The organism is Erwinia psidii, from assembly GCF_003846135.1.
In the GTDB taxonomy this organism is placed as follows: domain Bacteria; phylum Pseudomonadota; class Gammaproteobacteria; order Enterobacterales; family Enterobacteriaceae; genus Erwinia; species Erwinia psidii.
On the sequence record NZ_RHHM01000005.1, the window covers coordinates 115,344 to 173,014 of the forward strand.

General features: G+C 50.6%; 51 protein-coding genes and 6 pseudogenes (2 of these 57 cut by a window edge). 31 read left to right on the forward strand and 26 right to left on the reverse strand.

Translation table 11 applies throughout. The annotated features are described in order from the left end of the window. The 4 genes and pseudogenes from EB241_RS08015 to EB241_RS08030 form a co-directional block, all read left to right on the forward strand. Positions 1 to 865 carry the 3' end of a YdbH family protein gene (locus tag EB241_RS08015; protein ID WP_124232676.1) on the forward strand. Its footprint begins 1,763 nt before the window's first position, so 865 of the gene's 2,628 nt are visible here — the last part of the coding sequence; its start codon lies beyond the left edge, outside the window; its stop codon occupies positions 863 to 865. Then, positions 852 to 1,040: a YnbE family lipoprotein gene (locus tag EB241_RS08020; RefSeq protein ID WP_124232677.1), complete on the forward strand. Its 189-nt coding sequence runs from the start codon at positions 852 to 854 to the stop codon at positions 1,038 to 1,040. Before EB241_RS08015 ends, EB241_RS08020 begins: the two co-directional genes overlap by 14 nt. A gap of 10 nt (positions 1,041 to 1,050) precedes the next feature. Beyond that, a complete protein-coding gene (locus tag EB241_RS08025; RefSeq protein ID WP_124232678.1) occupies positions 1,051 to 1,377 on the forward strand; it encodes a YdbL family protein in 327 nt (108 codons plus the stop codon). Positions 1,378 to 1,552: 175 nt separating this feature from the next. Further along, positions 1,553 to 1,850 (forward strand): annotated as a pseudogene (locus EB241_RS08030) (IS6 family transposase); the annotation flags it as partial. 31 nt (positions 1,851 to 1,881) lie between these two features. On the opposite strand, the gene EB241_RS08035 reads toward EB241_RS08030, so the two are convergent. Both EB241_RS08035 and EB241_RS21390 read right to left on the reverse strand, forming a co-directional pair. After that, positions 1,882 to 2,325, reverse strand: coding sequence for a hypothetical protein (locus EB241_RS08035; protein WP_124232680.1), 444 nt, complete (start codon positions 2,323 to 2,325; stop codon positions 1,882 to 1,884). A 1-nt stretch (position 2,326) separates the two neighbouring features. Next, positions 2,327 to 2,494 (reverse strand): hypothetical protein, encoded by a 168-nt coding sequence (locus EB241_RS21390; protein WP_233592565.1) that lies wholly within the window; start codon positions 2,492 to 2,494, stop codon positions 2,327 to 2,329. 54 nt (positions 2,495 to 2,548) lie between these two features. Between EB241_RS21390 and EB241_RS21395 the strand changes: the two are divergent. Continuing rightward, positions 2,549 to 2,828, forward strand: a pseudogene (locus EB241_RS21395) (recombinase family protein); the annotation flags it as partial. A gap of 113 nt (positions 2,829 to 2,941) precedes the next feature. Here the strand turns inward: EB241_RS21395 and EB241_RS08050 are convergent. From EB241_RS08050 to EB241_RS08060, 3 genes and pseudogenes are all read right to left on the reverse strand, one after another. After that, positions 2,942 to 3,409 carry a hypothetical protein gene (locus EB241_RS08050; protein ID WP_124232682.1) on the reverse strand — a complete coding sequence of 156 codons (468 nt, stop codon included), beginning with the start codon at positions 3,407 to 3,409 and terminating at the stop codon, positions 2,942 to 2,944. A 456-nt stretch (positions 3,410 to 3,865) separates the two neighbouring features. Beyond that, positions 3,866 to 4,407: pseudogene (locus EB241_RS21400) on the reverse strand (IS110 family transposase); the annotation flags it as partial. 116 nt (positions 4,408 to 4,523) lie between these two features. Further along, on the reverse strand, positions 4,524 to 4,991 hold the full coding sequence (locus tag EB241_RS08060) for a GNAT family N-acetyltransferase (protein WP_124232683.1): 468 nt from the start codon (positions 4,989 to 4,991) through the stop codon (positions 4,524 to 4,526). Between the two features lie 559 nt (positions 4,992 to 5,550). Here EB241_RS08060 and eptB point away from each other — a divergent pair. Beyond that, on the forward strand, positions 5,551 to 7,209 hold the full coding sequence (eptB, locus tag EB241_RS08065; RefSeq protein ID WP_124232684.1) for a kdo(2)-lipid A phosphoethanolamine 7''-transferase: 1,659 nt from the start codon (positions 5,551 to 5,553) through the stop codon (positions 7,207 to 7,209). Positions 7,210 to 7,419: 210 nt separating this feature from the next. After that, positions 7,420 to 8,616: an enoyl-ACP reductase FabV gene (gene fabV, locus EB241_RS08070; RefSeq protein WP_124232794.1), complete on the forward strand. Its 1,197-nt coding sequence runs from the start codon at positions 7,420 to 7,422 to the stop codon at positions 8,614 to 8,616. Between the two features lie 50 nt (positions 8,617 to 8,666). Here the strand turns inward: fabV and EB241_RS08075 are convergent, their stop codons facing one another. Further along, on the reverse strand, positions 8,667 to 8,921 hold the full coding sequence (locus EB241_RS08075; protein ID WP_124232685.1) for a hypothetical protein: 255 nt from the start codon (positions 8,919 to 8,921) through the stop codon (positions 8,667 to 8,669). A gap of 600 nt (positions 8,922 to 9,521) precedes the next feature. On the opposite strand from EB241_RS08075, the gene EB241_RS08080 reads away from it, so the two are divergent. After that, entirely contained in the window at positions 9,522 to 10,241 is a 720-nt protein-coding gene (locus EB241_RS08080; RefSeq protein ID WP_124232686.1) for a carbonic anhydrase family protein, read from the forward strand. A 194-nt stretch (positions 10,242 to 10,435) separates the two neighbouring features. On the opposite strand, the gene ptrR is transcribed toward EB241_RS08080, so the two are convergent. Then, complete coding sequence (ptrR, locus tag EB241_RS08085) at positions 10,436 to 11,317, reverse strand: putrescine utilization regulator PtrR (RefSeq protein ID WP_124232687.1); 882 nt, start codon at positions 11,315 to 11,317, stop codon at positions 10,436 to 10,438. 123 nt (positions 11,318 to 11,440) lie between these two features. Between ptrR and EB241_RS08090 the strand changes: the two genes are divergently transcribed. Further along, positions 11,441 to 12,817: an NAD-dependent succinate-semialdehyde dehydrogenase gene (locus EB241_RS08090; protein ID WP_124232688.1), complete on the forward strand. Its 1,377-nt coding sequence runs from the start codon at positions 11,441 to 11,443 to the stop codon at positions 12,815 to 12,817. Positions 12,818 to 13,336: 519 nt separating this feature from the next. On the opposite strand, the gene EB241_RS08095 is transcribed toward EB241_RS08090, so the two are convergent. Continuing rightward, complete coding sequence (locus EB241_RS08095; RefSeq protein ID WP_124232689.1) at positions 13,337 to 15,109, reverse strand: hypothetical protein; 1,773 nt, start codon at positions 15,107 to 15,109, stop codon at positions 13,337 to 13,339. A 367-nt stretch (positions 15,110 to 15,476) separates the two neighbouring features. Here EB241_RS08095 and EB241_RS08100 point away from each other — a divergent pair, with 367 nt between their 5' ends. Both EB241_RS08100 and EB241_RS08105 read left to right on the forward strand, forming a co-directional pair. Then, positions 15,477 to 16,271 (forward strand): siderophore-interacting protein, encoded by a 795-nt coding sequence (locus tag EB241_RS08100; RefSeq protein ID WP_199737334.1) that lies wholly within the window; start codon positions 15,477 to 15,479, stop codon positions 16,269 to 16,271. Between the two features lie 18 nt (positions 16,272 to 16,289). After that, positions 16,290 to 16,802 carry a PadR family transcriptional regulator gene (locus EB241_RS08105; RefSeq protein ID WP_124232690.1) on the forward strand — a complete coding sequence of 171 codons (513 nt, stop codon included), beginning with the start codon at positions 16,290 to 16,292 and terminating at the stop codon, positions 16,800 to 16,802. Positions 16,803 to 17,540: 738 nt separating this feature from the next. On the opposite strand, the gene osmB is transcribed toward EB241_RS08105, so the two are convergent. After that, complete coding sequence (gene osmB / locus EB241_RS08115) at positions 17,541 to 17,759, reverse strand: osmotically-inducible lipoprotein OsmB (RefSeq protein ID WP_124232691.1); 219 nt, start codon at positions 17,757 to 17,759, stop codon at positions 17,541 to 17,543. Between the two features lie 305 nt (positions 17,760 to 18,064). Between osmB and EB241_RS08120 the strand changes: the two genes are divergently transcribed. Continuing rightward, on the forward strand, positions 18,065 to 18,769 hold the full coding sequence (locus EB241_RS08120; protein ID WP_124232692.1) for an L-ribulose-5-phosphate 4-epimerase: 705 nt from the start codon (positions 18,065 to 18,067) through the stop codon (positions 18,767 to 18,769). Between the two features lie 86 nt (positions 18,770 to 18,855). Here EB241_RS08120 and EB241_RS08125 read toward each other — a convergent pair whose 3' ends face one another. After that, on the reverse strand, positions 18,856 to 20,787 hold the full coding sequence (locus EB241_RS08125) for an exoribonuclease II (protein ID WP_124232693.1): 1,932 nt from the start codon (positions 20,785 to 20,787) through the stop codon (positions 18,856 to 18,858). A gap of 115 nt (positions 20,788 to 20,902) precedes the next feature. Continuing rightward, positions 20,903 to 23,215, reverse strand: coding sequence for an FdhF/YdeP family oxidoreductase (locus tag EB241_RS08130; RefSeq protein ID WP_124232694.1), 2,313 nt, complete (start codon positions 23,213 to 23,215; stop codon positions 20,903 to 20,905). 934 nt (positions 23,216 to 24,149) lie between these two features. Between EB241_RS08130 and EB241_RS21945 the strand changes: the two are divergent. Beyond that, positions 24,150 to 24,280, forward strand: a pseudogene (locus EB241_RS21945) (IS256 family transposase); the annotation flags it as partial. 368 nt (positions 24,281 to 24,648) lie between these two features. Here EB241_RS21945 and EB241_RS08140 read toward each other — a convergent pair. Continuing rightward, complete coding sequence (locus tag EB241_RS08140; protein ID WP_124232695.1) at positions 24,649 to 25,188, reverse strand: condensation domain-containing protein; 540 nt, start codon at positions 25,186 to 25,188, stop codon at positions 24,649 to 24,651. A gap of 16 nt (positions 25,189 to 25,204) precedes the next feature. Here EB241_RS08140 and EB241_RS08145 point away from each other — a divergent pair. Next, positions 25,205 to 25,381 (forward strand): annotated as a pseudogene (locus EB241_RS08145) (IS110 family transposase); the annotation flags it as partial. A 337-nt stretch (positions 25,382 to 25,718) separates the two neighbouring features. Here EB241_RS08145 and EB241_RS08150 read toward each other — a convergent pair. The 6 genes from EB241_RS08150 to sapA all read right to left on the reverse strand — a co-directional run bounded on the left by EB241_RS08150 (position 25,719) and on the right by sapA (position 32,262). Beyond that, complete coding sequence (locus EB241_RS08150; protein ID WP_124232696.1) at positions 25,719 to 26,882, reverse strand: CMD domain-containing protein; 1,164 nt, start codon at positions 26,880 to 26,882, stop codon at positions 25,719 to 25,721. Positions 26,883 to 26,989: 107 nt separating this feature from the next. Continuing rightward, the gene (gene sapF / locus EB241_RS08155; RefSeq protein WP_124232796.1) at positions 26,990 to 27,802 is read right to left on the reverse strand and encodes a putrescine export ABC transporter ATP-binding protein SapF; all 813 of its coding nucleotides are present in this window, start codon (positions 27,800 to 27,802) and stop codon (positions 26,990 to 26,992) included. Beyond that, positions 27,802 to 28,794 (reverse strand): putrescine export ABC transporter ATP-binding protein SapD, encoded by a 993-nt coding sequence (gene sapD / locus EB241_RS08160; protein ID WP_124232697.1) that lies wholly within the window; start codon positions 28,792 to 28,794, stop codon positions 27,802 to 27,804. Before sapD ends, sapF begins: the two co-directional genes overlap by 1 nt. Further along, positions 28,795 to 29,685 carry a putrescine export ABC transporter permease SapC gene (gene sapC, locus EB241_RS08165; protein WP_124232698.1) on the reverse strand — a complete coding sequence of 297 codons (891 nt, stop codon included), beginning with the start codon at positions 29,683 to 29,685 and terminating at the stop codon, positions 28,795 to 28,797. Continuing rightward, entirely contained in the window at positions 29,672 to 30,637 is a 966-nt protein-coding gene (gene sapB, locus EB241_RS08170; RefSeq protein ID WP_124232699.1) for a putrescine export ABC transporter permease SapB, read from the reverse strand. The genes sapC and sapB overlap by 14 nt, the downstream gene beginning before the upstream one ends. Continuing rightward, positions 30,631 to 32,262: an ABC transporter substrate-binding protein SapA gene (gene sapA / locus EB241_RS08175; RefSeq protein ID WP_124232700.1), complete on the reverse strand. Its 1,632-nt coding sequence runs from the start codon at positions 32,260 to 32,262 to the stop codon at positions 30,631 to 30,633. Before sapA ends, sapB begins: the two co-directional genes overlap by 7 nt. Before the next feature lie 191 nt (positions 32,263 to 32,453). Between sapA and EB241_RS21080 the strand changes: the two genes are divergently transcribed. Then, entirely contained in the window at positions 32,454 to 32,591 is a 138-nt protein-coding gene (locus EB241_RS21080) for a hypothetical protein (protein WP_199737338.1), read from the forward strand. Positions 32,592 to 32,606: 15 nt separating this feature from the next. Here EB241_RS21080 and pspF read toward each other — a convergent pair whose 3' ends face one another. Next, positions 32,607 to 33,602, reverse strand: coding sequence for a phage shock protein operon transcriptional activator (pspF, locus tag EB241_RS08180; RefSeq protein ID WP_124232701.1), 996 nt, complete (start codon positions 33,600 to 33,602; stop codon positions 32,607 to 32,609). Between the two features lie 171 nt (positions 33,603 to 33,773). On the opposite strand from pspF, the gene pspA reads away from it, so the two are divergent. The 7 genes from pspA (at position 33,774) to tyrR (ending at position 39,527) form a co-directional block, all read left to right on the forward strand. Next, positions 33,774 to 34,439 (forward strand): phage shock protein PspA, encoded by a 666-nt coding sequence (gene pspA / locus EB241_RS08185; RefSeq protein ID WP_124232702.1) that lies wholly within the window; start codon positions 33,774 to 33,776, stop codon positions 34,437 to 34,439. A 60-nt stretch (positions 34,440 to 34,499) separates the two neighbouring features. Then, positions 34,500 to 34,730, forward strand: a complete 231-nt coding sequence (gene pspB / locus EB241_RS08190) for an envelope stress response membrane protein PspB (protein ID WP_124232703.1) — start codon at positions 34,500 to 34,502, stop codon at positions 34,728 to 34,730. Next, positions 34,727 to 35,080, forward strand: coding sequence for an envelope stress response membrane protein PspC (gene pspC / locus EB241_RS08195; protein ID WP_124232704.1), 354 nt, complete (start codon positions 34,727 to 34,729; stop codon positions 35,078 to 35,080). The genes pspB and pspC overlap by 4 nt, the downstream gene beginning before the upstream one ends. A 51-nt stretch (positions 35,081 to 35,131) precedes the next feature. Next, the gene (gene pspD, locus EB241_RS08200) at positions 35,132 to 35,356 is read left to right on the forward strand and encodes a phage shock protein PspD (protein WP_124232705.1); all 225 of its coding nucleotides are present in this window, start codon (positions 35,132 to 35,134) and stop codon (positions 35,354 to 35,356) included. Between the two features lie 48 nt (positions 35,357 to 35,404). Next, positions 35,405 to 36,802, forward strand: coding sequence for a YcjX family GTP-binding protein (locus EB241_RS08205; RefSeq protein WP_124232797.1), 1,398 nt, complete (start codon positions 35,405 to 35,407; stop codon positions 36,800 to 36,802). Then, on the forward strand, positions 36,799 to 37,836 hold the full coding sequence (locus tag EB241_RS08210; RefSeq protein WP_124232706.1) for a YcjF family protein: 1,038 nt from the start codon (positions 36,799 to 36,801) through the stop codon (positions 37,834 to 37,836). The genes EB241_RS08205 and EB241_RS08210 overlap by 4 nt, the downstream gene beginning before the upstream one ends. 92 nt (positions 37,837 to 37,928) lie before the next feature. Then, the gene (gene tyrR, locus EB241_RS08215; RefSeq protein WP_124232707.1) at positions 37,929 to 39,527 is read left to right on the forward strand and encodes a transcriptional regulator TyrR; all 1,599 of its coding nucleotides are present in this window, start codon (positions 37,929 to 37,931) and stop codon (positions 39,525 to 39,527) included. Between the two features lie 97 nt (positions 39,528 to 39,624). On the opposite strand, the pseudogene mpaA reads toward tyrR, so the two are convergent. Then, positions 39,625 to 40,337: pseudogene (gene mpaA, locus EB241_RS08220) on the reverse strand (murein tripeptide amidase MpaA). A 295-nt stretch (positions 40,338 to 40,632) separates the two neighbouring features. On the opposite strand from mpaA, the gene EB241_RS08225 reads away from it, so the two are divergent. From EB241_RS08225 to licT, 3 genes are all read left to right on the forward strand, one after another. Further along, positions 40,633 to 42,246, forward strand: a complete 1,614-nt coding sequence (locus tag EB241_RS08225; protein ID WP_124232708.1) for a peptide ABC transporter substrate-binding protein — start codon at positions 40,633 to 40,635, stop codon at positions 42,244 to 42,246. A 177-nt stretch (positions 42,247 to 42,423) separates the two neighbouring features. Beyond that, on the forward strand, positions 42,424 to 42,717 hold the full coding sequence (locus tag EB241_RS08230; protein ID WP_233592570.1) for a hypothetical protein: 294 nt from the start codon (positions 42,424 to 42,426) through the stop codon (positions 42,715 to 42,717). Between the two features lie 162 nt (positions 42,718 to 42,879). Continuing rightward, the gene (gene licT / locus EB241_RS08235) at positions 42,880 to 43,743 is read left to right on the forward strand and encodes a BglG family transcription antiterminator LicT (RefSeq protein WP_124232710.1); all 864 of its coding nucleotides are present in this window, start codon (positions 42,880 to 42,882) and stop codon (positions 43,741 to 43,743) included. A 138-nt stretch (positions 43,744 to 43,881) separates the two neighbouring features. Here licT and EB241_RS08240 read toward each other — a convergent pair whose 3' ends face one another. Both EB241_RS08240 and bglF read right to left on the reverse strand, forming a co-directional pair. Beyond that, the gene (locus EB241_RS08240) at positions 43,882 to 45,273 is read right to left on the reverse strand and encodes a glycoside hydrolase family 1 protein (protein WP_124232711.1); all 1,392 of its coding nucleotides are present in this window, start codon (positions 45,271 to 45,273) and stop codon (positions 43,882 to 43,884) included. A gap of 20 nt (positions 45,274 to 45,293) precedes the next feature. Continuing rightward, positions 45,294 to 47,186 (reverse strand): PTS beta-glucoside transporter subunit IIABC, encoded by a 1,893-nt coding sequence (gene bglF, locus EB241_RS08245; protein WP_124232712.1) that lies wholly within the window; start codon positions 47,184 to 47,186, stop codon positions 45,294 to 45,296. 227 nt (positions 47,187 to 47,413) lie between these two features. Between bglF and EB241_RS08250 the strand changes: the two genes are divergently transcribed. Next, a complete protein-coding gene (locus tag EB241_RS08250) occupies positions 47,414 to 47,644 on the forward strand; it encodes a hypothetical protein (protein WP_124232713.1) in 231 nt (76 codons plus the stop codon). Positions 47,645 to 47,676: 32 nt separating this feature from the next. On the opposite strand, the gene EB241_RS21950 is transcribed toward EB241_RS08250, so the two are convergent. Continuing rightward, the gene (locus EB241_RS21950) at positions 47,677 to 47,901 is read right to left on the reverse strand and encodes a DDE-type integrase/transposase/recombinase (protein WP_407644263.1); all 225 of its coding nucleotides are present in this window, start codon (positions 47,899 to 47,901) and stop codon (positions 47,677 to 47,679) included. A gap of 382 nt (positions 47,902 to 48,283) precedes the next feature. Here EB241_RS21950 and zntB point away from each other — a divergent pair, with 382 nt between their 5' ends. From zntB to EB241_RS08275, 5 genes are all read left to right on the forward strand, one after another. Further along, entirely contained in the window at positions 48,284 to 49,267 is a 984-nt protein-coding gene (gene zntB / locus EB241_RS08260) for a zinc transporter ZntB (RefSeq protein ID WP_124232715.1), read from the forward strand. A 281-nt stretch (positions 49,268 to 49,548) separates the two neighbouring features. Continuing rightward, positions 49,549 to 49,704: a proline-rich small protein YnaL gene (gene ynaL / locus EB241_RS22040; protein WP_456073065.1), complete on the forward strand. Its 156-nt coding sequence runs from the start codon at positions 49,549 to 49,551 to the stop codon at positions 49,702 to 49,704. A gap of 141 nt (positions 49,705 to 49,845) precedes the next feature. Continuing rightward, positions 49,846 to 50,742 carry a tRNA 2-thiocytidine(32) synthetase TtcA gene (gene ttcA / locus EB241_RS08265; protein WP_124232798.1) on the forward strand — a complete coding sequence of 299 codons (897 nt, stop codon included), beginning with the start codon at positions 49,846 to 49,848 and terminating at the stop codon, positions 50,740 to 50,742. A 226-nt stretch (positions 50,743 to 50,968) separates the two neighbouring features. Next, positions 50,969 to 52,348: an ATP-dependent RNA helicase DbpA gene (gene dbpA, locus EB241_RS08270; protein ID WP_124232716.1), complete on the forward strand. Its 1,380-nt coding sequence runs from the start codon at positions 50,969 to 50,971 to the stop codon at positions 52,346 to 52,348. Between the two features lie 328 nt (positions 52,349 to 52,676). Beyond that, positions 52,677 to 54,191, forward strand: a complete 1,515-nt coding sequence (locus tag EB241_RS08275; RefSeq protein ID WP_124232799.1) for a PhoPQ-activated protein PqaA family protein — start codon at positions 52,677 to 52,679, stop codon at positions 54,189 to 54,191. Positions 54,192 to 54,544: 353 nt separating this feature from the next. Here the strand turns inward: EB241_RS08275 and EB241_RS08280 are convergent, their stop codons facing one another. The 3 genes from EB241_RS08280 to EB241_RS08290 form a co-directional block, all read right to left on the reverse strand. Continuing rightward, positions 54,545 to 56,017 carry a pyridoxal phosphate-dependent decarboxylase family protein gene (locus EB241_RS08280; protein WP_124232717.1) on the reverse strand — a complete coding sequence of 491 codons (1,473 nt, stop codon included), beginning with the start codon at positions 56,015 to 56,017 and terminating at the stop codon, positions 54,545 to 54,547. A gap of 14 nt (positions 56,018 to 56,031) precedes the next feature. Further along, positions 56,032 to 57,417 carry a diaminobutyrate--2-oxoglutarate transaminase gene (locus EB241_RS08285; RefSeq protein WP_124232718.1) on the reverse strand — a complete coding sequence of 462 codons (1,386 nt, stop codon included), beginning with the start codon at positions 57,415 to 57,417 and terminating at the stop codon, positions 56,032 to 56,034. Between the two features lie 240 nt (positions 57,418 to 57,657). Next, positions 57,658 to 57,671 carry the 3' end of an anion permease gene (locus EB241_RS08290; protein ID WP_124232719.1) on the reverse strand. 1,450 nt of this gene lie beyond the right edge of the window, so the window shows 14 of its 1,464 coding nt (coding positions 1,451-1,464); its start codon lies beyond the right edge, outside the window; the stop codon is at positions 57,658 to 57,660.

Below are 57,671 nucleotides of genomic sequence, written 5' to 3' on the forward strand. Positions count from 1 at the left end.
AATGAAAATTCAGGGGGGCACGCTGAAAGCCCAGATGGCATTCTCTGCTGCTAACGATCAGGGATTTGAAGCCGGAGGGCACTGGGTGGTTAGCGATGGTAGTGTGTTTATGCCAGATAATGAAATCATTGGCACAGACTTTTCTTTGCCGTTCCGGCTTAAAGCCCATCAGTGGTATTTTGGCAGCAAAGGACCGGTATCGTTACGCATCAAAGAGGTAAAAAACCAGTTTAAATTACAGAATATTACGGCTGATTTACAAGGCTGGTATCCCTGGAGTCATCGTCAGCCACTGCGTCTGATGAATGTTGGCATGGATGTGCTGGGTGGAAAAATGCGCCTGGAAAACCTGCAAATGCCACAGACCAGTGCGGCAACATTGCGTCTGAAAAATATCAGTATGAGTGAGCTGGTGACCGCACTCAGACCGAAACAGATCGCTATCTCCGGCCATATTAATGCCGCGTTGCCGCTCTGGCTTGATGATGCCCACTGGCTGGTCAAAGACGGATGGATTGCCAGCAATGGGCCATTGACCTTACGGCTGGATAAAGACTTTGCGGATGCCATCTCAGCCAACAACATTGCGGCAGGTGCTGCCACTGACTGGCTACGCTATATGGAAATTTCTCACAGCTGGGCAACTGTGGATATTGATAACCTCGGTCAGATGAACCTTAAGGCACAGGTCAACGGTACCAGTCGCTTTAGCGACAAAAATCAGCGTGTGTCGCTTAATTACACCCAGCAGGAAAACCTGTTTCAACTGTGGCGAAGTCTTCGCTTTGGCGACAATTTACAATCCTGGCTTGAACAGAATGCCACCCTGCCAACGCACAAGGAAAATAAACATGATACGCATTAGTCTGCTGGTGCCTGCCGTCATTTTGCTGCTCAGCGGCTGTATACCGCGCATCGAAGTGGCAGCACCCAAGGAGCCCATCACAATAAATATGAATGTCAAAATTGAGCATGAGATTCATATAAAAGTGGATAAAGACGTTGAAGCCCTGTTAAAAAGTCAGAGCGATCTGTTCTGAGGAGCGTCGGATGAAAAAACTAAAAAGTCTGCTTTTAACTCTGCTACTGCTTTCGCCGTCGCTAATGGCGCTGACGCTGGATGAAGCGAGAAAGCAGGGGCGAGTTGGTGAAACGCTGTCGGGTTATATTGCCGCAGTAGAGCAGGACAGCGACACCGTAGCCCTGGTTGCAAAAATTAATCAGCGGCGCCAACAGCAGTACGAAATGCTGGCGCAAAAAAATAACCTGACGGCGGCCGACGTCGGGCGAATAGCGGGACAGAAGCTGGTTGCGCGCGCGGCGCCGGGAGAGTATGTACGCGGTATTAATGGAAAATGGCTGCAAAAAACGCCCTGAACCGCATACTGTCGGGGCGTTTATATGTGTGACACACACATCATGTGTATTCGCGCAGATTTGACCTGACACAGCGATGGCACACTGAACGGCAGAGGTTGCAAAGACTCTGAGCGGCTCTGTCGTATTAACGCGTCGTCAGGTAACATGCTGTTTTTTGTGATGTTGCCTGACTATGGTTCTGATTCGAAAATCTTTCCGACGCCTGCATTGTCCTGGCGATGTTATTGCATAGTGTGTCCGCTGTCATCTGGTGTACTCGATCACTGCAGGAAATGATGAAAGAGCGTGGTATCACTGTTGATCACTCCACGCTTGACCGGTGGGTAATACGTCTGGTGCCGGGGCTGGGCGGTGGGGGGCAGCATAAACCAACCGTGGGTCGCCGGTGGCGAATGGCCGACATGTATATAAAAGTCAGAGGGCAGTGGAAATTCCTCTACCGCGCTGTTAATACTGATGGTCAGAGGCTCTTTGTGTCCGCACCCGTGCAGACACGTGCGGTTAATTGTTGATTTGCATTATTTTGATATCAAATTTGCTGCAGTCGTTAACGGTGCACAGGCCACTAAACCACAGCTCTCCATGTGGACCAACCATAACGCCTGTCTCTTTTGCGAATAAATCGGCGTATCTCTGATCCAAAATGATTTTTACCAGCCGATTGGTGAAAATTTTATCGTAAACTTTAATTAAAGCACGGTTGTCAGCAATATCGATGGCTTTATGGCTGACCGTAACGGTAAGGGGATAATCGACCATTGCCGCAACAGCTTCTTTTTCTTTAACCGCTTTTTGAAGTTTATTAAACACGTTGTGGTATTGCTCGTGCGAATTTAAACCCATAAGGGTATCCAGCCGGGCATCTGTTTCATTATCGCTGCCTGCAAATACCGTCAGGGACAAACTCAGGGTTAACAGCATAGCGACTGATAATTTGTTAAACATATTATTCCTGCCTGAACGGGGCGGCTTCTTCAAGCTTTCTTCTGTACAGATGAGGTGGAATTGTTGGTTTTCCGATTTTGTGACCTTTTGCGTCATGTTTGAAAATATAAATATATTGCAACATTTTATCATATACTGCTTTCATGCCGCCACGATGGGCCGCTTCCATAACTGCTGAGGGATTCGATGCGTGAGACCAGCGAGCCCGTGTCAGGCGATGATGGGGCGCGCCGTGCTGTTTATTGATGACGGGATCAGTACTGACGGGGAAATGGGTAAAAATGGTGGTCATCCATTCTGTCGGCAGTCGCGCAGGCTGGATGGCGCAGGAAACTGGAACGTACTAATGAAGGCCGACAGGAAGCCATGCTGAAAGGCCTGCGGTTTGGACGTAAGCGCGGGCTATGTGCTGTCAGGGAATCGGAGCCACCGGGATTTCCCGGCAACTCCGTATTGCCCGTTTCACTGTTTATAAAATTATCAAAGATGAGAGGACTGGCTAAACCCTCTGCTTCGGGAATTTATACGATCCCCGGCAAAGAATCTCATTATTTATATACAGTAACCAGTTGCATAACTTAACCAAAAAATTAATGCTAGGAGGATCTCTGTCTTTTTATTTGACTATTTTCGAACATTCTTTTTTAAGCTTATGAGCTACCGATTGGAATGGGGATTTTTTGAATTTTAAATTGTTTATTTCTGACTTTAATTTCTTTAAATCTGTTTTTTTATTATTTATCGCATCGCTTAAATTTTCGTGTTCCGCTCGAAGGGAACCAAGTGCTTCATTTTTTGCAAAAATCAAGCCCTCCAGTTTGTGTAATTGATTTTTTGATTCCAGGAGTTCATCTTCGTTATCTTTAATATCGATTTTTAATATGGTGTTTTTCTCAGTTAATCTGTTATTTTCCTTGTTTAGTCTGATGTTTTTATCCAATAATTCTACTGTTGAGTTTCTGACTTCATGTATCATAGCAGGTAAGGGTTGCTTTTCTATGACGACATTTTTTTCGGTTTTGGTAAAAATATCACCAATGTTATTGGTAATGTGGTCACATGATTTACCACATAAATTCATCATGATAATTTCCTGTTAAAATTTTTTTCGAAGAATACACTGAAATAAAAGCCACTTTTGTATATTTCTTGAGAAGTTTTATGAAGCGCTATCAATCTATTTCGAATGACGCTGTATAAAATGCACAAGTCACTCATTTATAGCTATCAAAAAACGATTATTTTTGGCGGCGATTACTGATTGCAACATCTAAATAGCTTATACATCGAGTCTCACTGGCAGCGTCGTAATTCATGTCAGCACCTCAAAAAGCGGTCAAAAAAATATTGCCGCCCTGGTGCCAGAAATTTCGGCGGTGACGGTGCCAAACCTCATGGTGAGAATATCGCCCGCCTTTCTCCGCTTTGCAATGGGCATATCAAAATGCCTGGTGATTATTCCGTTACCCTGACAAAAGGCCATGAAAAGAAGCATTAGAGGAGGAGAATATTGCCTAACGTCACTGAGCGTCAGACTCCTGAGATAACCGTAATACGCATGGAGTCTTGCCAGAAGCCTTTCCGGGTAGGGGGGGGATATGGTTTTCCTCCAACACAGCAGGGAGGCGTTTTGTCACTGTGTTACCCCGTGACAAACTCATGCCAAACTCCAGCAGAAAGGCATGCATCTGAACCGTGGTTTTAACGCGCTGCCGTATCAAACAACGCCTGACCCGGTGTGGTGCAGATATTGCCTGCTGGTCTTCTTTCCGGGGTGTCTCAAAGCGCATGGAGGGACGGGAAGCTGCCTGGCAGATAGCTTCAGCATCAACAAAATCGTTCCTGTCACTTTTGACAAATGGGCGGACACTGATGGCCCAACAGAGATAGGGTTCCTGCCATATAATGCGCCCCCGTGCTGGGCTCCATTACCACGGAACAGACCGGGCTGGTTGCAAGAAAAGTGGCGAGTTGAGAGTGGGAAAACTTTTTACGAAGCAGGGCATTGCCTTACCGATCCTGGCAATTAACATGAAAGGAATGTTTACCCAGTTCAATACCCACAAGCGTGACATTTTGCATGACGGAACCCTCAGGAAAATGTCACCCTGCCAGCGTACCGCTCACAGGGTGACCATTTCACTAACAGGCAAGTTGACAAGCTCGTTTGCAGTCTCAACGCCTGATATCAGTTTTTCTCAGCCAGGCTTTTTTCCATTCGTGTAAATATCAGGCCGGGTAATGGTCCATGCATAGTTTTCCTGATTTACAGGCTTGTAGCCAAACTTTTCATAAAGCCAGGAAGCGGTTGATGTGAACAGCATGATCCTGCGAAGCTGCCTGAACAAAGGGTGACTATGTATGCATTCCATAAGCCATCTTCCAAGTCCTTCCCCCTGATATTCTTCCAGTACATAAACATCACAAAGATAGGCGAATGTAGCGTGATCGGTTATCAGGCGCGCAAAACCTATCTGGTGTTCATTATGGTAAAGGCCAAAATTAAGACTTTTTTCAATTGACGCAGATACAATGTCCAGATGAATGCCTTTTGCCCAGCTTGATCTTGTCAGATACCGATGGATAGCCTGCACATCCAGCTTTTCTCGGTCGGTACTTACCTGGTAATTAACCTTATGCCATTCATATTTCTCTGAAATGCTCACTTTCGTTCCTGCCTGTCAGATTCACGGAAATCTGACCTTATTATTCCATGAAAAAATTGTAGTTCGGAATCGCCAGGGGTGAGGTGGTACTTTTGCTTATATCTGTCCCAGATAATCGCTTTCTGTCCCGGTGTGTAGTTAATTCGCGTTCTTCGTTTCATGGCAATCTTCCCCCTTTGATTAAGGATAGCGTGGCATCGAGCCGTTGAACTCACAATTCAAACCAGGCTGTCAGGTTTGATGATGTTCTGTCCGCGAAAGCTGTCATATCAGGTCCGGGCTGATACTGACCATTCCCGTGTCCTGTCCCGCCGATGGCTTCAGCGCTGGCTACACTGTCAGCACCACTGTTCAACAGCACTTTCCTGAGTGCCAGCCTAAGTTTTACTCATTCCTAACATTCTTTGTTACAAGTTTACATTCATGTTTTGTTTCAAAGAGGTAAACTCGCTTAACTTTACCTTGTCTTATTTCTGCAACATCTTGACGTGGCAGTATGCAGAGCAAATCCGGTCTGTTTCTGGCATCACATTCACCTGCAACAACAACGACGACACAGATGAAAAAACTGCATTTTATGACCCAGTACCGGGTTTGTTGTTTTATCGCTTTTTACATCGGAATTGTTTTAAATCTGCCGATCTTTTTCCGCCGTTACCACCAGCTGCATTACGATGCCGCTTTATCAACCGCCATTGAGGTTGTGGCGGCTTTTTCGCTGGTGCTTTTTATCACCTTGCTGGCCTCTATGGCGGGGCGCCTGCTGTTTCGTATTTTACTCTCTTTGCTGGCACTCATTTCGGTGACGGCCAGCTACTACATGATCTTTTTTAATGTCGATATTGGCTACGGCATTATTGCTGCGGTAATGGCCACTGACAGTCTGGATTTATCAAGGGAGTCAGTTGGCTGGAATTTCGCACTCTGGCTGATACTGGTCAGTCTGTTACCGCTGCTGGTGCTGTGGCTGACGCCATTGCCTGAAGCTGAACTGGTTCGCCGCAACGGCCTGGCGTTTCTTCGCCGTGGCGCTGTTATGCTGGCCGCAGGCGTATGCTGCTGGCTGCCGCTGAAAGTGATGGGAAATCATCAGGAAGATCTCGACAGGCAACATAACCGGATGATGGCCAGCTATGGCGGGGTGGTGGCAGGGAGTTATTCTCCTTCAAACTGGCTCTCCGGGATGGGATTGTTGGCTTACAGTAGCTGGAGTCAGGCGGAGGACAGTCGCAATCTTTTCGATCCTGCATCACACTTCACCTACATCCCGCCAAAGGATGTTAACGATCTTTATGTGGTATTTGTGATCGGTGAAAGCGCCCGCCGCGATCACATGGGGGTCTATGGCTACAGCCGCGACAACACACCGTACCTTGATAAAGAAACTCACCTTGCGGCATTACAGGGTTATTCCTGTGACACTTCCACCAAGCTGTCACTGCGCTGCATGTTCGTACGTGAAGGCGGCGCTTCTGAAGCGCCGGAGCGCACGCTAAAAGAGATGAACGTGTTCACGGTGATGAAAAAACAGGGCTTCTCTTCAGAACTGTTTGCCATGCAGAGTGAGGCGTGGTTTTACAACAAAGTAATGGCCGATGACTATGCATTGCGCGAAACCATCCAGTCTGAAAAGCGTAACGTAGGTAAACCCATTGACGATATGGCACTGGTCAGCGAACTGAAAGATTCCCTCGACCGGCATCCGCAGGGTAGACATTTGGTGGTGTTGCATACCAAAGGCTCGCACTATCTCTATACCGAACGTTATCCACGTGAGTTTGCCCGCTACCAACCGGAATGCAGAGGTATAGACGATCGCTGTTCAGCACAGGAGATGATCAACGCTTACGATAACAGCCTGCTTTACACGGATTTTGTGCTGGAACAGGTGTTTAATCAGCTGCGAAACCGTAACGCCATCGTGTTTTATGCCTCGGATCACGGTGAGTCTATCTCGGAAAATATGCATTTTCACGGCACCCCGCGTAATCAGGCACCCATCGAGCAGCGTTCCATACCGATTATGGTTTGGGCATCGGACAAGTTCCTGCAACAGCCTGCTAATGCGGCGGCATTCAGCCAGTTGCAGACGCTGGCAAAGAATAAAACGCCGGTTTTTCACGAAAAGCTGTTTGACAGCATCCTTGGCTGTAGCGGGTTTACATCACCGGATGGTGGGATAAATGCATTGCGTAACTGGTGTCACGTCACTCCGTAAAGGTGCCTGAAAGCCCACAGGCAAAAGGAGTTTGCCGGAAAGAACAGCTCAGACACGTGCGCCTGCGTGTCCGGGAATGGACAAAAAATACGCAGGAAAGGCCCGGCTCAGGGGATGACAGTCCTTAAGTGGCTGTCATCTTTGCCTGAAGGGCCACAAGCAGGTATTCTGTTGCCCGAATTTACTGAGACAGCTTCCATTGAGGTCGACATGATTATTAAACCACGCATCCGTGGCTTTATCTGTGTTACTGCCCATCCGGCGGGTTGCAAAGCTAACGTTGAGAAACAGATTGAATACGTCACCAGCCACGGTCATATCGCCGGTGGTCCAAAGAAAGTACTGGTGATTGGTGCTTCCACAGGTTACGGTCTCGCAGCCCGCATCTCTGCTGCATTTGGCTGTGGAGCCGATACCCTGGGGGTGTTTTTTGAGCGCCCAGGTGAAGAGAATAAACCCGCTACTGCAGGCTGGTACAACGCCGCTGCTTTTGAAACTGCCGCTCAGGCAAAAGGATTATATGCCACCAGCATCAACGGTGACGCTTACTCTGATGAAGTAAAACAGAAGACCATTGAACTGATTAAACAGGATCTGGGGCAAGTTGATCTGGTGGTGTACAGCCTGGCAGCGCCACGCCGAACGCACCCGAAAACCGGGGAAGTGTTTAATTCCACCCTGAAACCCGTTGGTAAGACGCTGGTGACCCGTGGTCTTAACACCGATAAAGAAACCATCACCGATATTACTCTTGAGGCAGCTTCTGCGGAAGAGATCGCCGGTACGGTCGCAGTGATGGGGGGGGAAGACTGGCAAATGTGGATTGACTGCCTTAACGCGGCAGGGGTTCTGGCTGATGGGGCGAAAACCACCGCCTTTACCTATCTTGGCGAACAGATCACACATGATATTTACTGGAACGGCTCCATCGGTGAGGCCAAGAAAGATCTGGACAAGCGCGTGCTGTCAATTCGTGAGTCGCTGGCTGAACAGGGTGGAGATGCGCGGGTATCGGTGCTGAAAGCGGTAGTAACTCAGGCCAGTTCTGCTATCCCGGTGATGCCACTTTATCTGTCATTGCTGTTTAAGGTGATGAAAGAGAAGGGTACTCACGAAGGCTGCATAGAACAGGTCTATGGCTTATTCAAAGACAGTCTGTATGGTTCATCACCGGTTATGGATGATGTGGGCCGTCTGCGCGCTGACTATAAAGAGTTGCAGCCAGAAGTACAGGACGAAGTGGTCCGTCTGTGGCCAACCGTCAGCAATGAAAATCTCAATGAACTGACCGATTTCGTCGGTTATAAAACAGAGTTCCTGCAGCTGTTTGGTTTTGGTCTTGAGGGCGTTGATTATGATGCTGACGTCAACGCTGACGTGAAGATCAATCACCTGGTACAGATGTAACTTTCACCGTGTAACATACCAGAAACACAACCGATCAGGCAGGCTGCCTTTTACTCTGACCGCTGTTGCAGCGCGGAGTGACAGGCAGTCTTTTTCATTCCCGCAATGACGTTTGCCACCAGACGATTGCCAGTAATCCGAAAAGGAACACCGCACTGATAAACGCCCATTTGCGTGGTGGTTTGTGGTGGGATACCGGGCCTTTGCCCATCTGTGGTGGCATAAAATTCACTTATCTTAGCCAGACACCAAAGTAAGCTCCCTTGATAATCAGCAGGGGGGAAATCCTGCCACCGTTTTGTCATGTCAGTTCCGCTTCTTTTCTGCGAAAACACAACGAAAATCTCTGATACTGTCAGGTAAGACCATTCGGTTAATTCAATGTGTTGTTTATATTTCAGGAATTATCCTAATTAACGCATCTGGTCAGTGCACTGCATTTATCGACCCGAAGTGAAACAAAATATTTCATTTTCGCGGCGTAATTTTAACGCCGTCTGATGTATTTTCTGTAATATTAACGGCTCACATTCTTGATAAAGTACCTTGTCAGATAAAACATAAACCGTTCATTTTCTGTTTTAATGACCAGACTGAGGGCGATTTATAAGGGCCATTAATAGTCAGACGGCTGGTTCAACTGTTTAATTACATTGGTTATAAAATGCCTTCCGCAAGGCAATGATTAGCAAGTGCATGCTAATTTTTGTTCGTCAAAATTTTTTATTTAGCTATTCTCTGGTTAACGTTATTACCGAGACTGCGTTGCCAGCGTGATAAAAAGGTTTTGTTGGTTGGCTAATGAATCTGTGGTATAGGATCCAATTGCCAGTCCGCCTGTTGGCTGCAATTATCCAGTGCAACTGCGGTTAATCCTTATCAAACTGAAACAATATGAGGTGTTCATGGAATCTGGAAGAAGACTTTTCATAAAAAAAGCCACCCTTTTTTCAACGGTAGTCGCCAGTGGTCTTTTAACGGGCATTCCTTTTAGCGCCGGGGCAGATTCCGGGCTTCTCAGCAAAGAGGAACGTGATGAACTTTCTCCAGATGAAGTCATTGCAAGGATTAAAAGTGGTAACGACAGATTCAGAAAGGGTGAAAAACTTGAGCATGATTTCCTTTCTCAGAAACGAAGCAGTCGGAATGGGCAGTATCCGATTGCGGTAATCCTGGGATGTATAGATTCAAGGACCCCAGCTGAAATTATCACCGATACAGGCATCGGGGAATTATTTAACTGCCGCGTGGCAGGGAACATAGAAAATGAAGATATTCTTGGTAGCCTTGAATTTTCCTGCGCGTTATCAGGGGCCAAAATTGTTATGGTAATGGGGCACACTAAATGTGGTGCAATTAAAGGAGCGGCATCGGATGCAAAACTGGGTAATCTCACATCGCTGCTTGAAAAAATCAAACCGGCAATAGAAAAAACAGATTATTCCGGTGAGAAAGACGTTAACGATTATCAATATATTGATGCTATTGCCAAAACTAATGTGCAGCTGACAATCGAAAATATCAGAAAAAAAAGTCAAGTTCTCGCTTCGCTTGAAAAAGACGGAAAAATTAAAATAGTCGGCACCATGTACCATCTTGAAGGTGGTCGGCTGGAATTTCTTTAGTGGCTGATGTGATCAGACGCTATTGAGCAATCGCTAGCGGGTAGTTTTGCCAACCCGCCACTTAGTTACCCAAAACTGAAACGAGTATCTCTGTATGTAGCCACGCTTCGGTAATGCCGTAATAAAGGATCTTTCTCGACATTATCTGCACTATCGCCGTCACAGAAATGTGTCGGCGATTTTTTTGCGCTTATTTAAACATGCTGTTTATTGTTTACCTGGCAGCTTTCGAGCAGGTTTACCATCGCCCGCAGATTGGCTGATGCGGCGCCTCTTTGCCATACCAGCCAGATGGCTATTTTCCCCCTCTGCTCGGCGATTGGCCATGCCTGTACGCTGTCGCGGCCCGGCATGTTCTCCAGCATACTCAGTGGGATCATCGCCAACCCAGCTCCTGCGCTGACGCAGGCAACAATGCCATGATAAGACTCCATTTCAAATATTTTTCCCGGTGCTGAAGCCGAGTCGGCAAACCAGTTTTCAAATAACCGGCGATAAGAGCAGTTGGCGCGAAAAGCATATACGGTTGCACCGGCGATATTTTTTGCGCTGGTTACCGGCGGATGATTGAGTGAGGATATAATCACCATCTCTTCCGGGAAAACCGCCACGCCTTCCAACAGTGGATGCCTGGGCGGCCCGTCAATAAAGACCGCACTGAACGATCCTGCAAGCAAGCCTTCGATCATATCTCCCGATGGCCCGGTGGACAGGTCCAGCTCCACTTCCGGCCATGCCTGATGATAGCGGGCAATCAGCGGTGGCAGATGTACGGCGGCGGTGCTTTCAATCGCTCCGAGAGTAAATATACCGGCAGGCTGTTGGCCGGAAACACGCTGGCGTGCTTCTTCAGTCAGTGCAAGAATACGGCAGGCATAATCCAGCAGGGTTCTCCCTGCATCGGTAATATGCAGGCGGAGTTTTTCGCGGGTAAAGAGTTCAGTCCCTAACTCTTCTTCCAGCTGACGAAGACGGGTGGATATATTTGAAGGTACCCGATGCAGCCGCTCGGCAGCGGCTGTGACACTGCCCTGTTCAGCAACGGCGCGAAAAACTTCCAGTTGAGTCAGATCCATCATCATTCTCATTTCGAGTAAAATATTTTCATTATTATTCATTTTTAAGAAAAGAGCAGCAGGATTATCCTTAACGGCATAGGATTTATTTATCTCTTACATCAGCTTCACAGGAGGGCGGTTATGAGCACTGCATTTTCCGTATCACAGAATCCTTACAGCGGTGAAATTTTACAGCAGACACCATTTGTCGATGCCGCTGAAGTGGAAACCGCGTTAGATCTTGCAGACAGCGCTTTTCAGTCATGGCAGTTCAGTGCCATACCAGCGCGTTGTGAATTACTGTTACGTATCGCTACAGGGTTGCGTAAGCAGGCGAAAGCGCTGGCGGAAATGATGACGGCGGAAATGGGCAAACCGGTTACGCAGAGTCTGGCAGAAGTGGAAAAATGTGCGCGCCTGTGTGAGTGGTATGCACAACAGGGGCCGGGCTTTCTCGAACCTGAACCCACCCTGGTTGAGGATAATAAGGCATTTGTACAGTATTTGCCGCTGGGTCCGATTCTGGCGATAATGCCATGGAACTTTCCGGTCTGGCAGGTTTTGCGTGGGGCAGTGCCGATCTTTATGGCGGGAAACAGCTATTTACTGAAGCCAGCGCCAAACGTAATGGCTACCTCGTTGCTGTTGCAGAAAATTCTTGCTGAAGCCGGTGTGCCTGAAGGGCTGTTTGGCGTAGTGAATGCGGATAATGATGCGGTCGCGGCAATGATAAAAGATCGCCGTATTGCGGCCGTCACCCTGACTGGCAGTGTCCGTGCAGGGGCTGCCGTCGCCACCCTTGCCGGGGCAGCGGTTAAGAAGTGTGTACTGGAGCTGGGTGGCGCTGATGCCTTCATCGTGCTGGCTGATGCCGATATCGATGCAGCGGTAAAAGGAGCGATAACGGGGCGCTTTATCAACAGTGGGCAAATCTGCATTGCGGCCAAACGCATCATTGTGGAAAAGAGCGTGTTTGCCGCGTTCCGTGACAAATTTGTAGCGGCGGTCAAAGCCCTTACGGTAGGCGACCCCCTTGATGAGGCCACGTATATTGGGCCAATGGCGCGTTATGATTTGCGTGATGAGCTGGACTCGCAGGTGAAGGCCACGCTGGCTGAAGGAGCAGAGTGTCTGCTGGGTGGTCATATTCTTCCCGGAGAGGGAAACTTTTATGCTCCGACCGTTCTGAGTAACGTGACGCCCGGCATGACCAGTTTCAGTCAGGAGCTGTTCGGGCCTGTTGCCTCACTGATTGAAGCACAGGATGCCGATCACGCTGTTGCAATGGCCAATGATTCTGAGTTTGGCCTTGGCGGCAGTTTATGGACCCGGGATGCGGTGAAAGGCCGCCAACTGGCAGCAAGGATTGTTACCGGAAGTGTGTTTATTAATTCACCCAGCTTCTCCGATCCCCGCGTGCCGATTGGTGGCGTGAAAAAAAGCGGTTTTGGGCGGGAACTGTCACATTTTGGTATCCGTGAATTCACCAATGCCCAGACCATCTGGCAGGAATCATAAATATCAGTTTTGTGCCATGTTAATGGCTAATCGGCAGCCGCTTATCGTGTTGCTGAAAAAGGATGACCAGCCGGGCTGGCATCCTTTTGTCTGCAAGAATCCGGCCTTGCCCGTCAATACCTGGCTGGGCCGGAGCACCTTAAGCGCGTTGATCCTGAGCAGGTTTGATTTCTCTGAATCGTATCTTATTAAAAATCATAAAAGTTTTTGACGATTACCGTCAGCCGCCGTGGTATTGCTGGCCACTGGAAATTACTGCATAAAACTATTTCATCGCATTATGCAGCTAAGAGGTATCCCGGCGAAGTTTAAATGCACCCCCACAGAAAAAAGCTCTGGGAAACCGTACGCCTCTAGCCATTTACCCTGGTCTGAACGAGTAATGTCCCCAACATTGTCGTTTTTAGCCCTGATATCGTTTGCCGACCAGCATTAAAACGATGGCAGATTAGCAGATATTAAAAAAGCCTGATGACGTTATTCCACAGGCTTCAGAACCGGTAAATCAGATGTCTTTGGTCAAAGTCTGTTCAGCGGAATGCCATAACGTTGACCGTTGACCCTGATCACCAGCTGGTTATTATCAATCCTTCCCCGAAACAGCAATTCATTGTCATTGTTATACCCGATACCCACCTGACGATTACCTATCCACGTCTGGTTGAAGCAGTTAACCGCGGCATTTTCAATCTCATTAATTTTATTTTGGTCCTCAACCCTTTGATATTTTTTATCGAATCTGAATGTCACACCGTTGTTAAATCTGTCCGGTGAACTGGTGGTGACAAATGCTTTAACCCATGCCGTGTATTTATTAATTTTCAGGTAGATGTTTACCCGGTTGTTGCCAGCGGTCTCCAGATGTACCCGCGTGACAGGAGAAGAGCCCACACAGGACCACGACCCGGTTACGGTTCCCTGCACATTATGCAAAAACAGCTCAGCACGCCCCTCAGAGGTTCCCGGATCAAAGTCAGTCTGGGTTTGTCGCATGACATACCATTCAGAACTGCCAATCAGTTTAATCTGCGTCTGTGACTGCCAGTTCTCCATATGCATCTGACCAAGCAAAAACCAGGCTTCATCCTGCCTCTGGTTATCCATATACTCGGTTGATGAAACATAGTCATAACTTATTGATCCCTCGATGCGCGCACCGTGGTTTTCAAACCATGTCCGGCCCATTTCCCATTCACTCAGCCATTTTTCTCCCTGATCGCTGGTATCAATCCAGCTGCCAGCCTGTAAATTCAGTTGAGTGGAGATAATTCGGCAGTGATGCGCTTTCAGCGGATTTGGACAGGTCTCGATGTTCAGTGCGGTTATTGTCCACTGGCCATTGGAAATATCGCCCGGAAATTCAGTATGTTCAATCCAGCCATTCCAGATAAGAGATTGTGATGATCGTGTCAAATCGATCATCGGACGTTCTCTGCCATGCTGAATATTAAAGTTGCTCAGTTCAATCGCCGTAACATGGTGCCATGAGCCAGCAATCTGATCGGACCATCTTGCATAAACCACCGTTTCATGACAGTGCGAAGCATAGAACTGGTCGATTTTACAGTCCAGAGTGTCCAACAGGCTCAGGCTGCGCCCCCCCATATTCTTGAAGATCATACAGGAAATGCGCAGGAACTGGCCGCCAGGGTTGGTATTTTCATAAAATCCTTTTTGGTTACGCTGCCCGTTGTAATCACTGCGACCATCAATCGCCAGGCCGGTGATTTCAACAAAACGGGCTTTAACCCTGAACATGAAGTTGCTGTCATTATTGGATACCAGGTAAGTATTGTTGTGATAACCAAAATAGACGCTTTCACCTGCCAGTCGGAATTTGGTGGCATCCCAGCTAATAAAGTCATCGGCAATATCGAACGAGGAGATAAAGAAGCGACCGGCAGGAAACTTAATACCAATATCTTCATTCAGGCGCACATCACCCGTCAAAATACGCGACCATTCCCACATGCGTTTTACTGCCTCAACGCAATCGGTCTGACCATCTGGTATTGCACCAAAATGCGTGACATTGAGGCGGTTAAGGTCGCTGATATAGCGCCGCCAGCGTTTCCCTCCCTGAGTGACAAAAATATAACCACCATCATCCGGCGACCTCCAGTCTCCCATGTCACAACAGAACAGACCGCCTCCAACCAGTGAGCCGCTGTGGTATTCCAGCACAAGAGCAAGCTGGCCATGTTCATGAGGCTCATGGTTACGTAAATCATTAACATTTTTTATGGTATGAACCGTACTTGCAGTACTTACAGAAAGGGGATTTGGTGTCATGGCATCACTCTCTTTTATAAAATAGACAAGCACATTATATAGGGGTAAAAATGCTTAAAAATCATAGTGCCACCTATTGCTTAAGCCGTTTTGTACCGCCTGATAAATCAATAAAGGAGAGTGCTGCTTTACCACTCAGGATCACCGGGGTGACTGCCAGAGTTGAGCAAAAATAATGCGGAATAAACGCATCAACATTCAGTCTGTTAGTGGGTCTGGTTTCCTGTGTCTGAGACAGTTTATTTTTTTAACCATGACGTTTGTAAAAGTAGCGTGCTGATTTTATTGTTTGCTCTTGTAGTAAAGATATATCATAGATATATTTTATTCTTGTTATGCGAACCAGTCCCGTGCCGTTCAGAGGAGAATGATATTGTCCGAAATTTCAAACCGCATGCCTCGTCGTGTCAGAAACGAACTGCGTTTCCGCCCGGTGGAAGTCATAGCAAAAACATTTGTTGCCGACAGCTTTTACCGTATAGAACTGGGTGGTGAAGCGCTGGTCGGTTTTACATCGCCGGGCTTTGACGATCATATCAAAGTTTTTTTTCCTGATACGGAAACCGGGGTCTTAAACCTGCCTGAGATCACGTCGGACGGCGTGGTATGGAAAGAGGGCCTGCGGCCTGCCGCCCGTGACTACACACCACTGTTTTTTAATGGCATTGACCGTCTGACCGTGGATTTCTATCTGCATCAGTCGGGTCTTGCCAGTGACTGGGCAGCGAAAGCCAAACCTGGCGACAGGCTGGCTGTGGGCGGTCCACGTGGTTCGCTGATTGTCCCGGATGATTATGAATATCAGCTTTATGTCTGTGACGAAAGTGGTTTACCCGCCCTTAAGCGTCGTTGCCAAACGATGCAGGGTTCGTCATGCAGGTTGTACGCTTTTGTTGATGAGGAAAAGGGGCGTCGCTATCTGGGCGCAACACCGAATGTGGAAATCTGCTGGCTGGGCAGTGGGGCAATGCAGGGTAAAGATATTGCTGCACTGATTGCCGAACTGGACAACGTGACGCTGCCGGAACAGGATTATTTTATCTGGCTAACCGGTGAAGGGGCTGCAGTAAAGCAGCTCAGTGACTACTTTATTCTTCATCGCGGGTTACAGGCTGATTTTGTCCGCGCCGTGGCGTACTGGCATCATAAACCGACGGTATGAATCGTCGCTGGGCAGATAATGAAACATCATCAAAACATGCAGGGCGCTTCCTGCCTGCACAGGAAGCGCCGGGGAAAGAGACTCGACGCTGGTGATATCCGGTTGCTAATCCTGCATTTTGTCTCACAGGGCGCGGCTCATGGCTACGAATTAATCAAGTCAGTGGAAGATTTGTCAAAAGGGGAATATACCCCCAGCCCCGGGATTATTTATCCAGCGCTTTCCTTACTTGAAGAGCTGGAATATATACGCAGCAGCGATGCGCTTGCTGGCCGGAAAACATTCTGTCTTACTGCGGAGGGGCAACGCCACCTGCGAGAAAATCACTCCGGTCTGCAAAACATTATTTCCCGACTTTCCTCACTGGCGATCCTGGCGGAAAATCGCAGCCAGCCGGAAGTGGAGCGTGCCATCCATAATATGAAAACGGCACTCAATACCCGCCTTTCGCGGCCCGGTCTGGCGGAGGAGACCCTCTATACGATTATTGATGCGCTGGATGAGGCGGCAAAAAAAATTGAGCGGAGTTAATAAGGCTCCCGTCTGTCAGGGCGGCCGGAGGAAGAAAATCCGGCCAGTGTGCGATGGAAAGAAAAAATTAATTTTCTGTTAATGTTGTTTCTTCATCTGGCTGATATCGAAAGGTAAGCTGGATAACCTGTCAGTGACAGGCTTTGTCAGGATAAAAATCCACCTGCATCATTGCGCCCCATAGGGGCGTACTTAATTCCTCAGAATGCGAAACCAGTGCCTGGGCGTCCATACGATATGATATTGACAACACCACAGCACATGCCGGGTTGCCTGCCTGAATATTATTTTTAATAACCACAATATTTATCAGCCAGATTAGTAAGCACAGAATTAAATGACAGATCAATAATTTGTTCTGATGCAATATCCTCATCCACTGATTTTTTTGCATTCCTTCAGGCAAGCGCATTGTTCGGAAATAGTGCAATCGCGGTGGTAAATCAATGGCAATAAAATAGGTATAAGATCAGAGATATGAAACGGCCAGCCTGGGTTTTGCGGCACCGATGAGCCTGCAAAACATGTTTATCAGTGGGCAGGCAATAAATCGGATGGTTATGCAGGAAAAAGTATTTCACACCGGCCGCAGTCAGTTTTCAGCGCGGGTCAGAAAGCGTAACGTAAAAACAGGAATATGGCCCCGTTTCAGGAGCCATAAGTAAGATTATCTTTGAAGATATCAGAAATGCAGTGTTTGCGTTGTCAGATTGGCATAATCGTCCAAATTACAGCAGGTTAGCGGCTGATCTGATGCCCAATGATACCACCGACAGCGGCGCCACCGACGGTACCCAGACCGCTGCCGTTAGTCAGAATAGCGCCGCCAAGTGCACCTGCCCCTGCGCCGATAGCAGTATTGCGATCGCGTTTAGACCAGTGTGAACATGCGCTCAGGGAAAGCACTAATGTTGTGGCCAGCAGGCCAGCGGTAATGCGTTTTGCAGTTATTGTCATTTTCACTTCTCCATCATTGCTGCTACAGATATTTCTCCTGAAATCTGAAAAAGTATCTGCGTACCCGGCCGCTGTTACTGCATCACTGTGATACATCTCAAGATGAGAAATCACATTTTATTAACGCATTATGTCGGCTTGTTTATATTGTATGTTTTTCTGCCTGGACTGGCAGGTAAAAAATCTTATTTCCGCCACAATTCTGTGACCTGTAGCGAGAACCTGCCTCTCATCCAGCCAATGTCTCCATACCATGCTACCGCAACGAAGGGGAAAATAGAGCAAATGGCAAGGGGAGAGAGACAATGCTGGAAATACTCAAACAACAGGTACTGGAAGCCAACCTAGCGCTGCCACAATATGGATTGGTGGTATTTACCTGGGGCAATGTGAGCGCGATCGATCGCGCCAGCGGGCTGATGGTGATCAAACCTTCTGGTGTCAGCTATGCGGCGATGAAACGTGACGATATGGTGGTGGTGGACCTTGCGACGGGCGAGATTATCGAAGGCGAAATGCAGCCTTCCTCCGATACCGCCACTCACCGGGCGTTGTATCTTGCCTGGCCTGAGGTGGGAGGGATCGTCCACACACATTCCCGACATGCCACCATCTGGGCGCAGGCAGGGCTTGATCTTCCCGCCTGGGGAACCACTCATGCGGATGATTTTTATGGTGCGGTACCCTGTAGTCGTCAGATGACTGCCGACGAAATTCAGTCAGGTTATGAATGGCAAACCGGGCAGGTAATTGTTGAAACTTTTCAACAGAGAGCGCTTGATCCGCTTGCCATCCCCGCTATTTTGGTCAATTCACACGGGCCTTTTTGCTGGGGAAAAACGCCAGAAGAAGCCGTGCATTCCGCTGTGGTGCTGGAGGAGGTTGCTTATATGGGCATTTTCAGTCGGCAACTGACACCCGCATTATCTGCCATCGGACAGCCGCTTCTGGATTGTCACTATTTGCGCAAGCATGGTAAAGATGCCTGGTATGGGCAGAAAAACCAGTAAGCGAGCATACCTTCAGGCGTGTTTCAAAAGAGAGTGTGGCGGGAGTAAAAGTGGGATAACCGCAATTATCCCACCGGGCTGGCGATTTATGCGAAGGGACGGGCCACAATGCTGCGGGTTTCCATACGGACTTCCGCAATGGTAACGTCGATCACATCAGTCACGCGATATGCCACTTCCCCTTTAATCTGCACAGTGCCATTCTCCTGGCTGCATACCAGCTCATCACGCACGGCGTGAATGAATGGGGCAGGGATAAAGGCTACCGCACCGTTGGCGCTCAGACGTACGCGCATCCCACCACGCGACACATCAATGATCTCGGCGCCGAAGCGCTGGTCTGTACCTGCCGCTTTTTGCAGAAAGCGCGAATAAAGCCAGTCGCCAACATCACGCTCTGCCATACGGTTAAGACGACGCCGCTCGCTCATCCTGATGGTAACTTCTTCCTGTGGACGGTCAGCGTTTGTGCCCCGGACAATCGATTTAAGCAGGCGATGGTTAATCATATCGCCGTACTTACGAATCGGTGATGTCCAGGTGGCATATGCCTCAAGCCCCAGACCAAAGTGCGGTCCTGGCTCGGTACCGATCTCAGCAAATGACTGGAAGCGACGGATCCGGCTGTCGAGGAACTGAGTGGGCTGCGAGTCCAGGTCACGGCGCAATACGCGGAAACCTTCCAGCGTGGCAATGACCAGTGGATCGACCTTAACGCCGTGATTCTCCAGTACGGCGGCTGCCTGCTCTGCATTACTGGCATCAAAGCCGGGATGAATGTTGTATATCCCAAAGCCAAGCCGTTCACGTAATACGGTGGCAGCACAGATATTGGCGGCGATCATCGCTTCTTCAACGATGCGATTGGCTATGCGTCGGTGCTCCGCAATGATATCAAGCACTTCACCTTTTTCGCCCAGAATGAAGCGGAAATCCGGGCGGTCTTTAAACACCAGCGCGTGCGTCTGACGCCATTCTGCACGGCTCAGACAGAGACGATGCAGAAGCCGGATTTGGTTGGCGATCGCCTCGCTTTCTGGCTGCCACTCACCACGCTCTTCCAGCCAGTCAGAAACGTTGTCATAAACCAGTTTGGCTTTTGATTCAATCCAGGCAGCAAAGAAATGCGGTTCACCCAGTGATCCATCAGCTGCAACGGTTACGCGGCAGGCCATTACCGGTCGGCGCTCATGAGGACGCAGGGAGCAGAGATCGTCAGACAGCTGGCGTGGCAACATAGGAATGTTGAAGCCAGGCAGGTAATTAGTGAAGGCGCGCTTTGCTGCGATACTGTCCAGTTCGCTGTCCGCGGCAACATAGGCAGTAGGGTCTGCGATCGCGATGGTCAGCGAAAGTTCACCGTCCTGTGTCCCCTGGACATAAAGGGCATCATCCATATCTTCGGTACTGGCGCTGTCGATGGTGACGAATTCCAGCGCGGTGAGATCTTCACGCACCAGATTTTCGTCGAGCATTTCACCAGCCATACCTTCCGGGGCTTCACGCTCAAGGTTGTGGCGGGCAAGCGTTACCCACCACGGGGCGAGGTGGTCATCACCGTGGGTAATAAAAGCGGTCAGTTCAGCGTAGAAAGTACGATCGCCTTTCAGGGGATGTCGTCGCATCTCAGCCACCGCCCAGTCGCCGTTCTGAAAGTCATGCGTCAGGTTACGATCGGCGCGGCACTGGATAGCCTCTTTCAGCAGTGGGTGATCGGGAACAATTGACAGGCGATCGTCTTTTTTCTGTATGCGCCCCACAAAACGGCTCAGAAAAGGTTCAACCAGTTTTTCCGGATCGGCGACTTCACGATCTTTGTCGGTTTGCAGCACCGCGATTACCCGATCGCCGTGCATCACTTTTTTCATAAACGGTGGTGGGATGAAGTAGCTCTTTTGCGCTTCGACTTCCAGAAAGCCAAAGCCTTTTTCCGTGCCTTTCACCACACCTTCAACACGTGGCGTCTGGGAGTGGAGTTTCTCTTTGAGCTGCGCGAGCAGCGGGTTATCCTGGAACATAATCTCAATAGTTTTCGTGGCCTGTAAGCGGCAGACAGTTTTACGCGATTAACGCTCCCGCGGCAAGTAAAAAGCCGGTATAACCCGGCTTTTTACAGGGGTAAGGCGCTGTCAGTCAGGCAATACGCCGGTCGGATTTCAACACAGAACGGGTAATGGTTACCGGAATTGATTTTGATGTGGGTGTACCGCTTTCGTCGCCAAAACTGGAAAGCGGTACCAGCGGATTGGTCTCCGGGTAATAGGCTGCAAGATTGCCGCGCGGGATATTGTAGGGCACCAGTTTAAAACCGGTCACTTTGCGGGTAATCCCGTCATTCCACAATGTTTCAATATCCACATCAACACCCGCCGCCAGGCCTAACCCGGCCATATCTTCCTCGTTAATAAAAAGCACTTCACGCTGGCCATAAACACCGCGATAGCGGTCATCCAGCCCATAAATCGTGGTGTTGTACTGATCGTGCGAACGCAGCGTTTGCAGGGTAAAAGGCGCGTCAACACCGTTGCCCAACGGGGGGAATAATGATGTGGGCAGACGCGCATGACTGAACTGAGCTTTATTACCCGGCGTGTGAAAACGTAATTCCGCTGCGGCATTGCCCAGATAAAAACCGCCTTTAATATCACACCTGGCGTTGAAATCGCTGAATCCGGGGAGAGTGGCGGCAATATGGTCGCGGATTTTGTGGTAGTCGGCTGCCAGCGACAGCCAGTCAAGTTTTTCATTCCCCAGAACGGCATCAGCGATACCTGCAACGATGGCCGTTTCAGAACGTTGAGTTTCAGCTATTGGCTTACCTACGCCTTCGGAGGCGTGAACCATGCTGAAGGAGTCTTCCACCGTAATAAATTGTGGGCCGCTGGCCTGAATATCCTGCTCGGTGCGGCCCAGCGTCGGGAGGATCAGTGCATCTTCTGCACCGGGGCACAGATGGCTGCGGTTCAGCTTTGTACTGATTTGCACCGTCAGAGCACAGCGCCGCAGCGCGGCTTCAGTACGGGGACTGTCCGGTGCTGCAGCGGCAAGGTTGCCTCCCAGGGCGATCAGTACTTTCACGTCGCCACGCAACATGGCTTCCAGCGCTTCAACCGTGTTGTGGCCGGGTCCACGCGGCGGCTCAAAGCCAAAATGGTCTCTCAGACTGTCAAGAAAGGCGTCGGAGGGTTTCTCATCAATGCCCATGGTGCGATTGCCCTGCACATTACTGTGACCGCGCACCGGGCACAGGCCGGCACCTTTTTTGCCCAGCTGACCAAACAACAGTTGCAGGTTGGCAATTTCCCGCACGGTATCAACCGAATGTTTATGCTGCGTGATGCCCATAGCCCAGGTACAGATCACCCGTTCTGCACGCTGATAAATGGCTGCTGCTTCGCGTAACTGCTGTTCGCTCAGGCCGGACTGTTGCGTGATCTGCTGCCAGGTGGTGTCGGCCACCACATCCAGATAGGCCTGCATCCCTTCGGTATATGTATCAATAAACGCCAGGTCAAAGAGGCCTTTGTCACCGTTTGCCAGCTGTGCGTGGTGAGTCTCCGCCAGGGCTTTTACCATGCCCCGCACTGCCGCCATATCACCACCCAGCCTGGGCTGATAATAGGTGGAGCTAATCGCACCGGCTTTACTGGTAACGACTTCCAACGGTTTTTGCGGATCGGCAAAGCGTTCAAGCCCACGTTCGCGCAGGGTATTGAACGTGACAATTTTTGCACCGTGATCCGCCGCATGGCGCAGGCTGTGTAGCATTCTGGGATGATTGGTGCCGGGATTCTGGCCAAAGACAAAAATCGCATCCGCATAGTCAAAATCATCGAGACGAACAGTGCCTTTCCCCACGCCGATGCTGCGTTTCAGCCCGATACCGCTGGCTTCATGGCACATATTGGAGCAGTCAGGAAAATTGTTGCTGCCATTCATCCGGCCAAACAGCTGATAGAGCCATGAAGCTTCGTTACTGGCACGGCCTGAAGTGTACAGCTCCATCTGGTCCGGGTTATCCAGCGCGTGAACGTGGCGGGCGATCAGCCTGAAGGCATCGTCCCAACTGATGGGTTGGTAACGATCGGTTTCACGGTGATAGCGAAGAGGCTCAGTCAGCCGGCCCTGATATTCCAGAAAATAATCACTCTGCTGATACAACGCTGCCACACTGTATTTCGCAAAAAAGTGGGCATCGACATAACGGCGGGTTGCTTCCCAGGTGACGGCTTTCGCGCCGTTCTCACAGAAGCTGAAGGTGCTTTTATTATCATCTCCCCAGGCGCAGCCTGGACAGTCGAAGCCTCTGGCCTTATTCATGCGCATCAGATTGCGCATATTTTTAAGCACCTGTTTGCTGTCGAAAACGAAACGGGTGGTGGCTTCAAGAGAACCCCAACCACCTGCGGCGGCCTTATAGGGTTTAATGGTGGTTTTAAATTTCATAGTATTACGCCGATTGTGATTCGGTTTAACTGTTACATACAGTCTATGCCTGATTGTCTGACACAGACCAGCCACAGAGAAAAATTGTCTGATTTATTCAATCCCGCGCAGGATCGGCTTTGTTTCTGGTGGATAGCATCCTACAGATGCTGTTTTCCTTACAGGGACATCCCGCCAAAAATAGCCTTCTGTTTGCCCATTGCTCATCGCATTACGTTTAGCGCCAAAGACAGGTTGACAAGCGCTTTTTTAAATATAAACTGTACAGTACGGTTCACTTATGAGGTGGTAAAAAATAATGTCAAAGCTCTCTTATGGTATGTGTATCCTGGCCGCAGCATTTATGTTGTCTGGCTGCGTTTCACTATTCTGATACAGGAAAATAATATGAAGCCACTCTTCATGCTGTTGATCGCCGTAGCGGCGTGTACGCTGTCCGGTTGCCTTTCCATCGGCAGCCATATCTGATTATACGGTAATAACGCTGCCTGTAGATATTGAGCCTGTTTATTTAACTGCTTTAACGTGAGCAATTAAAACATGGGCTCAATCATGACTTATTCATTCATCACTGCCAGGAGCCTCTGTGAAACTTATTTTTATAAAATCGTTGCTCTCCCTTATTCTGGTTGCGGCAGGCGTGGCTTCGTCATTCGCCTGGTTCATTGATTAAAGGGAACACCCGGATATCGGACATTATTATTTTGATACTTTCCAACTGTAGCCGACTGTCGTCGGGGAAACCGCCCGAAAACCGCGGTAAGGCTACTTTTCAGATTTAAGTTACTTGCAAAGGCTGGAAGAATGCAACAGCTCCAGATGCATGGTTCATGAGCTGAAATCCACCGTGCAGTGGCGATAGTGGATATTATTCCAGGGAGATTGGCAGTATGAGGACTGAAAAAATACCGAAAATGGAATTTACGGGGTGGACAAGGCCGTTACCAGCGGTCGGAAGGCGGTGTATCTGTCCCCGACAGAGAAGCAGCGCTGATGCCACAGGATGCTTTCGCCAGTCAATGGGATGACCATTATCAGCAAATCAGCAAAAGTTGCTGCCTGCACCGGTAAAATTTCAATAACCAGCGCGTCGCCCGAAAGCAGGCGCAGCCAGCATTTTACGAAAGCATCAAACACAATACCCGCATTTATCGCCACACGGCAGGGCACGCCAGTGCCATGCCGCGTTGCTGCCACCTGTTGTTCAAACAGCTGATGAACCAGCGCCTTGCGCGGGAAGGCAGCGGCGGTGGCGTTAAATTCTTTCAGCCGTTCATATTCCGCCTGTGGCAGTATTGGCGCGCTTTCCAGCAGCGCAGGTGGGTTATTAGCAGCGAACGCGGTCAACCGAGACAGACGGGACTGAAGTGCAATAATCTCTTTACGGCTAAAGTAATGAGCACCAAAATTGAATTCGATTGTGGCAGGCTGGTTTAACGCTTCGCTGTTTTGGGTAAAAAAGTACTGATAAAACAAGCGGAAACATGGTTTGACAGGATTTCGAGCCTGGTGACGCATCCCTGCATATCAACGTTGAGCCTGAATAACTCAAAGGATAGTGTAATGTCAAATAGCTGGGCACGTCCCGTCTTCTGTTTTATCTTCGTCTGTTCATTAATTTTTGTAATAGATAAGTGCTGATGTTTATAACAGCGACGTAATTCTTCTGCGGCTTTTTTCATCACATCGAAAAAGGTATCTCTGGTCAGTTTGAGAGTAATCTTGACCGGGATAACCGCAGCAAACAGGCCTACCGTGTCTTTTTGCCTGGCATTTTTTCGATTGTGTACAGGTACATCAATCACGATCTCCTCTTCCCCTGTGATGCGCGAGAAGTAGCCTGACAGGACAGCATACGTAAGATGAAGAACAGATAACCCGTGAGTTTCTGTCAGTCTTTTAATACGTTGAAAGCGTGTGTTTTCCAGCTGCCAGATTAGCGGCGCAGTAGATTCTGTTTTTATTGCTTTTATTGCACGAAGGGAGGACGTTCAGTGTGCCTGGGTATTCATACAAAAACTGGAACACCAGTCTGGCAAATTAGCTTACTGGGTCAGGGAATTGTTGTGCCGGAAAAGCAATTTTGTTGTGACCTGTGCTCTGGCAAACAAGATGACCAGAACAGCCTGGGCAATGACGACACGACAGCAGACTGATGAAACATAACGGGAAATACACCAATTTAAACAATCATTTGTCTGGTTTTACGAATACTGATTATTGATGATACGAACGGCCCACCGGCCTGTTGAGGAACCTGTGAAACGGAAAGGCTCGCTGAAGCCGTATATTTTCTGGAGGTTCATCAGGCGCGGAACTCATCAGGCCGCGGGAATAAATCCCATTCAGACGCCGGACAGATTCAGAGAAGCCAACGTATCGTCAAAATCGGTATTGCAAAAACGGGAATGACCATAGATACCGTTTCCCAAACCGAACCCTCTTGCGGTGAGTTTGCGCCACCGATCAGGCCATTTCGGAAATGACGCTGGCGACCATTGGTTCAGTGTGGCTGCTCATCATTACCTGAGGCCGTCCCCAGCGTCTGAATCAGTCGATTACTCCAGTTTGCCAGCGCCACTTGCAGGATCACATCGAACGCAACTCTGTCAGTTAAACCGGCGTTGTTTAACGGCTGTAAATGCGTGGCACTGAATCGCTCCGGCGTTCGGGTCAGCTGAGCTGCCGCCTGGATGACCGCCTGTTCGGATGGACTGGCAATAGCCAGTGCCTGCGACACGCTTTGCCGTAGTGCATCGCGTAATCTCTCATTCCTGTAACGCCACAGGCAGGCCGCACTGCCGTTAATCCTGGCGGCAACGGCGGCGGCAAGTGCGCCTTCCTGTGTCGATGCGTTTTCCCGCAAAATGTTAATCAGCGTTCCCCAGCCATGCAACGTTGCTGCATCGTGCGCCAGCAGCCATGCACAGTCACTGAACTCCGGTTGCGGTTGGCACCAGGTGAGTACCTCCAGCTGGCTGGCTGAAGCGTAGCGTAACTCAACCGGTGGCAGTAGCGGCTGCCATTGGGTGACAGGGTTAAAACATTCTGCGGTGGCATCTTCCGGTTCTGCCAGGCCGGGAAACCAGCGTACCGGCAGGGCGAGAAGGGCATTTATCCCGGCCACCACCCTCGCCTGGTAGCTGATAAAACCGGTTATCTGGTTATAGGTGATAATATCCGGTACGGTCAGCCCCACCTCGTCAAGACGCCGCAACGCGACCGGGGTAATTAATGCGGGTTGGCTGGCCAACTGGCGGGCATATTCGGTCATTTGCGTCAGTCGGAGGTTGCTTTCTCTTGAGGGATCGGGACCGGCAAGAGGATTAAGCCTGGCGGCGTAATGATTGCACAGCCGCTGGATACCGGTCACCTGCGCCACTGTCAATGCGGCGCTTAGCCGGTCATAGAGCGTCAGGGTATGCGTCATGGAAGTGTCCACATGTCGTGGAAACAACAGCTGATAAAGATCGCGTGAAGCCAACAGGGCAGGCTCAATCCGGTCAAGATGGCTTTTCACTTCCGCACCACAGAGCGCGTCGAGACCAAGCAGAAAACGGTCGCCAATCTCCGCCGCCTCAGGAACCAGCGGTGCGGTGGGAGCGGTCAGCGTGCATTGCGTTTCGTGATACAGATGGCTGTTGCCGGAAAAACGGCGCTGTTCCATGATGATTCCTTTTCAGCGAGGAGGTGGCTATCCTCGCCCAGGAGATCTGTCGGACAAAATAACGTTCGGTGCTAATCAATATCGGAAAAGCATAAAAGGACGGCAGATCAGACCGGATGGTCCCGGCGCCATGCATCTGCGGTCAGGGCTTCACCAAAATGGCTGTTAATCAGCCGTCGGGTGAGATCGTGCAGCGGACTGGCAAGCACCTCCGCCGTACTGCCCCGTTCCACCACCTCTCCCTGATGCATCACCAAAACCTGATCGCTGATGTGTTTCATCATTCCCAAATGCTGGGTAACGTAGATATAGGCGATACCGTGTTTGTCCTGTAATTCCAGCATCAGATTGATCAGTTGTGAACGCATTGACATATCCAGCGAGGCCAGCGCTTCGTCTGCCACAATGACTCTGGGTTGCAGGATCAGCGCGCGCGCCAGCCCTACACGCTGCTTCTGACCGGGGGCGAGCATGTGTGGGTAATAGCCTGCGTGATCGCGCAACAGACCAACCTGACGCAGCGTGGCGATAATGCGCTTTTCCCGTTCCTCCGGTGAGAGAGCGGTATTCAGTCGCAGTGGCAAATCGAGGATCTGGGCGATCCGCTGGCGGGGATTCAGCGCCGTAGAAGGGTCCTGAAAAATCATGCGGATATGCTGGCTGCGATAGCCATAATCACCGTACTCCAGTGGATGATTATCAATCACAATATCTCCGGCCGTGGGGACCACCATGCCACTGAGCATTTTTGCCAGCGTCGATTTACCGGAGCCGTTCTCACCGATGATTGCCAGTGTCTGCCGCTCGCGAAGCATAAAACTGACCTCTTTGACCGCTTCAACATGCTGTCGTCGGAACAGGCCGGTGCGGTAGCGGTACGTTTTGCTCAGATTACGCACTTCCAGCAGGGTTTCGACCATCACGAATTCTCCATGTTGAGCGGGAAGTGACAGGCGAACAGATGCGTTTTCGTACCGGTCAGCCAGGGGCGTGCAATACAGGTTTTCTGCGCGTAGGGACAACGGGGACCAAGGCGGCATCCGGCGGGCAGATGCTCCAGAGAGGGGATCGCGCCTGGCAGCGTATTCAGGCGGCCCTTATGTGGCAAGGAGCGACCAAAATCCGGCATGGCGCGGATCAGCGCCTGGGTATAAGGATGATGCGGTGCGGCGATCAGCTCCTCACTGGGGGCGGTTTCCACCGTTTGTCCACAGTACATCACATTAATGCGATCTGCCCACTGACTGAGCATCTGCAAATCGTGACTGATCAGCAAAATGGTGGTGTTGTTGTTCTGATTCAGGCGTCTCAGCAGGCGAAATATCTGCGCCTGGGTCGTCGGTTCCATTGCGTTGGTGGGTTCGTCGGCAATCAGCAGGCGTGGCTGGTTCGCCAGGGCAATGGCGATCATCACTTTCTGGCATTCGCCTTCCGTCAGTTCGTAAGGGAAACTGCTCATAATGTCTTTATGATCTTTAATGCCGACCCGGTGCAACAGATCGATAGCCCGACGCCAGCGCCAGCGGAAGCGCTGATACCAGCGGCCTTTCCAGGTCCAACCCGGTATCGCCTGCATCAGTTGTCGCCCGATACTTTCGGAAGGATCAAGACAGGATTGCGGTTCCTGGAAAATCATCGATACATTATTTCCCACCAGTTTGCGTCGTTCGCGGGGGGAGAGACGCAGCAAATCGATATCATTAAAACGCATCCTGTCAGCGGTGACACGCCAGTTGTCTTTGGTCACACCACAGATGGCTTTGGCAATAAGGCTTTTCCCTGAGCCGGATTCACCCACAAGGCCACGAATTTCACCCTCATTCAGGATCATATTCACCCGGTCAACCGCTTTGACCGGGCCTTCGGCGGTCATAAATTCAATGGTCAGATTACGAATATCGAGCAGCGGCATTTATTCCACTCCCGCAACAATGGCCCGGCGAATGCCGTCACCTAACAGATTGATAATCAGCACGCTCAGCATAATCGCGGCGCCCGGGAGCATCACCGTCCAGGGAGCTACATAGATCAGCTCCAGTGCATCTCCCAGCATGGCACCCCATTCCGGTGAGGGCAACTGCGCCCCAAGATCGAGAAAACCCAGCGCGGCAATATCGAGAATAGCGATGGACAAGGCGCGGGTAAACTCGCTCACCAGCAACGCAAGAATATTGGGAAAAATAGCGTGGCAAAGAATATTCCAGCTGCTGGCACCATCCAGACGGGCGGCAACAACATAATCTTTTTCCAGCTCATCATGGACGGCACTGTAGATGGACCGCACCAGACGTGGAATGATCGCCAGAAAAACCGCCAGCAGGGCATGTTCCAGCTTTGGTCCCAGAAAGGCGACCACGACGATCGCCAGCAACAGCGACGGAATAGACAACAGCGTGTCGAGGATATGGTTCATCACTGCTGAACGCAGACCGCGAGTCAGCCCGGCAAGCGTACCCAGTACCGTGGCAAACAGTGCCGCAAGCAGCGTGACCAGAATGGCTGAACCGACGGTGGGGGCTGCACCGCTCAGCAGGCGGCTGAGCACATCGCGGCCGAGATCGTCAGTGCCCAGGAAGAAAGAGACATCACCGTAGCGTGACCATGAAGGGGGCTGCAACTGGTACCCGAGGAACTGCTGATCCAGGCCGTAAGGTGCCAGCAGGCGGCCAAACAGACAGATCAGCATCAGCGCGATAAAGGCATAAAAGCCGACCATCGCGGTGGTGTCACGATAAAAAAGCCGCCAGGTGTGACGTAAAGGACTGGGCAGCCGTTTCTCGGCGTATATGTCAACGGAGGGCATACCATTCCTTATGCTTAAGTGGATTCGTCATTGCACCCAGAATATCAGCCAGCACATTAACGCTGATTACCATGCCGCCGATCACCATCACCCCCGCAGAAATCGCGGCATAATCCTGCTGACGAATGGCATCCACCAGCCAGTGGCCAAGACCCGGCCAGCTGAACACCACTTCGGTGATCATCGCCAGCGTCAGCATGGTGGAGAACTGCAACCCCAGACGAGGAATGACCGGTGGCAGCGCGTTATGCAACACATGGCGGCGGATAATGCCCGGCAGGGAAAGCCCTCTGGTGGTGGCGGCTTTAATGTAGTTCTGTTCCATCACTTCCCGCGTGCTGATACGCAGAAGACGCACCACTTCGGTGGTCGGCGCAAGGGCCAGAGTAGTGACGGGCAGGATCAGATGGCGAACTGCACTGATTAACATTTCATCCCGCCACGGCGAATGACTGAGCCAGGCATCTAACAGCGAAAACCCGGTGATGCTTTTTACCGGATAAAGCAGATCGAAGCGACCGGATACCGGCAACCAGCCCAGATTGAGCGAAAAAAGCAGCGTCAGTAGCAGCGCCAGCCAGAATACCGGCATGGAAAAACCCAGCAGGGCAAAACCACTGATGAGCCGATCCGGCCAGCGGTTGTACATCACCCCGGCGGTGATCCCCAGTGGAATACCTGTCAGCATTGCCAGGGTAAAGGCCATAATGCACAGTTCGAGGGTGGCGGGAAACACTTCGCGTAGCTGGCCGCCAATCGGCTCGCCGTTAACCGTTGATACACCAAAATCAAACTGGAACAGTCCCTTATACCAGAACAGCATGGCATCGCTCAGTGAAGCTCCCTGTAATGGGGCGTGAGGTGTGAAAAAGCACAGGCTGAAACCGACCAGGGTTAACATCAGCAATGTGACCAGCCACAGCACCAGACGTCGCAGTGCGTAAATTACCATGATGATTTCTCCCCACCGTTGTCCCGCCAGACGCCGGCAAATGAAGCGTTACCGAACGGACTGAGTATCAAACCGTGAATATCATAGCGGTAAGCCTGAAGTCGCAGTGAGGAAGCCAACGGCAGGACTGGCAGCGCCTGTGCCAGTAACCTCTGTGCGCGATCGTAATATTCAATGCGCGACGCTAACTGCTGAGAGCGCAATGCGTTATACAACGTCTCATCAAAAGCCGTATCACACCAGTGGGCGAAATTGGTCTGGGAACCCGCAGCGGCACAGCTTAGCAGGGGGCGGAGAAAACTGTCAGGATCGTTACTGTCCGTGGACCAGCCTGTGAGCGTCAAATCATGGTTTACCGTCATCAGCCGGGCTTCCTGGAAGCGGCCCTCGACCGGAACGATAGTCACCCGGACGCCAACCTGGGCAAGATCGGCCTGGATCAGTTCAGCTGTTTTCAGCGGACTTGGGTTCCACGATTGTGACGCAGAGGGCACCCACATGGTCAGATGCAGATGATTAACCCCCAGCGACTGCAACTGCTGACGGGACTTTTGCGGATTATATTCCGTCACTTTAACGTTATTGTTAAACGCCCACGACGCGCGAGGCAGGATCGAGGCGGCAGTCTCCGCCGTGCCATAATAGATAGACTCCATCAGACGTTCATTGTTGATCGCAAGTGCCAACGCCTGACGTACCGCGGGTTGGTCCAGCGGTGCTTTTCGGGTGTTAAAGGCCAGATAGGCAATATTCATCCCAGGGCGAAGCGTCAGACGCAGACGGGGATCGTTACGCAGTACCGAGATCTGACTGGCGGCCGGGTAGGCCAGCACATCGCACTCACCGGTCAGCAACTTTGACAGACGGCCCGTTCCACCCGCGCCCATATCGATCACCACCTGCTGCATTCGCGGCAATCCTTTCCAGTAGGAAGGATTACGCGCCAGCCGAATATACTGGCCGGTGCGATACTGACTCAGCTGAAACGGGCCAGTACCGACAGGCTGACGATCCAGCTGTTCCTGGCTATCGGCTCTGGTCAGTTGGGCGGCATATTCGGCGGAAAGTACCGGGGCGTAATGGGTAGCCAGATGCCAGAGGAAGGAGGCATCCGGGCTGTTAAGCCGGATATCGACGGTATAGTTATCGCGCTTCTTTACACTCTGCACCGTATCGGCAAATTGCAGGCTGTCAAAGTAGGGATAGCTGCCACCGTTGACATTATGCCAGGCCGAGTGGCGATCAAAAATGCGTTGAAAACTGAATACCACATCGTCTGCGTTCAGTAAGCGGGTGGGGGAAAACCAGTTCGTTTTTTGAAAGGCGACATCGTGGCGCAAATGAAAACGGTAAGTTGCACCATCATCCAACACCTCCCAGCGTTCAGCCAGTTCAGGAATTAAGCGGTAGGTATAGGGATCGACATCCAGCAGCCGGTCATACAGCTGGGCGGCCAGGGTATCCACCACCAAACCGCCACTTACCTTCTGTGGATTAAAGGTGGTCACGGTGCCATTAACACAATAGACAAAGCCGCTCTGACGGATATCGTCCGGCGGTGATGGCCAGGCTGACGCGCTGAACATGCTCAGGCCCAGCAGAAGGGAAGATATAAATATGCGCATTGAGTTATCTGGGTATCAGGCAATCCTCACAGTGTATCGTACTCTGCGGCCTCGCCCCAAATTTGGCGGTAAACTGTCTGGTTTTCATCCGTTCCGGGGGTTGTATTGTTATCAGTTGTACACAATACACCCAGTACCATTATGGAAATGAGAAAAATTCTCAACAAACAGCTTTACAAGTGGTATTGCGAATGATTATTATTCATCTGCACTTCAACGGTGGCTCTGCCGAAGAAGAGCACGACATTGCTCACATTGCTTCCAGTATTTTTAGCCCGCTATCCGCGGGCTTTTTTTATGCCCTGACTAAGTACGGTTTTGATCTCTGACGACGTACAATCCTGTTACTCCGCGCTGGGTTTCACATCAACGCTGTGTTTCTTCATCATTGCACGCAGCTGGTGATAGGTCAGACCAAGCAGCTCTGCGGCACGACGCTGGTTAAAGCGTGACTGATGCAGGCTTTTTTCCAGCAGCGCTTTCTCCTGCTGGTTCTGCCAGCGACGCAGGTCAAGGGGAAGGGTGGGATGCCGATTGTCAGCGCATTGAACGTTCTGTGTGACCTGCTGGCGCCGGAAAGGATTGAGAATAATATTATCCAGCGCCTGATCGGTGGTGCTGTGGCGATAAACTGAACGCTCCACCACGTTTTTCAGCTCCCGAACGTTGCCCGGCCAGCCATAGTCCAGCAGTGTCTGGCGGGCGGAGGCTGAAAACCCGGGAAAGAGTGGCAGCCCCAGCTCACGACTCATCTGGATAGCAAAGTGTTCCGCCAGCAACAGAATATCGTTGCGTCGTTCCCGTAAGGGAGGCAGCTGTACCACATCGAACGCCAGACGATCGAGCAGATCGGCGCGGAATTTTCCCTGTTGCGCCAGCAACGGCAAATCGTCATTGGTGGCACATACCAGTCTGACACTGACCTGTAACGGCTGGCTGCCCCCCACGCGCTCCAGCTGGCCGTACTCGATCACCCGCAGCAGTTTTTCCTGTACCAGCATCGGTGCGGTGGCCAGTTCATCGAGGAACAGTGTGCCGCCGTCGGCGCGCTCGAAACGGCCAAGGTGACGTTTTTGCGCCCCGGTAAACGCGCCGGCTTCATGGCCGAACAGCTCAGAATCAAGCAGGCTCTCATTCAGGGCAGCACAGTTCAGTGAAATAAAAGGTCCCTGCCAGCGTTCAGACAAATAGTGCAGACGGCTGGCAATCAGCTCTTTTCCCGTTCCCCGCTCACCGGTCACCAGTACAGGCTTGTTTAACACTGCCACGCGGGAAACCTGCTCCAGCACTTCAAGAAAATTGTTCGACTCACCTAACAGACTGTCGTTAAATTCACTCATGAAATTCACCATTTTTTAGTGATTCAGACCACATTATCCCAGCGCAATGCCGATGTAAAGATAATTAAATCAATAAAATCATGATGATAAAAATATGGCACGTAATTTGAATAAATATGACCAGCGCATCGCGCCATCAGATCAGACTAGTAAGTAATGAGGATTTTAATTATGGGTATTTTTTCTCGTTTTGCCGATATCGTTAACGCCAATATCAACGCTTTGCTGGAGAAAGCTGAAGATCCGCAAAAACTGGTTCGCCTGATGATTCAGGAAATGGAAGACACCCTTGTGGAAGTCCGCTCCACTTCCGCCAGAGCGCTGGCGGAAAAGAAACAGCTGCTGCGTCGTATCAGCCAGGCGGAAACCCAGCAGTCGGAATGGCAGGAAAAAGCTGAACTGGCACTGCGTCGTGACAAAGACGATCTGGCCCGTGCCGCACTGATCGAAAAACAGAAACTGACTGAACTTACCGCCTCCCTGAAAAGTGAAGTGGAGCAGGTTGAAGAGACGCTGACCCGGATGAAAAGCGAAATTGGTGAGCTGGAGAAAAAACTTGGCGAAACCCGGGCTCGTCAGCAGGCACTGTCACTGCGTCATCAGGCTGCCTCATCTTCACGCGACGTCCGTCGTCAGTTGGACAACGGAAAGATCGATCAGGCGATGGCGCGGTTTGAATCTTTTGAACGTCGTATCGACCACATGGAAGCCGAAGCTGAAAGTCAGCGTTTCGGCAAACAGAAAACGCTGGATCAGCAGTTTGCCGATCTGCAGGCCGATGATGAAATCGGTGAACAGTTGGCGGCGTTAAAAGCCAAAATCAACCGCAGCGAGTAATGCGATTTAAACCAGCCATGAGCGAATGTCGTTATCAGGGCTGAATTGCAAGGAGAGTCAATGAGCGCGTTATTTCTGGCCATTCCACTGACAATATTTGTACTGTTTGTGGCACCGATCTGGTTATGGCTTCATTACAGCAACCGCCAGAACGGCGGCAACGATGATTTATCACCTGCAGAGCGCAAACGGCTGCAACAGCTTACCACGGAGGCCGCCAGAATGCGTGAACGTATCCAGGCGCTGGAAGAGATCCTGGATGCTGAGCACCCTAACTGGAGGCAGCAATGACAGGGGGCAAAAAACTGTACCGCATTCCGGCGCGGGGTAAGCTAAAAGGGGTTTGCGCCGGAATAGCTGACTACCTGGATATCCCGGTGCGACTGGTGCGGGTGATTGTGGTGCTGTCGCTGTTTTTCGGTTTGTTTATGTTTACCCTTATTGTTTATTTCGTGCTGGCTTTCGTACTGGATGAGCAGCCGGAGGAGATTTTCGCTCAACATGACAGCGCGCCCTCGGCCCATCAGCTGCTGGATCGACTGGACACAGAACTCTGCAATGGAGAACGCAGCCTGCGTGAAATTGAGCGTTATGTCACCTCAGAAACGTTCAGCGTTCGCAGCCGTTTCCGCCAGCTTTAACTGTCACTGTCGGCCCGTCTGCGGGCCTTATTCTCCCTGAGGAGTACTGCGATGCGAAACGGCTATGCCGCGGTCCGAAGCCATGTCACACCGCTACTGAAAAAAACCGGTAAATTTGTTTTAATCGGCGTACTCACTTATGGTCCGGTGGGGCTGACCGGCCTGTTGGTGAAATCGGTAGCACGTCGGCCGCTCAAAATAGCGCTGGCATGGGCGCTGGAGCCGTTGCTACGGCGCGTCATACAGGTGGCAACTTCTCGCTGGTATAAACCCTGAGTCTGCTCAGGAGGGCTGTAAACGGATGCACAACTGAAAAGGCAAGTGATGAGACGACTCCAGAATGAATTATTGTCATTGGTCAACCGGAGCGCGGATCGCCACCTGCGCCTTGCTGTTACCGGTCTCAGCCGCAGTGGCAAAACGGCTTTTATTACCTCTCTCGTCAATCAGCTGCTGAATGTTAATACGGGTGCGCGATTGCCGATGTTTTCTGCGGTGCGTGAACAACGTCTGCTGGGCGTTAAGCGCATGCCACAACGGGATATGGGGATCCCGCGCTTCACTTACGATCAGGGGATAGCACAGCTGTACGCCACCCCCCCGGCCTGGCCGACGCCGACACACGGCGTCAGTGAAATATGTCTGGCGCTGCGTTTCCGTTCACAGGGATCCTTGCTGCGTCACTTCAGGGACACATCCACGCTTTGGCTCGATATTGTCGATTATCCCGGCGAATGGCTGCTTGACTTGCCGATGCTGGCACAGGACTACTTCAGCTGGTCACGACAGATGACCGGACTGCTGCACGGCGACCGTGCCCATTGGTCGACAGAGTGGCAGCAACTGTGTGAGGGCCTGGATCCTTTCGCCCCGGCAGATGAGAACCGTCTGGCAGAGATAGCCGCCGCGTGGACCGACTATCTGCATAAATGCAAACGGGAAGGCATGCACTTTATTCAGCCGGGCCGCTTTGTGCTGCCGGGCGAGATGGTGGGCGCCCCGGCATTGCAATTTTTTCCCTGGCTAAAGCCGGATGAAGTCGGTGCTTCACGGCTGGCACAGGCCACTGACACCAGCAATATTGGCATGCTGCGCGCCCGCTATAACTATTACTGTCAGCATGTAGTAAAAGGTTTTTATAAAAACTATTTTCTGCGTTTCGACCGACAGATCGTGCTGGTTGACTGCCTGCAACCGCTCAACAGCGGGCCGCAGGCCTTTAACGATATGCAACTTGCACTGACCCAGCTGATGCAGAGTTTTTCCTACGGCCAGCGGACACTGTTCCGCCGCCTGTTTTCACCGGTTATTGACAAGCTGCTGTTTGCCGCCACCAAGTCCGATCACGTTACCAGCGATCAGCACGCTAACCTGGTGTCCCTGTTGCAACAGCTGGTACAGGATGCATGGCAGCATGCGGCATTTGAAGGTATCAACATGAAGTGCATCGGACTGGCTTCGGTGCAGGCAACGCAAAGCGGTGTGGTGGATCATCAGGGTGATAAACTGCCTGCACTACGCGGACACCGGCTCGAAGATAACCAGCCGCTGACCTTTTACCCCGGAGAAGTGCCACCACGTCTGCCGGCTGATGATTTCTGGCAGCAGCAGGGCTTTCATTTTGAGCAGTTCCGGCCACAGCGACCGGATATTGATCGTCCACTGCCGCATATTCGTCTGGATACCGCACTGGAGTTTTTACTGGGAGATAAACTGCGATGAACGCACCGTTAAAACCACGCATCGATTTTGCGCAGCCCCTGGAAGCAGGCAGCGAGCAGTCGTTAAAGGCAGCACAGGTTTTTGACCACAACGCCAGCCAGTTTATGGCTGTCGATGCCGAAAAAGAGCCGGCTGAAGAGGGCGCCGGTGAAAAAGCGGTGGAAGCCGCCCTGCGGCCCAGACGTAGCCTGTGGCGAAAAATGGTAAAAACAGGCCTTCTGATCCTTGGCGTAAGCGTGGTTGCTCAGGGAGCGCAATGGGCGTACCACGCATGGCTTCAGCAGGACTGGATCGCGCTGGGGGGCTGCATGGCAGGCGGACTGATTGTTTGTGCCGGAGGCGGTTCACTGATTGCTGAATGGCGACGTCTCTGGCGTCTGCGGGAACGCGCGCAGGAACGGGATGTGGCGCGTGAACTGTTGAACGGCCACGGGATGGGTAAAGGACGTGAATTTTGCGAAAAACTGGCCCGCCAGGCGGGGATCGAACAAAATCATCCGGCGTTACAGCGCTGGTATGCTTCATTGCATGAAACGCACAACGACCACGACGTTATCGTCCTTTACGCCCAGCTGGTCCAGCCGGTGCTCGACAGGCAGGCACGTTACGAGATCGGCCGCAGCGCCGCTGAATCCACGCTGATGATCGCGGTCAGTCCGCTGGCACTGGTGGATATGGCATTTATCGCCTGGCGCAATCTGCGGCTTATCAACCGAATTGCCGCACTGTATGGCATTGAACTGGGCTATTTCAGCCGCCTGAGACTGTTCCGCCTGGTGATGCTCAATATTGCTTTTGCCGGCGCGTCTGAGCTGGTGAGGGAAGTGGGGATGGACTGGATGTCACAGGATCTGGCGGCCCGTTTTTCAGCAAGGGCGGCACAGGGCATTGGGGCTGGTTTACTGACTGCCCGTCTTGGGATTAAGACCATGGAATTGTGTCGTCCACTCCCCTGGCTGGAAGACGATAAGCCACGTTTGGGCGACTTTCGGCGCGATTTGATCGCACAGCTTAAGGAAACGCGGAATAAATAACCAACTGTCAAGATTTCCTTCCATGCCACTTCTGACACCAGTGCCAATAGCGTATTATCAGAGGTCACCCGCTTTGATGAAGGTTGCAACGCATGCGTCTGGAAGTTTACTGCCAGGACAGACTGGGTCTTACCCGCGAACTGCTTGATTTACTTGTGGAACGTCGCATTGATTTGCGTGGGATCGAAATTGCCGCCATTGGACGTATCTACCTCAATTTTGCTACCGTCGATTTTGACCAGTTCCGCCAGTTGATGGCAGAAATTCGCCGTATAACTGGCGTTACAGATGTCAGAACGGTGGCATTTCTTCCTTCCGAACGGGAACATCGTGCGCTGAGCGCGTTACTGGTGGCGCTACCGGAACCGGTGTTCTCCATCGATTTGAAAGGTAAAATTGAGCTGGCTAATCCGGCAGCCCAGACGCTGTTTTCGCTTAATGAAGACAGAATGCACAACGTCAATGCCGGAACGTTAATCACCAGTTTTAATTTTCAGCGCTGGGTGGAAAGCGACCATTCCAAATTGCAGGCTCATCATACGGTCATCCAGGGCCGTGACTTCCTGATGGAGATCACCCCGATTTTCGATTCAGGCACAGACGATCGGCCAGACAGCCCGGCAGGTGCCGTCGTGATGCTGAAGTCCACCGCAAGAATGGGTCAGCAGTTACAAAACCTGGCGGTGAATGATGACGGTGACTTTCAGCACATTGTGGCGGTGACGTCAAAAATGCGCCAGCTTGTCGATCAGGCACGCAAGCTGGCGATGCTGGATGCTCCGTTGCTGATTATTGGTGATACAGGCACGGGTAAGGATATGCTGGCACGGGCCTGCCATCTCCGCAGCCCACGAGGCAAAAATCCGTTTCTGGCGTTGAACTGTGCTTCATTGCCTGATGATGTGGCAGAAAGTGAACTGTTTGGCCACGCTGCCGGAGCTTATCCCAATGCGCTGGAAGGTAAAAAAGGCTTTTTTGAACAGGCTAATGGCGGTTCGGTATTGCTGGATGAAATTGGCGAGATGTCACCGCGCATGCAAACCAAACTGCTGCGTTTTCTCAACGACGGGACTTTTCGGCGCGTGGGGGAAGAACATGAGGTTCATGTGGATGTGCGGGTCATTTGTGCCACCCAGAAAAATCTGACAGAACTGGTTCAGCGCGGAGAATTCCGTGAAGATCTCTTTTATCGCCTCAACGTATTAACGTTGAATCTGCCACCGTTGCGCGACCGCCCCCAGGACATTCTGCCACTTACCAGCCTGTTTGTTGCCCGTTTTGCTGATGAGCAGGGCCTGACACGCCCCCGGATCTCCCCACAGCTCAATGCCTTTCTCAGCCGCTACAGCTGGCCGGGCAACGTGCGTCAGTTAAAGAACGCGCTTTATCGTGCGTTAACCCAGTTGGAAGGGAATGAACTGCAACCGCAGGATATTGCCTTGCCGGAATTTTCATCGCCGTTGCCGCTGGATGAAGAGGTACTCGAAGGCTCGCTTGCTGAGATCACCAGCCGTTTTGAACGTTCAATTCTTACCCGGCTTTATGTCTCTTATCCCAGTACACGTAAACTGGCAAAACGCCTGGGTGTCTCCCATACGGCCATTGCTAATAAACTGCGCGAGTATGGGCTGAGTCAGAAGAAAAACGACGCTGAGGATAAAAACATAACCATACCGGACGAAGACAGATGAACGCGCTGGCTGTTTTCAGCACTGAACCGAACAGGATGTATCTGCTCAGGCCCGGACGAATTTTGCGGGTTGCGCCTGAGACAACCAAACCAGGGGCTTAATTGCGGGCCTGCGAGCAGAGCAAATCCACCATCGTGGTGAGATATTTTTCGCAGGCCTCATCGGCAGAAACGGGGGGCAGCTCAGCTGTCATGACCGGCAGATTGCGTTCCGCACACCAGCAGCCAAAGGAGCCGGGAGTGTCATAGCCGGGCGATGCCACCAGCGGCAGGTGCATTCTTTTGGCCAGCCAGTGTCCCAGCGAGCTGCTTTGCGGATCGTCAATGCATGCCAGCGGTTCATGGAAGGTAACGACCCATGCGGGTTGTACCCGTTCAATCAAATCGCATAATGCCTGTGTTTCAGGTTCTGACGCAGGCTGGTCTCCGGTGGAGAGCACCACATCACGCTCTGTGGCCTTGCTGTTCCAGCGGTACAGCGTATCGCCAGCTTGCCACTCTTTTACCGGAAAATTACGATTCAAATCCACACCACGGGAATTGGCCCTAAGTCCGAGCTGGCAGCCGTCCGGGTTTATGGCCAGTATCACATGGTGGCGACGGCAGGCCTGGTGCAGGGTTGGTATGGCACAGGAAAGGGTGACCAGCGAGGCAATCGCATCGCCGTGGGTTCCGGCAAGGATCAGCCCGCTGTTTTCTCCGGCTGCTGGCGCCGGGAACCATAACAGGGGAGCTCCCATGACGCTGTAGCCATGATCCTGCTTGCTGCTGTCAGTCTGCCACGTTCAGGGCGGGGATGTATCAGTGACATGCATTATTTCCTTCGTAAATTTTCCCCAGGTTGACACAAAACGCCAGGGAAAAAAGCGTTGTTCCGTTTGCCTTTAACCAACGCAAACGGCATCGCATTATCCGTTACTGGTGACCTGAACGGCAGACAGACCGGTAAAAATGCAGTACATCAGTACTCCCCAGAGTCAGAATGGTTGGCAAAACAGCGTTGAAAGGACAGGCTGTAAAGTAAAAAATGATTAATAACTTTCAATAATTTGCGCTAAAGTTCTTGCTACAAATTCATTCCGTTGACGACAGGTTAAGGACGGCTGATGGGGAATTCACATGTTACGCTGGCTGTACTGTTACTGACGGTCAGTTCGGTTACTTTTGCTGCAGAGATTCCTGCCGGAACGCCGCTGGCGGTCAGCCAGGAAATCGTTCGCCATATTAAAGATGAACCGGCATCACTGGATCCGGCAAAAGCCGTGGGATTAGCGGAGATCCCGGTTATTCGCGATCTTTTCGAAGGGCTGACTAATCAGGATGCCAGGGGCAATATCGTGCCCGGCGTGGCGGCACAGTGGCAGAGCAGTGATAACAAAACCTGGTTGTTCACCCTGCGCAAAGATGCACGCTGGTCGAATGGTGACACTGTCACTGCTAAAGATTTCGTGTTGAGCTGGCGTCGGCTGGTTGATCCGCAGGTTGGATCTACTTTTGCGTGGTTTGCCGGCCTTGCGGGGATCGAAAATGCAACAGCCATCACTAAAGGTGAAATGACGCCAGACAAACTTGGCGTCACGGCGCTTGATGACTCGCACCTGAAAGTAACTCTGGAACGTCCGGTACCTTATTTTGTGCGTCTGACAGCCAGTTTCAGTCTTTATCCTGTTCCGCTGAAAGTGATTAACAAATATGGGAAGGCGTGGACATTGCCGGGCAATCTGGTGGGCAATGGCGCCTATAAGTTGCAGGAAAGGGTGGTCAATGAAAAGCTGGTTCTGGTTCGTAATGAGCACTACTGGGATAACGCACACAGCGTGCTGAACAAAGTGACTTTTGTCCCGATCAGCGAAGAATCCAGTGCGACCAAACGCTACCGTGCCGGGGACATTGATATTACCGAATCTTTCCCTAAAAACATGTACGGCCTGCTGAAAAAACAACTTCCCGACCAGGTTTACACTCCGAATCAACTGGGCACCTATTACTACGCCTTTAATACCAAAAAAGGCCCAACGGCCGATATCCGTGTTCGCCAGGCGCTTTCATGGAGTATTGACAGAAAAGTTATCGCCGAAAAGGTACTGGGAACCGGTGAGAAACCCGCATGGCATTTTACCCCGGATGCCACAGCCGGATTTAAGGCACAGCCTGATTTTTTACAACAGCACAGCCAGGAAGAGTTAAGTACTCAGGCTAAAGCATTGCTGGCCGCCGCAGGCTATGGACCAGCTCATCCACTGACGCTGACGCTGCTTTATAACAACTCGGAGAATAACCAGAAAATTGCCATTGCGGTGGCTTCCATGTGGAAGAAAAATCTGGGTGTCACCGTCCAACTGCAAAATCAGGAGTGGAAAACCTATATCGACAGCCGCAACAGCGGGAATTTTGATGTTATTCGCGCATCCTGGATTGCTAATTACAATGAGCCATCGACTTTCCTCAGCCTGCTGACTTCCGCACACAGCGGCAATATCGCGAAATTTAAAGACACAAACTATGATGCGTTGCTGGAAAAAGCGGGACGGGAAACCCGCAGTGAGATTCGTAATGATGATTACAATCGGGCCGAGCAAATTATTGCAGATAAAGTGCCAATAGCACCGCTGTACCAGTTCACTAATGGCCGTCTTATAAAGCCCTGGGTGAAAGGTTACCCTGTCACCAATCCCGAAGATATGGCCTACAGTCGCACCATGTATATTCTGAAACATTAATTGCCAATAAAGGCAGGTGCATCTGCAACTGCCCTGAAACGCCGTTCGCCGGCCGGCTGTCATAGTGCAAAATCCTTCCCGTTGCACAGTGACAGCACGGTGGCATTTTTATCATGAGATTAACTATTGTCAGGATGCCGCGTGATTAAGTTACTTTCTGCTATTGCTGTGGTTTTAATGCTCTCAGGCTGTGCTCTGAAGCAGTATCCCGCCTCGCCGCCGGTCAGTGCGGTTGAGGCCACCCAGCTGGACTGTGCAGGCGTTGAGAAAGCGATTGCCAGCCAGCAACAGGTTCAGGCCAGAATCGATCGTACCGGTGAGTTTGACGGTCTGACGGTATTGGGTTTTGTTGGTGACTTTGGTATTGGCAATGGCGTGGCAAAAAGTCAGGCGCAAAAACACGCCGACCAGCGCATGTCACAACTTAAGCAGCTGGAGCATACACGCTGCCAAACCGCGCAACACGGGTGATGATGGCAATTCACGAGATGTGTCACATAACCAAATCCTGAGGCTTGAGCTGTCAGAACAATGAATTAAGGTAACGTCTGGATGATTACTTTTTAGCAGCAGGCAAAAAACCTGATCGGTGCGGTAATACGTTGGTCAGGTTTTTTATTTTCAGGCCGAAATATGAAAATTGTTAAGGTGCTCAACAATAATGTGGTTATTGTCCATGATGCACAGGGAAATGAGCAGGTCATTATGGGACGGGGACTGGCGTTTGGCAAACGGGCAGGGGATGAAATTGATCCGCAACAGGTGGAAAAGGTATTTGCATTGCAATGTCCTGAACTGATCAGGCGGCTGGGTCATCTAGTGTCAGAAATTTCCCTGGAGGTTATTACTACCACCGAGTCCATTATTGGACTGGCAAAAAAAGAACTCACCCACAACCTGCATGAGAGTCTGGCAATTGGGCTGACCGATCATATTAATTTTGCCCTGCAACGCCAGCGAGAAAATGTTCCTTTGCGGAATTCACGACAGCAACAGATTAAAATGCTCTATCCCGCTGAATATGCGGTAAGTATGAAAGCGCTGGTAATCATTGAAAAACGACTGGGTATTCGACTGAATGAGGATGAAGCGGGTTTTATCGCCCTGCATCTGGTGAATGCACGGTTGCACTCTGATATGGCGGAGGTGATGAATATTACCGACTTCATGCAACAGATTTTGAATATCGTCAGATATCAGCTGAGTATTGAATACCAACCTGATTCTCTTAGTTACCACCGTTTTGTCACCCACCTGACGTTTTTTGCCCAGCGGATGCTGGGAAAACAGGGTGTGTGCAGTGACGATGATTCATTGCATGACGCGGTGCGCAACCGTTATCCGCTGGCGTGGCACTGCGTTGAAAAGATCAGCCGTCATATTAACGAAACCTTCTCATATGTTCCCGGAACAGAGGAGCAAATGTTTCTGGCAATACATATCGAACGTGTAAGAAGAGAGGCGTTGTCACAGGAAGAGAGCGGGGATGAGGTCTGAACAGGTGATGCACGTCAGGTCCTCACTGCGGTGCAGGTAAAGTCTGAGTGAAATAAGAAAGCCCTTGCATAGCATGACCGTGTTACCTGTATATTCTGATAGCAACACGGCCAGTGCAGATATGATAAGGACAGTTTATTATGTTAACAACATGCCGTTGGAATGAATGATTTTCTGATACCACCAGAAGCTTTTTTTGCGTTTACGTTCGAGCGTGCCGTGGCCCTCGTCATCACGATCAACATAAATAAAGCCATAGCGTTTGGAAAATTCAGCCCTGGAGGCACTGACCAGATCGATTGGCCCCCAACTGGTGTAACCCCACACTTCAACACCATCATCGATAGCTTCACGCACCTGTACCAGATGGTCATTCAGATAGGCGATGCGGTAATCATCATTAATGCTACCATCGTCCTCAACCTTATCCCTGGCACCTAAACCATTTTCAACAATAAATAATGGTTTCTGATAACGGTCATAAAGTATATTCATCAGCAGACGCAGCCCCTGCGGATCAATCTGCCATCCCCATTCTGAACTGGGCAGATATGGATTAGGGATCATATCCAGAACGTTGCCACGTCGACGTTCCCGATCGGCATCGGTGCTGACGCATCCGGTCATGTAGTAACTGAACGAGACAAAATCGACAGACTGATTGAGAGAGACTTTATCCTGATCGGTGATGGTCAGGTTGATGCCCTGTTCACGAAAAAAACGGGTCATATAGGCGGGGTAACAACCACGTACCTGTACGTCGCCAAAAAACTGCCAGTCGCGGTTTCTTTGCAGGGCTTCCAGCATATCATCCGGTTTGCAGCTGAGTGGATAAAGCAGGCCTCCCAGCAACATATTTCCAATTTTCCCCTGCGGCACAATCTGGTGGCAGGCTTTGACGGCCAGTCCGCTGGCAACCAACTGATGATGTATAGCCTGATAAATTTCCTGTTTGCTGCTGTTTTCTGGCAAGCCGACGCCGGTTAAAGGCGCGTGCAGAGACATATTGATCTCATTGAAGGTCAGCCAGTATTTCACTTTATTCGCGTAGCGCCTGAATACCGTTTCCGCAAAGCGTATAAAAAAGTCGATGGTCTTACGATTACCCCAGCCACCATGATTTTTTACCAACCCCCACGGCATCTCAAAATGAGAAAGCGTGACCAACGGCTGAATGCTGTACTTCGCCATTTCATCAAACAGGCGATCATAAAATGCCAGCCCCGCTTCGCAGGGTTTATCTTCATCCCCCTGTGGGAAAATACGACTCCAGGCGACAGAGATCCGCAGTACGTTAAAGCCCATTTCTGCGAACAGCTGAATGTCCTGTGGGTAACGATGATAAAAGTCGATGGCAACATCTTTTATATAAGCATCGCCGGGCTTGCGTTCAACCTGCTTACCAAAGACACCATATGGCAAAAGGTCGGAAGTTGAAGGGCCTTTACCTTGCTCCTGCCAGGCTCCCTCCACCTGATTGGCTGCCATCGCGCCGCCCCATAAAAAAGTGTCTGGAAAACGTTGGGACATAGTTCTCTCCTTATAACAAATTATAAAAACAGTGCCAGCAACGGCATATTTTCCTTAATATTTTCCTGTTCTCTGTCGGCTGGCAGAATTTCGAGATAGCTATCGCTGTTGCTGATGATTACGGGCGTGGTCAGGTCATAGCCATCCTGGCGTATAGCGGCCAGATCAAACTCAATCAGCAGATCGCCACAGCAAACCTGTTGCTGCTCTCTGACATGTGAGACGAAATATTTTCCTGCAAGTTTGACGGTATCCAGGCCGATATGGATCAGCAATTCCACGCCATTATCTGCCATAAGTGCAATAGCGTGACCTGTAGGGAACAGTGAGACAACACAGCCACTGACCGGAGAAATCACGCGGCCATCAGCAGGTATAATGCCCACTCCTTTACCTAACAGCCCGCTGGCAAATGTCTGGTCAGGTACATCAGCCAGTGGAATGACCTTGCCTGATATCGGGCTGTTCAGGATGAGTTTTTTCAGCTGTGGAACAGGCTGCCGATCCGTTATAACCGGCTCGGTAACGGTGACGGATTTATTACCGGGTAAACCGCATAACCAGGTTGCCAGAGCAGCAAAGGCAAACGCCACCAGTGACCCGACAAAGACGGCAATTACTGAGGCATCAATACCCGTTTTGGGGACTGTCTGAAAGAGGGTGAAAATATTGGCAATGCCAAACGAATAAACGCTGGCCTGATAATAGCCAATAATAGCCGCGCCCAGCGCACCACCGACACAGCCAAAAACAAACGGGCGACGATATGGCAGGGTGACGCCATAAACGGCTGGCTCCGTGATACCAAACCAGCAGGCACTAAAGGCAGAAGCCGCAATCCCTTTCAATTTAGTGTCGCGGGTTCGCAACAGCACACCGAGCGTTGCACCAGTCTGACCGAGTACCGCAGCCAGCAACAGCGGTAACATTGAATCATACCCGTTCATACTGAGGTTATTCAGCATCAGTGGCACCAGCCCCCAATGCAGGCCAAAAATAACCAATACCTGCCATAAGCTGCCAAGAAACAGACCGGCTACCAGAGGACTGAGGGCATAAACCCAAACATAGCCATTGGCCAGAAGGTTGCTCAGCCATGTGGCAAGTGGCCCAATGACCAGAAAACTGAGTGGCACCACCACCACGAGACAAAGCAGTGGCATGGTGAAATTACGGATAGCACCCGGCAGGCGGCTATTTAACCAGCGCTCAAGCAGGCAGGAAATCCACGCAGCCAGAATGATCGGGATCACTGAAGAGGCGTAGTTGATCAGAATGACGGGGATACCCAGGAAATGCATAGGGGAATTGCCCGTCTGTTCCTGACTGAGAGCTTCGAGCATGATTGGGTGGACCAGTGCAGCACCAATGGTCATGCAAACAAAGGGATTTCCGCCAAATTTTTTGCCTGCACAGTAGCCTAAAACCACAGGAAGAAAGTAGAACAAAGCATCGCTGGCGACAAACAGCATTTTGTAGCTACCGCTATCCTCGGTCATCAGACCGCTAGCCAGTGAGATAGCCAGCAGACCTTTTAAAATACCTGAAGCGGCCATCACCCCTATGAATGGGGTAAAGATCCCGGAGACGATATCAATAAATTTTGCGAGCAGCGTCCGTTTTTCTTTACAAACTTTACCATCGTCATTCTTGCTTTCGCTGTCGTTAAGCCCTCCTTCATCAAGCACCGCCCTGAAAACCTCGTTAACGTGGTTGCCGATGACCACCTGAAACTGACCACCACTTTCAACCACAGCGATGATAGCGTCGTTCTGTTTCAACCCGGCGGTATCAACTTTATCCTGGGAGATTAAGTGGAAACGAAGACGCGTGGCGCAATGCACCAGCGATTGAATGTTTTCGCTGCCACCCACACCGGCCAGAATCTGTTGGGCCAGCTGTTGATATTTCATGTATTTTCACTCCCTTGCCGCTGTTTATGGCTACGTAACGTCCAAAAAAAAAAACCTAAACCGCTTATTTCTGTTTTAATTGCACAGAGATAAACGGTTTAGGTTTTGCCTGAGTTAACAGTAACAATCCTTAAATGCTGAATGGATGATTCATTAATGGCAAAAAAATAACAAGATAACTTGTTATAGCAATCTCAGTTCCGTGAGAGGGATCGGATTTTATTCGCATGATGACAGTTTTTAAGCCACGGTTGCAAACAACAGAAGAGATGTCTTCTGCTGTGATGGTGATGGCTTACATTTCAAATGCTTTAAATGCTTTAAATGCTTTAAATGCTTTAAATGCTTTAAATGCTTTAAATGCTTTAAATGCTTTAAATGCTTTAAATGCTTTAAATGCTTTAAATGCTTTAAATGCCCGCCTCACCAAAGGCATCCCGCTCTGGGGGACCAGGTAAAATAATTCAGCGACCTCCTCGCTGTGGATGCATCACTTAAATACCTTATCTTTGATGGTGGCGTAAGCCGTGTTCATCGATTGAAACCCCGACGAGGCGCTGATTAGCCGTTTCATTTGGCCATGATCAGATTCGGTAACGTTATTGCGGTATTTAATTAGCCGGTGCGCAACGCCAGAAGGGCAGCGGTCTTCTCGGCTGAGCAGAGTAAACCCCCTGTCAGGGGTCAATGCTTGATGAACCCTGAGATCTACCATCGTTTCACTTAAAATCTGCCCCACAAACTGCTATACGGCTTTACTGTTATGGAGGGTGGTGAGTAAACGTCGACGATGACACCAGTACTACCTCAACCGCTTATCGATTTCTGGTGCGAAGCGCTGCAAGCAGCGATAAAAGGCAGAGTGCCAGATGCCTGGGCTTTATACGCCAGCATCTCGCGATAACTGATGGCCTGATTACGGTACCAGCGCACGCCCTGCAGAAGCATGTTTAAATACCTTCATGGCCAGCATTACAGGTGAAAATGGAAGCATAGCTTATCAGCGTGGCAATCTTTGCAGCAGTACCGATTGTTTTGCATTGGCGGTGGCTCAGGCTAGACTGTTCCGCATTAATTAATCTGTGCGTGGAGTGGTTGTGGACGTCATTGAAGGCAAAGCTTTACAGGTATCTGATGCCATTATTTCCTGTCAGCTTGACGGTAAAGGTGGCGTGATCCCGATCGAGGATAAAGATGTCATTCACTGTGATAAGCCCTGCTGGTTGCATCTGAATTATACCCATCGTGAGAGCGCCGACTGGCTGGTATCAACTCCTCTTATCCCTGATGCGGTTAGGGATGCACTGGGCGGCGACAGTATGCGTCCCCGTGTGAACCGTCTTGGTGACGGGACGATGATCACCTTACGCAGCGTCAATCTTAACAGTGAATCACGCCCGGACCAGCTGGTGGTAGTGCGGGTATTTATCAATGAAAAACTCATTGTTTCTACCCGACAAAGAAAGGTGTTCGCCATAGATGAAGTGCTGACTGACCTGCAAAACGGGAATGGCCCGGTTAATGCAGGGAGCTGGCTGGTTGATGTTTGCGATGCATTAACCGACCATACCAGTGAATTTATAGAGCAGCTGCACGATAATATTATTGAGCTGGAAGACGCGGTTGTTGATCAGAAGGTGCCGCCTCGTGGGGAACTGGCATTAATTCGTAAGCAATTAATAATTATGCGGCGTTACATGGCCCCCCAGCGTGATGTTTTTTCCCGTATTGCCAGTGAGCGGCTGCCCTGGATGAATGATGACGACCGCCGTCGGATGCAGGATATTGCCGATCGGTTAGGGCGTGGGCTTGACGACCTGGATGCCAGCGTATCCAGAACAGCAGTGCTGGCCGATGAGATAAGCTCGGTGATGGCGGAAGCAATGAACCGACGCACCTACACCATGTCATTGTTGGCAGTTGTGTTTCTGCCAACCACCTTTCTGACCGGATTATTTGGCGTTAACCTGGGAGGGATCCCCGGTGGGAGCTGGCGCTATGGTTTTGGTATTTTCTGTCTACTGCTGATGTGTCTGGTATTGAGTGTCGCCTGGTGGTTACGCCGACGAAAATGGCTGTAATCAGCCGGGGGGGGCGCAAAAAAGAGTAAAGGTGCAAAAGGAATAATAAAGCTGATCGACATCAATAAAACACCTGTATGGATGGGGCACAATCTTTTCCGCAGGTGAATGCAACGTCAAGCGATGGGCGTTGCGCTCCATATTGTCTTACTTCCTTTTTTTGAATTACTGCATAGCACTTTTGATTCATACAAGCCGGTTATTACCGGCTTTTTTTCGTCTGTTTGCCAGCACCGACCTACAGACCTATGCTTAGTATTCACGTTTGTCAGGAGGAAGAGATGAATCCAGTAATGATAACCGGGAAACCGTGGGCATCAGACCCTGTACCTACCGATCCGGTGCCAATACCTGAACCGATCCCCACCCCCCAGCCAATGCCTGATCCACCACCATCCGATCCGGCTCCAATTCTGGACCCGCCACCATACAGATAGCGTTACAGGACGGCAGGGAAGCCCCGTCTGCGTGGGCAAAATGCCTCAATGATGTGTGCTGTTTAAACCTCATCTGAAAAACCGTATAATTGGCGTAATCCCGTCACACAGGCTGCCAGCGCGGTCTTTGAATTGAAGATGATGAATCAAGAAAATATCAGAAAAGAGACCCTTGAGTTTAACAAGCTCCAGAAACGACTGAGAAGAAACACAGGCAATGCCATCACAGATTATGGAATGATTGAAGAGGGCGATGTGGTGATGGCCTGCATGAGTGGCGGTAAGGACTCATTTGCTATGCTGGATATTCTGCTGAACCTGCAAAAAGCGGCTCCGGTCAGTTTTGAGGTGATTGCCGTTAATCTGGATCAGAAGCAGCCTGGCTACCCTGAGCATGTTTTACCTGAATGGTTCGAAAGATTAAATATCCCTTATTACATCGTGGATAAAGACACCTACTCAGTGGTAAAAGAAAAAATCCCCGAAGGTAAAACCACTTGTGGATTGTGTTCCCGCCTGCGGAGAGGCACGCTTTATTCATTTGCTGAAAAAATTGGCGCGACAAAAATAGCGTTGGGCCATCATATGGATGATATTGTTGAAACGCTGTTTCTTAATATGTTTCATGGCGCAAAGATGAAGGCGATGCCGCCTAAACTTCGTTCAGATGACGGACGCAATGTAGTAATCAGGCCGCTTGCCTACTGCCGTGAAAAAGATTTAATTCGCTATGCCCAGCATAAAGATTTCCCCATTATTCCGTGTAATCTCTGTGGCTCGCAGGAAAACCTGCAACGTCAGTCAGTAAAGGCGATGCTAACGGAATGGGATAAAAAAGACCCGGGCCGCGTTGAGAGCATATTTAAATCGCTGCAAAATGTGATTCCAAGCCAGCTGGCTGATAAGAATTTATTCAATTTTGCAGAATTACCCCTGGACCGCTCAGGCGACAGATCGGAATATGCGTTTACCGAAGCGACGGTCTCTTCCAGTAATATTGATGCCTCTCTGTACATTGACGTAACCAATATCAGCTGATGGCAATGCGGGCGTTGGCCCGCTTTCGTTAACCCTGAACAGCTGAACCCGTCATATAAACTGCCTGTTATAAACATCTCTCTACTGACCACCTGACCTGCGGCTGACATCCACTCAGAGTCAGTTTGCTTAATCATATTAATCTGAGACATCCATAACGGCCGACACCGCTTTTCTGTTACACTCAGAGCAATTCCTTCCTGCTTGTTTTATCAGAGAGTAACCAGTGACCCGTTTCGCTACCCTGACTTCACTTTCAGCCAGCCAGCTCGACAATCTGCATCAGCTTGGCTATCACACTATGACTCCCATTCAGGCTGCATCGTTACCTGCTATTTTGGCGGGAAAGGACGTGCGCGCGCAGGCTAAAACCGGCAGCGGTAAAACGGCTGCTTTTGGATTGGGTGTTATGCAACATATCGATTCGGGCCGCTTTGTCACGCAGGCGTTGATCGTTTGCCCGACACGCGAACTGGCAGAGCAGGTGGCTGAAGAGATGCGACGTCTGGCAAGAGCGATTGCCAATGTAAAGATCCTTACCCTGTGTGGTGGTCAGCCGGTGGGTACACAGCGTGACTCACTGGTTCATCCGCCACATATTGTGGTGGGAACGCCGGGACGTATTGTCGATCATCTGAAGCGGGAAACATTGAAACTGCAGCAGATAAAAACGCTGGTACTTGATGAAGCTGACCGGATGCTTGAGATGGGGTTTCGTGAGGAGATTGATGCACTTATCAGCCACTGTCCGGCAAGTCGGCAGACGCTGCTGTTTTCCGCCACCTGGCCTGATGATATTAAACAGATCGGCCAGCGTATTCAGCGCGATCCGCTGTCAGTTGAAACAGATGTTGCCCCGGATTTGTCGCATATTGAGCAGCTGTTTTATGAGGCCGCTCCGGGAGATAAACTCGCTGCACTGACAGGTTTATTAAGTGAGCGTCAGCCATCATCCTGCGTGGTGTTCTGCAACACGAAGCGTGAATGTAACGAGATTGCAAACGCGCTGGAACATCGTCACATCAGCGCTCTGGCTTTGCATGGGGATCTGGAGCAGCGTGAGCGGGATCATGTGTTGATCCGCTTTGCTAATGGCAGTTGCCGCGTGCTGGTCGCTACCGATGTTGCCGCTCGTGGGCTGGATATCAAACTGCTGGCGATGGTGGTAAATTACCAGCTCGCGTTCGATCCTGAAGTACACCTTCACCGTATCGGACGGACAGCCCGAGCCGGCGAGAAAGGCATTGCGCTCAGCCTGGTGGCTCCTGATGAAATGGTCCGGGTGATTACGCTGGAAGACTTTCTGCAACAGAAAGTTGTCTGGCGGAACCTTGCTTCTCTGACATCTGTCAGTTTCAAACCGCTTTCTGCAGAAATGGTAACACTGAGTATTGATGGTGGAAAAAAAGCAAAAATGCGCCCCGGTGACATTCTTGGCGCACTGACTGGCGAAGTGGGGCTGAACAGCGAGTCCATCGGTAAAATTAATATCACGCCAAATCACGCCTATGTTGCTGTTCACCACGCGGTGGCCCGCGAAGCGACAAAACAGTTACAACAGGTAAAAATTAAAGGGAAAACCTGTCGGGCACGGCTGCTGAAGTAAACTGACTGCCGGGCAGGCAGTAATTCGGCGTATGACTAAGTTCGGCCTGCCCTGACACCGGACCGGCGCTGGATGTTCCTGGTGCCGGAAAGACCCATCATCCATCATAAACTGACGTGACATGCATTTTCCTGCTCAGTCTGACTGGGTACCGACGCAGAAATGGCAGCCATCTTATTTTTATAAGCATGAACGTCAGAATAATCGACTAATTTGAAATACAGGACGTTAAATATCTTCATATCGTCGCTTCCGTTCACGTCGGGCATCTGAGGCAGGTTGCCCGATCCCTGGCGTGACAAATCAGTCTCCTGAAAGGAGTTGCATGATGAAAGTAAAAGCGCTGTGTGTTGCGATGCTGTTTATCCCGCCTGTCTGTCTGGCGGTGTCTTTGAAAGAAAAGGGCAAAGTCGTCGATCTGACGCATATCATTTCTGATTACCGCATATCTCTGGCATCAACTCCTCTCGATTACTCTCTCCTGGAGAAAAAACAACTCGCCGGAGTTATGCTTCAGAGATATAACCTGAATTCACAGATATGGTCTCTACAGGGCGTCGTGTCACCGGAACGCTGGCAGAATGAAGTTGATATTTATATTCCTGATTCAGCCAGAAAAAAAAATGCACTTGTTGTGATTAATAACGGCAGCAACAATGGTGGTGCAGGCTATCCGGTAGCGCCAACAAACTTTAGTGAGGAAAAACTCTCACGCATTGCGATTGCCACCCGAACCGTTGTCATATCCGTCAGTAACGTTCCCAACCAGACGCTCAATTACCAGAATGTCACCACGCCTCTGGCTGAGGATGACAGCGTGGCGTACTCCTGGAAACTGTTTACAGGTGACACGCAGAAATATCAGGGCGCATCCCTTCATATTCCTATGTCTGCGTCGGTGTCGCAGGCTTTCAGGCTGGCGAAGAAAGAGCTGGTACAACAAGATATAAGTAAGTTTATTGTCACCGGCGTCTCTAAACGCGGTTGGGCCGCGTGGCTGACAGCACTCTCGGATCCTGATGTCGATGCCATTGTGCCTTTTGTGATGGACCTTCTGGATACTAAAAAATCACTGCAACATATGTATCGGTCATATGGGAAAAACTGGCCAATAGCCTTTTATTCCTACTACAAACAGGGGATTGATCAGCAACTTTATACGAATGAATTTGCAAGCCTGATGACGTTGGAGGACCCGCTTGCTTATCTGAACACTAAAGCAGGCAACCGCCTGAATGTCGATAAATATATTATTAATGCCAGCGGTGATGATTTTTATGTACCTGACAACAGTCATTTTTACTATAACCAGTTGCCAGGCACGAAATCCCTGCGGGTGGTGGCAAACAGCACGCATAACGGAGTTCTCTCTGTGACGGAGCAGTCGCTGATTACCTTTGTCAATCGTTTCCAGCAACGACAAAAGCTTCCTGAAATCACAGAAAAAATACAGAAGGGGAGAAGCGGTGGTGAAAAACTGACCGTCCGTTTCTCAGAGAAACCTGCCGCCGTTTTACGATGGACAGCAAAGAACCCGGTGGCAAGAGACTTTCGCTATGCCTGCAATGTTAAATATAATTCAACGCCAGTCGGTCAGCCGGCCGATGGCAGGAAGGCACTCAGTATCCCGTTGACAACCCCGGACAGCGGATGGCAGGCAACCTTCGTTGAAGCCACCTTCAGCGACGGGTATGTGGCAACAACCCAGGTATACATCACGCCGGACGGAAAATATCCAAAAACGGCGCCACCGTCCACAGGCGCTACCTGCCAGACGCTTCCCGGGCGGGGACTGATCCCCACGTCAGTGAAACACTCACTTCACCGGCACAATTCACACTGATAACCGCCACACTGGTGGAAAAAATGAAATAGCGCTGGTCCTGATGCCGGCCAGTTAAGTCTGGCTGGTATTTTTCTTTTGACTGTCAGGCATTTTCATGGTTTTTCTTTTGCCCCCCCCTGAGGATCACCGTTCCCTTCTGGAGATTAAAGCGCTGTGCGGGGGATCGTAACGAGAGACCATGGAGCTGTAAAGAATCAGCAGACGAAGCCGTTCCCGGATCATTACACCGCCATTTGAGCGGACAACTGATGTTAACTTATCGGCATTATGGCCTTCGTCCGCACGTGATGCGGACGAAAACCATTGAGAGAGTAGCCTTGATGCGTTGGACTGAGAGCCGTGCAGACGATTTAATTCTGAGACAACATTTCCGCGGTGGTTTTCACCAGGGAAAGTAATACCTTAATATCGTCCAGCGTTACCGTCGGGTTAAGCAGCGTCATCTTGAGACAGGTTACGCCGTTATGCTCGGTAACACCAAGGTTGGCACGACCAGAGTCCAGCAGCGCATCACCAATTTTCTGGTTAAGCAGGGCGATGGAGGCATCGCTCTGTTCGGTATGCGACAGCGGACGATAGCGGAACAGCACGCTGGCCAACTGTGGCTTCATCACCAGTTCCAGCCAGGGTTGAGCGCCAACAAAGTCTGCAACCTGCTGGGCCAGAGTCACGCCGTGGTCGATAATCTCTGCGTACTGTTTTTGTCCCAGTGCTTCCAGCCCCATCCACAGTTTTAGTGCATCAAAACGACGGGTGGTTTGCAATGATTTGGACACCAGGTTCGGTACGCCATGTGCTTCATCGAACTCAGAGTTCAGGTACGCAGCCTGATAGCGCATCAGTTCATAGTGTCGTGCATCCCTGAGCAGGAAAGCGCCGCAGCTGATGGTCTGGAAGAACTGCTTATGAAAATCCAGGGTGATTGAGTCTACCAGTTCGATACCGTCCAGATAGTGGCGGTATTGCTCTGACAACAGCAGCGCACCGCCCCATGCAGCATCAACATGCAACCAGATGGCATGTTTTGCGGCCAGTGCCGCGATTTCACGCAGTGGATCGATTGCTCCTGCATCGGTGGTTCCGGCAGTCGCTACAATAGCCAGGATATGCTCACCGCGTGACGCAGCCAGTGCCACTTTTTCTGCCAGATCGTTCACATCCATTCTGGCGTGACTGTCCGTTTTCACCAGCGTAACAGACTGGTAGCCGAGCCCCATCAACGCCATATTTTTCTGTACAGAAAAGTGGGCATTTTCAGAACAGAGCACTTTTATTTTTCTGAGATCGCCGGGAATGCCGTCCTGCTGGACGGAGTGCCCCTGGCGGGCAAAGAAAGCATCACGGGCAAGCATCAACCCCATCAGGTTGCTCTGCGTACCACCGCTGGTGAAAACCCCTGCGTCACCCGGCTGATAGCCAACCTGCGTTCGCAGCCATTCAATCAGCTTCATCTCAATGAGGGTGGCCGACGGGCTTTGATCCCAGGAGTCCATGCTCTGGTTAGTGGCATTGATTAACACTTCAGCAGCCTGGCTGATCACCAGGCTGGGGCAGTGTAAGTGTGCAACGCACTGTGGATGATGTACGGACAGGCTGTCTTTCAGAAAGTACTCAATGGCACGCTCGATCGCGGCCCGGTTGCCCAGGCCCTGAGAAGTGAAATCAAGCTGAATACGCTCACGCAGTTCTGCAACAGATTTGCCCTGATACATCTCAGGCTGTTGCAACCACTGCACCACTGCCTCACTGCTCTGAGCGATGGCTTGTTGATAGGCTTCGGTGCTTTGCGCCGATGCAGCCAGGATTGGATTAGACCGGGACATCAGACTTACTCCATTCAGACAGGTTTGATGCCAGCAGCAATGAGAGCCTGCTCCAGCTTATCCATAAAAATACCCAGCTCATCATCGGTGATCAGCAGGGAAGGCAGCAGGCGCAGAACGTTGCCGTTACGCCCACCACGCTCCAGGATCAGGCCCGCTTCAAAGCATTTTTTCTGCAACAGGGCGGACAGCTCAGGATCGCCAGGGTAACTTCCCATGTGATCGGGCGCCTCATGAGGCTTGACGATTTCAATGCCAATCATCAGCCCCAAACCACGCACATGTCCCAGCACCGGAAAACGCTTTTGCATGTCGCCCAGCTTGCCTTTCAGCCACTCACCCTGAGCGGCAACCTTGTCAGCAATTTTATTATCTTTCAGATATTTAATTGTGGTAAGACCTGTCGCCATTGCCAGCTGGTTGCCACGGAAAGTACCGGTGTGGTGTCCAGGTGACCAGACGTCGATCTCTTTTTTGATCCCCAGAACGGCAAGTGGCAGACTGCCACCCACGGCTTTGGACATCACGATGATGTCTGGTTCAATTCCCGCGTGCTCATAGGCAAACTGTTTGCCGGTGCGGCAGAAGCCAGCCTGTACCTCATCGAGGATCAGCACAATGCCGTGTTCCTGCGTCACTTTACGGATACGTTGCAACCACTCCACTGGGGCAGGGTTGGCTCCGCCTTCACCCTGAAGGGCTTCAAGGATCACGGCCGCAGGCTTACGCACACCACTTTCAACATCGTTGATCAGGTTTTCGAAATAATAGGTGAGCGCTTTCACGCCGGCTTCGCCACCAATACCCAGCGGGCAGCGGTACTGATGTGGATAAGGCATAAACTGCACTTCCGGCATCATGCCGTTAACCGCTTCTTTTGGCCCCAGGTTACCGGTTACCGCCAAAGCACCGTGGGTCATGCCATGGTAGCCGCCGGAGAAGCTGATCACGCCGGAACGGCCGGTGTATTTTTTCGCCAGCTTCAGCGCTGCCTCTACCGCGTCAGCACCGGAAGGTCCGGTGAATTGCAGGCAATACTCCTTGCCTTCGCCGGGGAGCAAAGAGAGCAGGTATTCGGAGAACCGATCTTTTAATGGAGTGGTCAGGTCAAGAGTATGTAACGGCAAGCCGCTGGTAATGACACTCTGGATGCTTTGCAGTACATCAGGATGGTTATGTCCAAGCGCCAGCGTTCCCGCACCGGCCAGGCAATCAAGATATTGATTATTCTCAACGTCGGTGATCCAGACGCCCTGAGCTTTTGCAATTGCTAACGGCAATTTACGTGGATAGCTTCTGACATTCGATTCAAATTCGGCCTGTCTGGCTAAATAGGTTTCGTTGTTACCATTTGAGGAAATCGCACCTAAAGTATTAATACGGACTTTATCCGTCATCATATCTCTCCTACAACCGTGGGTTGTCAGTAACGCCACAGTTGAATAAATGAATTAAAAAACGGCCCTTGAAAAAAACGCGCCCAATATATGGCTTTTCACTCTGCATCTCAATGATTAATTTTGTTCAGTTATTCTTATATTTTTATTAACGTAATCAACAATATGATGGGTAAATAACCGAAGATATTGTCATCACTCAGATAGCCAGTCATTAATAGGGCACGAAAACACTGAAAAGACTCAGTACCACATCG

Excerpts from the sequence above, each read along its gene's own strand:
- EB241_RS08080 (WP_124232686.1), top strand. The coding sequence starts at position 9,522 with ATGGAATCTGGAAGAAGACTTTTCATAAAAAAAGCCACCCTTTTTTCA.
- EB241_RS08130 (WP_124232694.1), bottom strand. The coding sequence starts at position 23,215 with ATGAAATTTAAAACCACCATTAAACCCTATAAGGCCGCCGCAGGTGGT.
- pspD (WP_124232705.1), top strand. The coding sequence starts at position 35,132 with ATGCGAAACGGCTATGCCGCGGTCCGAAGCCATGTCACACCGCTACTG.
- EB241_RS08090 (WP_124232688.1), top strand. The coding sequence starts at position 11,441 with ATGAGCACTGCATTTTCCGTATCACAGAATCCTTACAGCGGTGAAATT.
- EB241_RS21080 (WP_199737338.1), top strand. The coding sequence starts at position 32,454 with ATGATTATTATTCATCTGCACTTCAACGGTGGCTCTGCCGAAGAAGAG.
- pspC (WP_124232704.1), top strand. The coding sequence starts at position 34,727 with ATGACAGGGGGCAAAAAACTGTACCGCATTCCGGCGCGGGGTAAGCTA.
- EB241_RS08095 (WP_124232689.1), bottom strand. The coding sequence starts at position 15,109 with ATGACACCAAATCCCCTTTCTGTAAGTACTGCAAGTACGGTTCATACC.
- EB241_RS08230 (WP_233592570.1), top strand. The coding sequence starts at position 42,424 with ATGCTCTCAGGCTGTGCTCTGAAGCAGTATCCCGCCTCGCCGCCGGTC.
- pspA (WP_124232702.1), top strand. The coding sequence starts at position 33,774 with ATGGGTATTTTTTCTCGTTTTGCCGATATCGTTAACGCCAATATCAAC.
- pspB (WP_124232703.1), top strand. The coding sequence starts at position 34,500 with ATGAGCGCGTTATTTCTGGCCATTCCACTGACAATATTTGTACTGTTT.
- EB241_RS08280 (WP_124232717.1), bottom strand. The coding sequence starts at position 56,017 with ATGTCCCGGTCTAATCCAATCCTGGCTGCATCGGCGCAAAGCACCGAA.
- EB241_RS08035 (WP_124232680.1), bottom strand. The coding sequence starts at position 2,325 with ATGTTTAACAAATTATCAGTCGCTATGCTGTTAACCCTGAGTTTGTCC.
- EB241_RS08125 (WP_124232693.1), bottom strand. The coding sequence starts at position 20,787 with ATGTTCCAGGATAACCCGCTGCTCGCGCAGCTCAAAGAGAAACTCCAC.
- EB241_RS08050 (WP_124232682.1), bottom strand. The coding sequence starts at position 3,409 with ATGATGAATTTATGTGGTAAATCATGTGACCACATTACCAATAACATT.
- sapF (WP_124232796.1), bottom strand. The coding sequence starts at position 27,802 with ATGGTCGAAACCCTGCTGGAAGTGCGTAATCTGAGCAAAACGTACCGC.
- ynaL (WP_456073065.1), top strand. The coding sequence starts at position 49,549 with ATGAATCCAGTAATGATAACCGGGAAACCGTGGGCATCAGACCCTGTA.
- sapA (WP_124232700.1), bottom strand. The coding sequence starts at position 32,262 with ATGCGCATATTTATATCTTCCCTTCTGCTGGGCCTGAGCATGTTCAGC.
- sapC (WP_124232698.1), bottom strand. The coding sequence starts at position 29,685 with ATGCCCTCCGTTGACATATACGCCGAGAAACGGCTGCCCAGTCCTTTA.
- EB241_RS08285 (WP_124232718.1), bottom strand. The coding sequence starts at position 57,417 with ATGATGACGGATAAAGTCCGTATTAATACTTTAGGTGCGATTTCCTCA.
- EB241_RS08120 (WP_124232692.1), top strand. The coding sequence starts at position 18,065 with ATGCTGGAAATACTCAAACAACAGGTACTGGAAGCCAACCTAGCGCTG.
- EB241_RS08205 (WP_124232797.1), top strand. The coding sequence starts at position 35,405 with ATGAGACGACTCCAGAATGAATTATTGTCATTGGTCAACCGGAGCGCG.
- eptB (WP_124232684.1), top strand. The coding sequence starts at position 5,551 with ATGAAAAAACTGCATTTTATGACCCAGTACCGGGTTTGTTGTTTTATC.
- EB241_RS21950 (WP_407644263.1), bottom strand. The coding sequence starts at position 47,901 with ATGGTAGATCTCAGGGTTCATCAAGCATTGACCCCTGACAGGGGGTTT.
- ptrR (WP_124232687.1), bottom strand. The coding sequence starts at position 11,317 with ATGGATCTGACTCAACTGGAAGTTTTTCGCGCCGTTGCTGAACAGGGC.
- sapD (WP_124232697.1), bottom strand. The coding sequence starts at position 28,794 with ATGCCGCTGCTCGATATTCGTAATCTGACCATTGAATTTATGACCGCC.
- licT (WP_124232710.1), top strand. The coding sequence starts at position 42,880 with ATGAAAATTGTTAAGGTGCTCAACAATAATGTGGTTATTGTCCATGAT.
- ttcA (WP_124232798.1), top strand. The coding sequence starts at position 49,846 with ATGAATCAAGAAAATATCAGAAAAGAGACCCTTGAGTTTAACAAGCTC.
- pspF (WP_124232701.1), bottom strand. The coding sequence starts at position 33,602 with ATGAGTGAATTTAACGACAGTCTGTTAGGTGAGTCGAACAATTTTCTT.
- EB241_RS08250 (WP_124232713.1), top strand. The coding sequence starts at position 47,414 with ATGATGACAGTTTTTAAGCCACGGTTGCAAACAACAGAAGAGATGTCT.
- EB241_RS08105 (WP_124232690.1), top strand. The coding sequence starts at position 16,290 with ATGAAACATCATCAAAACATGCAGGGCGCTTCCTGCCTGCACAGGAAG.
- fabV (WP_124232794.1), top strand. The coding sequence starts at position 7,420 with ATGATTATTAAACCACGCATCCGTGGCTTTATCTGTGTTACTGCCCAT.
- EB241_RS08075 (WP_124232685.1), bottom strand. The coding sequence starts at position 8,921 with ATGACAAAACGGTGGCAGGATTTCCCCCCTGCTGATTATCAAGGGAGC.
- EB241_RS08240 (WP_124232711.1), bottom strand. The coding sequence starts at position 45,273 with ATGTCCCAACGTTTTCCAGACACTTTTTTATGGGGCGGCGCGATGGCA.
- EB241_RS08020 (WP_124232677.1), top strand. The coding sequence starts at position 852 with ATGATACGCATTAGTCTGCTGGTGCCTGCCGTCATTTTGCTGCTCAGC.
- EB241_RS08100 (WP_199737334.1), top strand. The coding sequence starts at position 15,477 with ATGATATTGTCCGAAATTTCAAACCGCATGCCTCGTCGTGTCAGAAAC.
- osmB (WP_124232691.1), bottom strand. The coding sequence starts at position 17,759 with ATGACAATAACTGCAAAACGCATTACCGCTGGCCTGCTGGCCACAACA.
- bglF (WP_124232712.1), bottom strand. The coding sequence starts at position 47,186 with ATGAAATATCAACAGCTGGCCCAACAGATTCTGGCCGGTGTGGGTGGC.
- sapB (WP_124232699.1), bottom strand. The coding sequence starts at position 30,637 with ATGGTAATTTACGCACTGCGACGTCTGGTGCTGTGGCTGGTCACATTG.
- EB241_RS08275 (WP_124232799.1), top strand. The coding sequence starts at position 52,677 with ATGAAAGTAAAAGCGCTGTGTGTTGCGATGCTGTTTATCCCGCCTGTC.
- EB241_RS08150 (WP_124232696.1), bottom strand. The coding sequence starts at position 26,882 with ATGGAACAGCGCCGTTTTTCCGGCAACAGCCATCTGTATCACGAAACG.
- EB241_RS21390 (WP_233592565.1), bottom strand. The coding sequence starts at position 2,494 with ATGGAAGCGGCCCATCGTGGCGGCATGAAAGCAGTATATGATAAAATG.
- EB241_RS08210 (WP_124232706.1), top strand. The coding sequence starts at position 36,799 with ATGAACGCACCGTTAAAACCACGCATCGATTTTGCGCAGCCCCTGGAA.
- tyrR (WP_124232707.1), top strand. The coding sequence starts at position 37,929 with ATGCGTCTGGAAGTTTACTGCCAGGACAGACTGGGTCTTACCCGCGAA.
- EB241_RS08225 (WP_124232708.1), top strand. The coding sequence starts at position 40,633 with ATGGGGAATTCACATGTTACGCTGGCTGTACTGTTACTGACGGTCAGT.
- EB241_RS08025 (WP_124232678.1), top strand. The coding sequence starts at position 1,051 with ATGAAAAAACTAAAAAGTCTGCTTTTAACTCTGCTACTGCTTTCGCCG.